Below are 41700 nucleotides of genomic sequence, written 5' to 3'. Positions count from 1 at the left end.
CCTGACCTGAGCGACGAGCAGCTCGAGCGCATCAGCGCACGCCTCGCGCACCGCATCCGCCGCCGCCGACGTCTCGGCCAGGCCGCGGCGGTGACCCTCGCCGGCATCGCGGGCGCGGTCCTCAGCGCGGCAGTCCTCACGGGGGTGACGACGGAGCGCGGCATTCCGGTCGCGGCGCCCGTCACCTGCTGGGAACAAAACGGGCAGGGCGTCGCCCTGTCGGGCGAGATTCAGACGCCCGCGAAGCAGTCCACTGCGTCGCTCGCAGCGGCGTGTGCTGCGCTCGCGGGCACCAACGGAGACGGAACGGACGCAGCCTTGTTCTCCCTCGCAGGAAGCCAGGTGTGCCAGGAGGGCGGCCGAATCGAGATATTCACGGGACTGATAACCACAGTCGACTGCACCAACCCGCCCATGACCCAGACCGGAGTCGACCAGTGACCTTCAGACGCAAGAGAACCCTCGCCCTCAGTACCCTCTGCCTCTCCGCGGCGCTCCTCGTCAGTGGATGCGCGACGAGCGCCAGCAGCCCCGGCTCTCCGTCGACGTCGCAGGTGCCGGGTGAACTGCTCAGCGCCGAAGACGCGACCAAGCCCGTCTACGAGACCACCGCGGTCATCGGCGATCAAGGATCAGGCGGATGGCTGCTCGATCACCCCGTCAGCCTTCGCATCACCGGCACCGACGGCCGGTCGACGCTCAGCGTCGACGGTCCCTGCAATACGCTCACCTACGACCTCCAGTACGCCGGCCTGCAGACCTCCGTATGGGTCATCACCGGAGGCCCTGCGACGACGTACGTCGGCTGCCTCGACGCCGCCGGAGAACGAGAGCAGTGGCTGATGGACGTGCTGGGCGCAGAGGGCGTCAGCTTCACCCAGACCTCCACGACGATGCGCATCCGCTCCGGCCCCGTCACCATCGACGCCACCGCGAGCACGACCCTCATCTCCACCGAGACGGCTGCCGAACCAACAGAAATGACGGGGTCCCTGACACCCACCGTCCCGACGGAGGGCCCACCGGGTACCCCCATCGCCACCGCCGCCTCTGAGGGGCCGATCATCGACGTCCAGCAGCTGACGAACCCGGCGCTCGACCTGGCTAACGGCACCGGAGTCCAGCTCTCGACGCTCAGTGCGGAGGAGAAGAAGCAGTACCCGATCTACGCGGTCGGAACCACGTACAAGGAGCTTGCCGCGTACGACCCCGCTCTCGCGGACCACTACTGGATCGCACCGGACGAGCCGGTCTGGGCGCTGAGCGTGCACGCGCCCGCGGAGAGAACGGACGCGCCCTACGGCTTCGACCTCCATCGAGTGGACGTCTTCACCGCCGTCTACGACGGGATCAGCGGCGAGCTCCTGACGTCACAGGGCGATGTCGACCTCGCGTCTCTCGGTGCGCCCGGCGAGCTGATCACCGCCGAATAGATCCGTTGCCTCTGTCCCGGAAGGGGATCCTGAACCGGTCACCTGAAGCGGCGTTCCTCGCAGCGTCGTCGCGGTCCTCAGCGCGTGTGTTCTCGCGGCACTGTGCGACTGGGTTACTCCGCGTCGTCGCTAGCAGCATCGCCCCGGCCGTCTGCAAGAGGTCTGTAGCTCGGCAGAGGGGTGGAGCTCGCGTCGAACCCTTCAGGGCGATCGTCTCCGTGGTCCGCGGTCTCGCGGTCGGCTTCCATGCGCTGCCGCCGCGCCTGCTCCTCGGCGACAGCGAAGTCGATGAGCCTCTTTGATCCGTACATACGGTCACCTCATTTCTTGGGGTGGCGAGCGTATCGAGCGCGGCTGGGGAAGGCGTCATCCCGGTTCACACGACCGATGCCCTCGGTTTCCGCAGCAGCCGACGTCGCTCGTGTCCAAGGTTGCTTACCTGCATGCGTTGAAGCGTGTTCCGTACGGGGGTCGCTCACCGCACCAGTCCACCGAGCGGGATGGGCCGCGCTTCGGCGCGGGCGGCAGTGTCCCGTAAGACCCGCCCGATGAAATGCCCGGTGACGGGGCGGCTATCGGGACACTGGAACGGTGGATCAGAAGGCGATGCTGCGCACCCGAGCCGAGGCGCTCGACGACCTCGAGCAGCAGCTGCGCTCGGAGACCGACGTCGCGGGGGAGCGGATCGTGCGGACGGAGAATGGCTTTCGGCTGCAGGAGACGGAGACCTTCACGGTCGAGGTGTGGAAGATGCTGTTCAACTGGCGCCTCGTGGTGATGCCGCCGCGCCAGCAGATCGAGACGACGCACGGGTACTGCTACTTCGGTACCGGCCTCGAGAGCTTGGCCCGCGCGGTCGCCGCCGGCCTGCAGTGGGCAGATCCGATGCACACGGCTCCCGAGGGGTTCGACAAGCAGGCGTTCTGACGCCGCTCTAGATCTCGGTCGCGGCGAGCTCGTCGGGTCGGGGGAGTGCCAGCGCTCGGTGAGGGTGGTGCGGTCGACGCCGAGCTTGCGTGCCACTGCTGCTTTCGGGATGCCGGCGGCGATGTCCGCTCGAGCTGCAGCGACCTGGTCGGCGTCGAGCCGGCGTTGCCGGCCCCTGTACTTCCCCGCAGCTTTCGCAATGCGGATGCCCTCGGCTTGGCGCTCTCGGATGAGGGAGCGTTCGAACTCGGCGAACGCGCCGAGCAGGTGCAGCATCAGCTGTCCGAGTGCGTCGTCGCCGCCGGGTCCGTAGGTCTGCTGTTCCTTGATGAACTCGACGGAGGCGCCCTTCGCGACGATCTCGTCGACGACGTCGCGGAGACCTCGCAGTGAGCGTGCGAGGCGGTCCATCGATGCGACTCGGACGAGGTCGCCGTCTCGGACATAACGGATGCAGTCGGCGAGAGCAGGCCGGTCGGTGCGGGTGGCGCCGGAGACCTTCTCTTCGAAGATCCGGTCGACGGTTCCGATCGCGTCGATCTGTCGATCAAGGTTCTGTTCGGTCGTGCTGACTCGGACGTAGCCGACGGTCTGCGTTCGTTGCGTCACTCCCAGACCCTGACGCAGATGTGTAGCGAAAGGTGGAGAAGTGACCCTACTGCTACGGCGTCGCTGGGTGTCACTGGTGTTGCGTTGGGGTGTACCCCAGAGGCCCACAGGATGATGACTCGGGAACGTCCTCCGCAACCGTCCTGAGACGTCACGCGGCAAGACGTCTTTCCGGGACAGCAGCCTCCCGTCGATCCAGTCCTGCCGAGGGCGCAGCGACCGTCGTCGGTGCGTCGCAGAAAGCTACTGTTTTTCGAGGCGCTAGAAGACAGAGCTCTCCCCCCTGCGGAGGGGGTCGTTTTTCGAGCTAGGCCCTGGGGCGGCGGCGGCTGCGGTTGAGACGGGCCTTCAGTCGTGCAGGCTTCTTCGTCGGCCAGAAGACGAGGACGAGATCCTCGACCTTGTTGACGACGAAGTAGATCGTGGCGCACACGATCACGACGTTGGGGTCCACCTCCCCCTGCCGCATCTCGAAGAGCGGGTTCATGGTGACCTCCGCGTGTTGAACGCGCGAACGCGTTCGGATCACACCGAGCCGGATGACTCGGTGTCGCTCACTACCAGCAATCATTCGAGCGCTGACAGGAGAGGAGGGGGCCAGGAGAGCTGTTGCTGCTCGATCCTGGGCATGAAAAAAGCCGGCTCGGGGCCGGCTTGTCGGGTGATCGATCGATCGCCCATTTTCAAGGTAGGGGGTGACATCGTGGGCCAGAAAACGGCGACGTTCGTGCGGCGCCGCGGCACGGCGGCATCGAGCTCCGCCAGGTACCGCGGACCGCGATCATCGCCCCCGCCAAGACGACTCGGGGGGGCGTCCATTAACGTGAAAAGCCAGCCGGGTGGCTGGCTTTGGACGTACGTATGCCGATTCGTGACCATCATGGCTCAAGTTGACATCAACGGCAATGACCTCGGGTGGTCGATCCACCTCGCGGCCTAGCGCGAGCCTACGGATTTCAGTTCTTGCCGGAAGTCAAGGACCCGGCATGGCGTCGAACGTCGATCAATTAGGTCGTCGTCGCTCGATGAGGATCGTGTCGCGCCAGGTGCCGGCGGCTGGTCCGTGGGTCATCCGCGCGATGCGTTCGCGGGTGCCGACCCGGCGGAATCCGGCGCGGTCGTGGAGGGCGAGGCTGGCGGTGTTCTCGGGGAAGATGCTCGACTGGATCGTCCAGAGTCCTGCGGCGTCTGCGGCATCGATGAGCGCCTGCAGGAGTTCGGCGCCGATTCCGCGGCCGCGGGCAGACGACGCGATGTAGACGGAGTGCTCGACCACCCCTCCGTAGACGGGCCGGCTCGACACGGGCGAGAGCGCCGCCCAGCCGAGGATCTGGTCGCCGTCGACGGCGACCAGACGCCCAACGTCGAGCATCCCCACGTCGAACGCCTCCCAGGTCGGCGGTTCGGCCTCGAAGGTGGCGTGCCCGGTCGCGATGCCCTCACGGTAGATCGTCTCGACCGCCGCCCAGTCCTCGGGGAGCATCACCCGGATCGCGGTCATGAGCAGCAGCTTCCTCCGGCGGATCCGATGTCGGTGGAGCAGACGCCGGTCTCGGGGAGCACGAGCTGCACGCGCCGGGCGGCGGCGTGGTCCCCAGCGAGTTCGTCCGCGATGGAGCGGACCTGCTCGTAGCCGGTGACGAGGAGGAACGTCGGGGCGCGACCGTAGGACTTCATGCCGGCGATGTAGAAGTTCGGCTCGGGGTGCGCGAGTTCTGCGACGCCGTGGGGGTCGACGGTGCCGCAGGAGTGCAGGTTCGGGTCGATGAGCGTCGCGAGCGCGCGGGGCGCTTCCACGATCTCGTCCAGGGAGACGCGGATCTCGCGGAGCATGTCGAGGTCGGGCCGGAATCCGGTGGCCTGCACGACGACGTCGGCCTCGACGCTCTCGCGCTCCTTCCGGCGGCTCCCGAGGACGGCGACCCGGCCGGTGGAGGTCTTCTCGAGGCGGTCGACCTCGAAGCGGTCCAGGAGGGTGATCGCGCCGTCGCGGACGAGCTGGTGGACGGTGCCGCCGAGCCTGCCGCGCTCCTCCAACTCGTCATCGCCAGAGCCGAAGACGCGCAGCGGGCTCGTGCCGCGGATCGCCCAGGTGATGGTGGTGCCGGGCTCGTCGCGGGCGAGGCGGGCGAGCTTGATCAGGGTGTTCGCGGCGGAGTGGCCGGCGCCGACGACGAGGACGCTCTTCCCGGCGAACCGGGCGCGGTCGGCGCCGAGCACGTCGGGCAGCGCGTGGCTGAGGTGCTCGGCGACGTCGTCGGCGCCGATCGGATCGAGGCCGGCCGAGGCGAGGGCGTTGGGGGTCGAGTAGGTGCCGGAGGTGTCGATGACCGCGCGGGCGGTGACGTCGACGGCGCCCTCGGGAGTGTCCAGGCGCAGCAGGAACGGTGTGCCTGCGCGGCCGGTGGAGCGGGTGCGGTCCATGCCCTCACGGGACACGGCAGTCACACGGGAGCGATAGCGGATGACCGGAGCGAGCTGCGGAGTCGCGGCGAGGGGCGCGAGGTAGTCGCGGACGAACTCGTGCCCGGTGGGCAGCTTCTTCGCGGCGGGCGCTTCCCACCCGGCGGCGTCGAGCAGGCGTCCGGCGGCGGAGTCGACGAGGTACTCCCACGGGGAGAACAGGCGGGTGTGGCCCCACTGCTGCACGGCGGCGCCGGCGCTGTCTCCGGCTTCGTAGACGATGACGTCGAGGCCGCGCTCGAGCAGCTGCGCGGCAGCGGCGAGGCCGACGGGGCCGGCGCCGATGACGGCGACGGGCAGTCCGGTGAGGCGGCGCTCGTCGGTGCGGGGCGGGACGGTCAGGGTCATCGTCATGATGGTCTCCTTCGGTGGTGCAGGTCAGGCGGTGACGGCGTCGTCGAGGACGGCCGTCGTGGCCTGGGCGAGTGAGGCGAGGCCGTGGGCGGCGAGATAGTGCTCGGCGTCGGCGGCCGCGGAGCAGCCGGTGCCGGCGGCGGTGATGGCCTGGCGGTAGCGGTGGTCGACGAGATCTCCGGCGGCGAAGACGCCGGGGAGGTTGGTCTCGGTGGTGGGTGAGGTGACGCGGACGTAGTTGTCGTCGTCGACGTCGACCTGGCCGAGGACGAGCTCGGAGCGGGGGTCGTGGCCGATGGCGATGAACAGACCCGTCGCGGCGAGTTCGGACTCCTGGCCGGTGACGGTGTCGCGCAGGCGCAGCATCGTGAGCTTCTCGTCGCCGAGCGCCTCGGTGACTTCGGTGTTCCACAGGACGCGGATCTTCGGATCGGCCAGGGCGCGGTCCTGCATGATCTTCGACGCTCGGAGGAAGTCGCGGCGGTGGATGAGGGTGACGGAGGCGGCGAAGCGGGTGAGGAACATCGCCTCCTCGAGGGCGGAGTCGCCGCCGCCGACGACGGCGATGTCCTGGCCCTTGAAGAAGAACCCATCGCAGGTCGCGCACCAGGACACTCCGTGACCGGTCAGTCGCTGCTCACCGGGGACGCCGAGCCTCCGGTAGGCGGAGCCCATCGCGAGCACGACGGCCCGTGCCCGATAGCTGCCTCCGTAGCCGGTGGTGATGGACTTCACGTCACCGGTGAGCTCGAGCGCGGTGGCGTCGTCGTAGACGATGCGGGCCCCGAAGCGCTCGGCCTGAGCGCGCATGTTCTCCATCAGGTCTGGGCCCATGATCCCGGTCGGGAAGCCGGGGAAGTTCTCGACCTCGGTGGTGTTCACCAGGGCGCCGCCCGCCTCGACCGCGCTCGTCAGGACGATCGGTTCCAGGCCCGCGCGGGCGAGGTAGATGGCGGCGGTGTAGCCGGCAGGGCCGGATCCGACGACGACGACGTTCTCGATGGCGGTCGCGGTGCTGGTCATGCGGGAACTCCTGTTGTCTCGACGCCGAGGGTGATCAGCATGGCCTCGATGCGGGCCTTGATCTGGTCGCGTACGACGCGAACCTCCTCGATCGGGAGGCCGGCCGGATCGGTGAGGTCCCAGTCCTGATAGGTCTTGCCCGGGTAGATCGGGCACGCGTCGCCGCAGCCCATCGTGACGACCACGTCGGCCGCCTGGACGACGTCGTCGGTGAGCGGCTTGGGGAACGCGTCGGTCACGTCCAGGCCGATCTCCTCGATGGCCGCGACGACGGCGGGGTTGAGTGCGGCGGCAGGCATCGAGCCGGCGGAGCGCACGTGTACGCGGCCGCCGGAGAGCGCGTCGGTGAGGACCGCGGCCATCTGGGAGCGGCCGGCGTTCTGCTCGCAGATGAACAGCACCTCCGGCACCTCCCGGGCGATGGCGCCCTTGGCCTGGGCGAGAGCGGTCAGGCGGTCGGTGGCGAAGCGCACCGTCTGGCTCGCCAGGTGCGCCTTGACCTTCGAGGTGCGCAGCAGCCCGGTGTACGACTCGAGCACGTACCGCTCAACGGTCTCGGCGGCGAAGACGCCGCGGAACTTCTCGCTGAGCTCCTCGGCGAGGCGGGCGAGGTAGCCCTCCGGGTAGACGAGGCCCGGCATGGCTCGGCGGGTGCTGAAGTCGCTCATCGTCAGACCTTCGCGGGCAGCAGCTCGGCCAGCAGCGCCTGGACGCGTGCCTTGATGTCGTCGCGGATGGGGCGGACCTCCTCGAGCGGCTTGCCCTTGGGGTCGGTGAGGGCCCAGTCCTCGTAGCGCTTGCCGGGGAAGATCGGGCACACGTCGCCGCAGCCCATGGTGATCACAGCGTCCGACTCGCGCACCTGCTCGGTGGTCATCAGCGTGGGCACGGCCTGCGAGATGTCGATGCCCTCCTCCGCCATCGCGGCGATCGCCATCGGGTTGATCTGGTCGCCGGGCTCGGACCCGCCGGAGAGGACCTCGACGGCGCCGTTCGAGAGGGCGCGCATGTAGCCGGCGGCCATCTGCGAGCGTCCCGCGTTGTGGATGCAGACGAACAGGACGGTGGGCTTCTCGGTCATGGTGCGAGCTCTCTGGTCGGGGCGAGGGGGGGGAGGAGGAGGAGGAGGAGGGACGGCATCGACGCCGATCGATATCAGTGTGACGGTGGATATCGACGTGCGTCAATGTTCGTACCGGATGTTCACTCGAGGATCGTGAGCCAGGCGGCGAGGGCGAGCAGCGTGATCAGGAGGACGGGGACGGTCAGGACGATGCCGGTGCGGAAGTAGCGGCCCCAGCCGATGTGGATGCCCTTGCGGTCCAGGACGTGCAGCCAGAGCAGCGTGGCGAGGCTGCCGATCGGGGTGATCTTGGGGCCGAGGTCGGAGCCGATGACGTTGGCGTAGATCATCGTCTCCTGCGTCAGTCCGGTCGCTCCGGCGGCGGAGATCGCGAGGGCCGCGATGAGCACGGTGGGCATGTTGTTCATCAGGGAGGCGAGGACCGCGATCACGGTACCCACGCCGAGTGCGGTGATGACGGTGCCGCGGTCGCCGAAGAACGAAAAGACGCCGGCGAGCTCGTCGGTCAATCCCTGATTGCGCAGACCGTAGACGACCAGGTACATGCCGATGCTGAACAGAACGATCTGCCAGGGAGCGTCGCGGATCACCTTCAGGACCGGGATGCGCCGGCGCGAGGGCTGCTCGCCAGCGTCGAGGGAACCACCGGACCCGAGCGGGCCTGCGGTGACGAGCTCGCGCTCCTCGGCACGCACGCGGGCGAAGAGGAACGCCGGCTGCCGGGCGGCGACGGCGACGAGGGCGATCGCGCCGATCCCGGCGACGACGGAGAGCGGTACGTGCAGCGGGTCGGCGGCGAAGTAGCCGACGAGCAGGAAGGCCAGGACGATCCAGCCGGTGCGGAACACGAGCGGGTCGCTGATCGCGGACGCCGGGCGGGCGAGCGCGTCGACGTTGTAGCGCTTCGGGATGGAGCGGCCGAAGTAGGCGAAGAGCACACCGAGGCTCGCGAGGACGGCAACCGCGCCGACGGGAACCATGACGAGGGCGTAGCGGGCGAAGTCGATGTCGAAGAAGTCGGCCGAGACGATGTTGACCAGGTTCGACACCACCAGCGGCAGGCTGCCAGCATCGGCGATGAAGCCGGTGGCGAGGATGAAACCGAGGGACGCCTTCGCGGAGAAATTCAGCGCGCGCAGCATCTGGATGACGATCGGCGTGAGGATCAGCGCCGCCCCGTCGTTCGCGAACACCGCCGCGATCACCGCGCCCAGCAGCACAATCAACACGAACAGTAGCCGCCCACGTCCCCGGCCCCAGCGCGCGACGTGCAGCGCGGCCCACTCGAAGAATCCGGACTCGTCCAGGATCAGCGAGATCAGCACGATCGCCACGAACGCGAGGGTGGCGTTCCAGACGATCCCGACCACGGTCGGGACGTCGGAGAGCTGAACGACGGTGGTGACCAGCGCGATCACCGCACCGCCGAGAGCGCTGTAGCCGATCCCAAGTCCCTTCGGCTGCCAGATGACCAGCGTCAGGGTCATCAGGAAGATGGCGATGGCGAGCACGGTCATGCTGGAGAGCTCCTCGGAAAGGCATCGATGATGATCGATGAAGACACTACATCGATCCTCATCGATGCCTGGACGAGTGCCGGCGTCCATCGATGCCGGTCGATCCGCGTGGCACACTGAGGGCATGGCCGTTCTCGAGATGCTCCCGCTGGCGGACGTGACCGCGTGCTGCGCACCGCTCACCCGCGAGGCGATGGACGCCGAGAACGCCGAGAAGCTCGCCCGCTCACTTCGCGCAATCGCCGACCCGGCGCGACTGCGGCTGATCTCGATGGTCGCCGCGCACGCCGACGCCGAGGCGTGCGTCTGCGACCTGACCGAGCCGCTCGGCCTCTCCCAGCCCACCGTCTCGCACCACCTGAAGGTCCTCGTCGATGCCGGGATCCTCAGCCGCGACAAGCGCGGCACCTGGGCCTACTACCGCCTGGTGCCCGGCGCGCTCGACTCCCTCGCGCATCTGCTCACCACCGTCTGACCGAGCCGGCTGAACAGCCGGGACCGTGCCACTCCGATAGATCGACGCGTGTCGATGTAGCGACACGTGCGCGTCACTTCCCGTTCATCGACGGGCGTCAGTGTTCGGTCGTTGTTCTCGGACCGAAGGAGCAGGATGCATCTCGTCGCCATCGGCGGCAGCGACGCGGGGATCTCCGCCGCGCTGCGCGCCCGCGAGCTCGACCCGTCCGTCGACGTGACCGTCGTCGTCGCCGACTCCTACCCGAACTTCTCCATCTGCGGGATCCCGTACTACTTCTCCCGCGAGGTCCAGCCCTGGCAATCCCTCGCGCACCGCACCCACGCCGACCTCGAAGCCACCGGCATGACCCTGCGGCTGGACACCTTCGCGACCGACATCGACGTCGCCGGACAGCAGCTCACCATCCGCACCCCGGACGGGACGCTCGACCGGATCGGGTACGACGAGCTGATCGTCGGGACCGGCGCCCTCGCCTCCTCCGCCGGGATCGCCGGAGTGGACGAGCTGGGGCCGGAGGACGGAGTGCACGTGCTGCACTCAATGGGCGACACGTTCGCGCTCGAGCGCTACCTCGACAGTCGCGACCCGCAGACGGCGATCATCGTCGGCGCCGGCTACGTCGGCCTCGAGATGGCCGAAGCCCTCACCGTCCGAGGCCTGCGCGTCGTTCAGCTGCAGCGCGGCCCGGAAGTGCTCTCCACCCTCGACCCCGAACTCGGCGCCCTCGTCCACACCGAACTGACCGAGCGCGGCGTCGAGGTCCTCACCCGGACCACCGTCGCCTCGATCGAGAAGACCGCGACCGGTCTCGCCGTGCACGCCGACCACAACGGCACGCCTCTGACGCGCACCGCCGACGTCGTCCTCCTCGTTGTCGGTGTGAAGCCGAACACCGACCTGCTCGCCCGCGCCGGAGCCTCCCTCGGCGCCGGCCGTGCCGTCGCCGTGGACGAGGCGATGCGCACCGGCCTCCCGCACGTGTTCGCCGCCGGCGACGGAGTGACCACCCACCACCGCCTGCTCGGCAGTACCTACCTGCCGCTGGGCACGACCGCGCACAAGCAGGGCCGCGTCGCGGGCGAGAACGCCCTCGGCGGCGATGCCCGGTTCGCCGGCTCCGTCGGCACGCAGGTCGTGAAGGTGTTCGATCTGGTCGCCTCCCGGACCGGACTGCGCGAGCACGAAGCCTTCGCCGCCGGGTACGAGCCGGCGACGACGACCGCGGTTGCGGACGACCACAAGCGCTACTACCCGGGCGCGCAGCCGATCACGATCCGCATCACCGGTGACACCCGCGACGGACGTCTGCTCGGCGCGCAGCTCGTCGGACGCCTCGGCACCGAGACCGCCAAGCGCGTCGACACCTACGCGACCGCCCTGTTCGCCGGGCTCACCGTCGAGCAGGTCTCCGACCTCGACCTCTCCTACACGCCCCCGCTCGGCTCACCGTGGGACGCCGTGCAGATCGCCACCCAGACCTGGACCCGCACCACCACCGGAAGCAGCATCCCCGCATGACTCAGAAGCCCACCGTCCTCTTCCTCTGCCAGCACAACGCCGGCCGCTCCCAACTCGGCGCAGGCCTGCTCGAAGTCCTCGCCGGCGACCGCTACACCGCCACCTCCGCCGGCCTCTCCCCGGCCGAAACGGTGAACCCCGCGATCGCTGCCACCGTCGCTGAGCTCGGCCTCGACATCAGCGACCGCACCCCCCGCGCCGTCACGGTCGAGGACCTCGAGAACGCGGACATCGTCATCGCCATGAAGCCCGGCCTTATCCTCCCTGCGACTCCGACCGGCCGGTTCCTGGAGTGGAAGTTCCCCGACCCGACCGACTGGAGCGCCGAGAGCGTCCGCCCCCTCCGCGAGGCGGTCGCCGCTCGAATTCAGGCCGAGCTCCTTAACTAGACGCGACACGGAGCGGCATCAGAACGCCGCCGCAGAACGCTGAAACTCACACGCGGCGCAGTAGAGGCGAGATCTCGCGGCGGGTCGATTCTCATAACTAAGTCGCGTAACCTCGTGCCTCGATGCAGGTATGAAGCATCGGTTTCGAGACAGGGGGAGCGTCGTGGCGAGGTTGATCGGGTATGCGCGGGTGTCGACGCGGCAGCAGTCGACGGATCAACAGGAGGTCGACCTGCTCGCTGCCGGTATCCGGCGTGATGATCTGTACGTCGATCATGGGGTGTCGGGCGCTCGTGCGTCGCGGCCGCAGTTCGATCGTGCCCTTGATGCGTTGCACGAGGGGGACACGCTCGTGATCACCACGTTGGATCGTTTGGGCCGGTCGACGCAGAACATGCTCGCGTTCGCGGACGAGCTGCGCGGCCGTGGTGCGGGCCTTCGCGTGCTGAATCTCGGGGGAGGGGATGTGGATACGTCGACGCCGATGGGGTCGATGCTGTTCACGATCATGGCGGCGTTGGCGCAGATGGAGCATGAGATCAAGCGCGAGCGGGTGATCGATTCGATCAGCAAGCGCCGCGCGGCCGGGAAGAACCTTGGCGGCCGGCCGCAGAAGATCACCGATAGTCAGGTCCGTTCCGCGCTGCAGCTGGTCAAGGGTGGGGAGCCGGCCGCGCAGGTCGCGCGTGACTTGGGCATGTCTCGGGCGACGTTCTACCGCCGCTCCCGCGCGATCGTCGACGCGGGCCTAGGAGTGCTTGGAGCCGGCGACTAGGGGTGGGAGTCTGCGGTCATCCCGTCAGTTTCGCGAGTCGTTCTCCGATGCGTGTTCCGTCGCGGTGTTCCTTCGGGCACAGCTTGAGCCACCGTTGGAGGACGGCGATCTCTTCGTCGCGGCGTCCGAGCTTGCGGTAGATGATGGCGGCCTGCTCGGTGTACCAGGGTGCCGGTTCGCGGCCGTCGCGAGAGCCCTCTGCTCCGGCGATCGCTGCGGTGCACAGGACGAGAGCTTCGTCGAGTCGTCCTTCGCGCTTGAGCTGCTTGATCGGCTCGACCAGCTCTAGGTAGTGCACCCCGTTCACCATCCCGCGCTGGAAGTCCTTCGCGCGCGCTCCGCCGCCGGCGAGGGCCTCTTTGACCATGGTTCGGGAGGACTGGTGGTGCGCGGCGGCTTTGGCAGGTGATGACAGGGGTGGTCGGTTCGATGCGGACCACTGCCACCGCGCGGGTCCGTCGCCCAGCCATGCCCATGCCTCGGCTCGCAGGCCGGCGGGTAGTAGTTCGGTGAAGATCTGCACTGCGACGACTTCTGACCCGTCCTCGCTCAGCTCGAGCTCCTGAGCGATGAGGCTCGGGAGGTAGCCGATGCGCTCGCCTTCGACATGCACTCCTACGGCGAACGGGTCTGCTCTGTTGTCGGGCTCTCGCTGCAGGGACCCGGACGTCTCGATGTAGCCGCCTTCGGCGGCACGGTGACGTGATGCCAGTGCCGTGATCGCCTCACAGGCGAAGGTCGTCGTTCCCGTCAGTTGCACCACGCCAAGCTCGATCGTGGTGCTGAGGTTCACGCGAAGTTGAACGCGGTGCGCGGACGGGGATCCGGCGCTCGGCTCCTCCTTCGACGTGCCGTCGTTGGTACGAGGAGCAGTCCGGCCCAGCAGCCTGTCGAGGAAACCCATACCCCGCATCATCGGGCAAAGGATCCCGAATCTGTACTGCGGCCGGGGTCCCGCTGTCCACCTGCGTGCAGGCCAGCCCCAGCGAGAGCTGGGCTGTGCACAGGTGGTCAGGGGGCGTCCGTGAACGAATCAGCCCCAGCCTCCCTGGTCTCGCAATCGACCGAGGTTCCGTCCGCCCGATCACGGAGCATCAGCTGGCCCCGCGGCGCAGCCGCACCGGTGTCAGCCGGGACGGAAAAGCCCCCGCGAGCACAAAGCTCGAGCGGGGGTATCCCGACGCCAGCGAGGGGGCGCTGCGTCGAGCGCAACGCTACTCGGCAGGCCAGGTGGCAAGCGCGTCGGAAGGCGTGAGGGTGGGCATGCCGTCGACGTCCTGGACGGTCGTTCCGGGCTCAATGAATCCGGCGGCGTGTGCCACCGCAGCGAGCACGAGACGAGCGTGCTCGTAGTCGAGACCGGCGACGTCTTCCCGCAGGTCCACGGGCGTGCCATGCCCGAGCGAGGTGGCGATCCGGGCGATGCGTTGTTCGCCGCCGCTGAGTGCGCCGATCTCGTAGCCCAGGCGATCGAAGTCGACCGCGCTCGTCTTCCAGGCGTTGTCGGTCCGGACCCACGGAGCGCCCTCGTAGACGAGGCCCGATCGGATCAAGAGTTCGACCGCTGCGGCGAGCGGGTTCGACCCGTCTGCCCAGTCGCGGACCTGCGCGTGGAGCGCGTCGTTGCCGTCGGTCACGCGACTTGCTCCATCGACTCCGAGGAGACGCCGTCCGTCGATGCGGCGACGTCGGTGTCGCCGGCCGAAGGCCGGCGAGTGCGCGCCACTCGAGCGCGGGTCTGTTCGGGTCGCGGGACACCTGCTGCGCGAAGTTCTTTCTCGGACCAGCCGCACGCGAGTGCGGTGGACCACGCCTTGGCGTGTCGGGTCTGCGCGTCAGAGAGAGCGGTCCGCGCGGTGTCGGTGTCGTTCGCTGCGCTCACGATCGACCGCACCGCTTCGACCCTTCTCTCGACGGTGGATTCGAGGAGGCGGCGAGCCGCCTCCGCTGCCTCATCAGGGTTCCGAGTCACGTCGTTCATACCCCGAGACTACCGAGAACGGCAGTCGAATGGGTACCGATTCGGGTCCTGTCGTTCAACTCGGTCGTGAACATACAGGGTTGATACGTGCAGGACGGTGGAGCAGAGCAAGCTGTCGACTTAGGTGTCCTAAATTGCTAGCCGGTCTGGCGCTGCGCTGAGCCGGTGCGCATACTGGTCGTATGGTCCCCGCTGGTTGGCGGGTTCGCTGCGCTGGGCCGAAGGACGGGGATGTGATGACGGAGTCGAGCAGGTTGTTCGGTCGGAAGCGTCGACCGAACGTTCCGCCGGAGCAGCGTCGGGAAAAGAAGTACGTCGTGCGGGTGTCCCCGGATGAGGATGCGATGTTGCGTGCTCGGGCCGAGGTTCTGGATGTGACGGTGCCGCGGTTGATGTTCGAGGCGGCGATCGATCCGCAGGTGCGTTCGGACGTGGAGTGGAAGTCGGTCGGTTCGGAGCTGATGCAGCTGCGGACGCTGATGGGGCGTCTTTCGAGCAACATGAATCAGCTCGCTCGGTTCGCGAACACCGAGGGCCGTTTCCCGGAGGAAGCAGTGCAGGTGGCGGCGGAGTACCGGGCGCTGGTGCCGCGGGTGAACGAGACGCTGCGACGACTGGCCGGCCAGTGATCCCGAACGTCACGTACGGCGGGGACATGGGCGGCCTCGTGCGCTACCTCGCGGGGGAGGGGCGCGCGAACGAGCACACCGAGCAACACTTGATCGCGGGGGACCCGGCGATCATGGCGATGCACGGTGAGAGCGTGCTCGATCAGGCCGAGGCCGCCGCGATCGCGGCGGAGTTGAACGAGTATAAGAACTTCTTCGGCGTCGAGGTGACCCGCCAGGAGAAGGTGTTCGACAAGGACTCCGGCGAGCAGATTGGCAGCAAGCGCGTCGCCGCTGACGTCTGGCACTGCTCCCTCTCGCTGCGTGCGGAGGAGGGGCAGCTCACCGATGAGCAGTGGGGACGGATCGCGACCGATTTCGTGGACCGGATGGGGTTCGCTGGCGAGTCCTCCGGGAAGGCCGACTGCCGGTGGGTCGCCGTGCGGCACGGGCTGTCGAAGAACGGCAACGACCACATCCACATCGCTGTCTCCGCGGTGCGCGCCGACGGGACGAAGGCGCACGTCGCGTACGACAAGGCGCTCTCGCAGAGGGTCAGCCGGCAGTTGGAGAAGGAGTACGGGCTCGAGCCGTTGCACGTGCCCGAGCGTGAGCTGGGGGAGCGCGGTGTGCAGCCTGGCGCTCGCGAGTCTGCGCAGCGCCGCGGAGCGGTCGAGGTCGATGCTCACCGGCTCGAGCGAGCGGTGCGCTCGTCGGCATCAGCGTCCGCGGACGAGGCGGAGTTCGTGCGCCGGATGCGTCAGGCAGGCGTGCTCATCCGCCCGCGCTACGCGGCGGGCCGCGACGACGTCGTCGCCGGCTACTCGGTCGCGTTGCGTCCCGAGAAGGGCGCGCCCGTGGTGTGGCACGGTGGCGGGAAGCTCGCGCGAGATCTCACTCTCCCGGAGCTGCGGAAGGGCTGGCCGGACTCACCGCAGTCCGCGCAGACGGCAGTCGATGAGTGGCGCGCGACGGCGAAGAACCCGTGGCGCTACGAGCCCGTCGCGCCCGGCCGCGAATCGGCAGAGCTCTCCAGCGATCTCTACTCCTCCTACGCGGAGGACATGGGGCGGCTGCACGACTACCTAAGTCGAGTGGACCCCTCCGATCGCGCGACCTGGGCGCACGCAGCCCGCGAAGCATCCGGCGCCTACGCCGCCTGGTCGAGGCGCCTCGAGCCGACACCCGGGCCGCTCGCTGAAGCGTCACGGACCCTCGCCCGTTCCGCGCACCTGCGTGCGCACGAGTCGACGCCGCGGCCGGCGGGGATGCCGTCGATGGCCGGCACGACGATGCTGATCCTCGCGACCGCCGGGAAGCGGAACAAGGCCGCCGAGGAGGCCATGCTGCTGCGCCAGATCGTGCGCACCACGCGAGCGATCATGGACGCCCATAAGGCCGCCGGCGACGCCCGCCGCACGCGCGAGCTCGCCGGGACGATTCGGAACCAGCTGAAGACGGTCCACGAGGGCTACAGCGCGCAGATCCAGAAGAACGCCTGGGACGCCCTGCCCGAGGGCACCCGCCGCGCGCGCGAGACGGTCCAGGCGAGCTTCGCGACCGGCACCCCCGTCCCGCCGAAGCTCACGAAGGCCGAGCCGAACTTCACCACGACCGCTGCCCCGCAGCGCGGCACCGAGCCCCGCGAGCGCGACGGACACGACCGCTAGACCGACACCAGTGAAGGGGAGGAATCACTATGGCTGACGACGACGGAGGCGTGGAAGAGTCCATCAACTCGTCCGCACGGATCGCGCTCACCATCGCTATCCAGCTCGGCGAGAAGATCGCCCGCGCGTACCAGGACGCGATGCGCGAAGCGCAGCAACGCAGCGCCATCGAAGCGCGCGAGCTCGCAGCCCGCTACGAGGGCGAACGGGCATCCGCGCGACAGGCGGTGTCGGTCGTCAACGATCCCCAGTGGTGGGATCAGGCGAGCGTGCGCGACGTCGCCCGCGTCGCAGAGACGGCGGCGGCATGGAAGGACGCCGACCCGCAGATCGCGTCCGCCAGTGCCTTGATTGCGTCCGAGGCGAACGAGCGCTACGGCGTCGACGTCGCCACGCTGCAGGGCATCGCCCGCGACACCCCGACCGAGCTGGACCTCGCGAAGCAGTGGGCCACCGCTGCGGCGCCCGAGGGGTATCACCGGCACGACGAGGACCGCCTCACCATGCCTGTCGGCGACGCCCGCGAGCCCAATCCTTCGGCCGAGCGTGCGCTCATCGCGGACTACCGCGCGGCGGTCGCCGGCGACGTCCCCGCACTCGAGCTGAGTGTCGCGGAGGAGTGGAAGCGCGCCAACGATCCGGTCGGCTACCAGGACTACCGCGTTGAGACAGCCGTCGCCTTCGATGACCATGGGCGCGCGCAGCCGGCGGATCCGGCGGTGGCTGAAGCCGCGCGCGCGGCTCTCGTGCAGGAGTGGCGAACCGACCAGGCCGGCGGCCCCACCGTCACCGCAGCAGACACCGAGCGGGCACAATCCCAGCGCGACGTCACCGAGGCCCAGGTGATGATCGCGGAAGCCGACCGCCTCGACCGCGCCAACGACGCCTCAACCCAGATCACATCGTCCGAGGTCCCCGTCGACTCCGCACGACGTGCCGACGAGCTCGAGCAGCAGGCCGCCCAGTACGACCGTGATGCAGAGGCCGGCGGCACGCGCACGCAGAGCTCCGAGGAGCTGCGCAGCCTCGCTGAGGACGCCAGGGCTCAGGTCGCCCTCTACCGCGACAACAACAGTGCGCCGCGCGACCCGGACGACGTTCCGGCGCCGACTGATGAGGGGCGTGCAGTCGCGGCTCGATCCGAGGGGGAACTTTCCTACGACAGCGCCGAGCGCCGCGCGCACACGGCAGCGACGATGCAGGCTCAGAACGTCCCGGAGGAGCAGGTGAACGCGCGGATGACCGTTGACGCATCCTTCGCCACTCCCGCTCGCGGTGCGGAATCCGCGAAGCGCACGCGTGTGCCCTCGACCCGCGGCAGCCGTGGCCAGGGGGCTCAGATCGAACGATCTAAGCCAGGCCGCTGACACAGCGAGGTCGGGCCTCTGAGACCACCCGAATCTTGAGGACCTAGATAGGTATCTAGCTATCTAGGTCGATGCGGCGCCGGTGGCGAGGGGGTTCGTCTCGTCAGCTGCTGCTGTCCGGCCGGTCGAGCGCTGCGGTGATCTGCTCGGCTGTCGGTAGCGCAGCTTGCTCGGCCGGCGGGAGGGACTCGTAGGTGTAGCTGGAGACGGCCATGGGGGAGCCGGTCTGGCTGAGGGCGTAGCGGACGGTGTGCTCGTTCTGGCCGCCGCAGATGAGGATCCCGACCGTGGGCCGGTGGAAGTCGCGTCGCATCCGGTCGTCGACGACCGCTACGTAGAAGCCCAGCTGGCCGGTGAACGCCGGCTCGAAGCGGCCGGTCTTCAACTCGATCACCACGTACCGCAGTTGCTCGGTGTGAAAGAAGATTAGGTCGGCATAGAAATCATCGCCGTCGACGTCGAAATGCACCTGGCGTCCGACGAAGGCGAATCCGGCACCGAGCTCGCGGAGGGTGTCGACGATGCGGTCCATCAGGGCCTGCTCGAGTTGGCGTTCCGCCACCTCTCCCGTCAGCTCAAGGAAGTCGAATACGTACGGGTCCTTCGCGAGCTGACGCGCGAGGTCGGAGTCGGCGGGCGCGAGCTGGCCGGCGAAGTTGGAGGGTGCGGAGCCGATCCGTTCGCGGGTGCGGTTCATGATCTGGTTCGAGAGAACGTTGCGAGACCAGCCGTGCTCAGCGGCGGCGTCCGCGTACCAGGAGCGGGCCTCAGAGTCGTCGAGCTTCTGTAGCAGCAGGACGATGTGACCCCACGGAAGTAGTCCAACAGCTTGTTGGACTACTTCCTCGCGTGCCGGCCACGCCTGCGCGAAGGCGCGCATGCTGAACAGGTTCGACCTCGAGAAGCCCTTCATCTGCGGAAACTCGGCGCGTAGGTCCTCAGCGAGACGGGTGACGGCAAAGCCGCCCCAAGACGCGTCGGCCTGGCGGCGCAGGATCGTGTGTCCGAGCTCCCAGTACAGCTCGATGAGCGCTGTGTTCACCCGCCGCTGAGCCGTCAGTTGCGCCGAGCGCACACGGCCTTTCAGCTCGGCCAGAACCGCGGCGTAATCGTCGGGGAGCGCACGAATCTCGGAGGCCACGCTCCAGGGTAGGGGGCGGCCTACTTGATCGACATCGACTCGACGCCCTTGGTACTCGCCGACTTTGGCTTCGGACGGTCGTTCCTGACGAGTCGAACTCACCGTCTCGACGCAATAGGCCTTGCCCCGCGCCCGCTCAGGTCCGCAGAGTCGAGTCCAGCTGCGTCCGGATGGCCTGCACATACTCCGGGTCCAGCTCGAGATCCCCGTGAGTTGCGGCCATCGTTGTGTCCCACGCTCGTTCGCCTCGCGGGCGTGGTGTCAGCAGCACCCCCACAGACAGCAACTCGCCCACATCTGTGTCTTGCATGAAGTCATGGTGAGCAAGCTGGAGCCTTGCCCGGAACACCATCTTCGTCATCTCGTCCAACCGTGAGGCCACCATCAGCACGACTGGTGATTCGAACGGCCCGGGCCGGGTGGGCAGGTACACACGGGTGGAGGTGATCAGCGTCTGCTTCGACCACGTGCCCGCCTCCGCCATGTAGGAGCGCAGACGAGCGCCGAGATCAGTGCGAGCAGCAACGGGAATGCCGTCTAGGCGGGAGAGCACCTCGATGCGATCCAACTCCTTTCCCGGGGGAACAGGGGTGACGGCGATGTCCTCCTGAATGGTGCGCAGCGCGAAGTGTGCGTCGGTCGATTCGCCGCCGGCCACTTCCAGTGGTGCCGAGGGAAACGGCAGGAGCGCCGCAGCGTCCGTCACCCAGCTCGGAGCCTCCTGCTCCGGTACGGCAAGGTCTTCGAGCGCCAGTTCGTGGTAGCGAACGGGTTCCGTGCCCAGTTGCTGGGCCTCTCCTACGACCCGCGACAGGTAGTGCGCGACCCATCGCGCAGATCGGAGTTGGTTGAACAGAAACTCCCAATCCCGCCGCATCATCACCACAGCGTCATCCGGGAGCTTCGGAGGGACGTACCCCTCGGGCACCGCGTCGTGATCGACCAGCACGACGGACACCCACCTGAGCTCGGCGCCGTCGATAGTGACGTCCCGTCCTCGCCGATTGGTCATCTTCACCGGACCCGTCCGGAGCCGCCGTATGGATCCGGCGGCCTGCCGCAGCCCCTTGGTGATGTGTTTGTTCAACCAGTTGCTCTCCTTTTCGGGAGAATCGCCGCTACCCGACCGAGCCTTCGACTGAATCATCACGGCGGTACCGCTTGTGATGAGAATGCCGTCGCTCACCTCACGAACGCCGCTGCCACTGGCCTCGTGGGTGGGTTCGAAGATGAAATCTGGCATTCCCCACAGCGCTGCTGCGACTCGGATCGCTTCTTCCGCGGCAACTCCGCGCTCGACGTCGGAAGGAAGCGCTGTGGCCGCGACCACCGTGCGCTCGATCAAGCCGCCAGGTGTGTCGATCAGCAGGGTCAGAGTGTCCACCCAAACAGGCTACGAGCGACACCTGCCTCGTCACGAGATCCGGCCGAGGGGTGAAGCCCTGGGTGCGAACCGGCGCCGAGAACGGTTCGGTACTCGGATCGGCGCTGCATGACGCCGCTGCGGCTCAGGACTGATCGGCTGTCGGGTCGCAGGCCGACGGAGCCGCCGTACGACATGTGCATCGCCATCGCCCCGGTGTCGACGGCGCTTTCTTGAGTCCGGCAGGACACCAGTCGGCCAGATCAAGACTCGCCCCGCTCGGTGCGCTGCCGGGTTGAAGGGTTTGCTGACCCGCCGCCCGGCCCAAATGTCCCTGGTAGCTGGTAGAACCGATTCACAAACCGGATGGAGTAGCTATGACCACCCCCCGTGCATTTCTCAGCTTTGACTTCGACCACGACCTGACGCCGAAGACGCTCTTCGCGGGTCAGGCCGCCTCGAACTCCCCAACGTCGTTCACAATCGAAGACTGGTCAAGCAAGTCGGCGCTGCCGCAGGCGGTGTGGGAGCAGCGGATCAGGGACAAAATCGCACACACCCACATGCTCATCGTTCTGGTGGGCCGGTCAATGGGAAGCGCCTCGGGGGTCGCGAAGGAGATCGCGATGGCCAAGGACCTGAACGTTCCGGTATTCGGCGTCTACGTCGACCGCGCTACAGCGACATCGACCCTGCCTACTGGGTTGGCGCGCAATCGTGTCGTTGCTTGGTCCTGGCCGACAGTCGGATCCGCGATCACGCAAATGATGGGCGAAGGCAAGAACGCGTGACGTCCGGTCAAGCGGGCTCACCCGCACCATCGCGAGAGGTCCTCGACCTCTACACGATGGCGGTGGAAATGGCGGATCGCGTCTCAGCCCGCAGGGGGCAGGCGAACCAGTTCTACCTGACATTGCAGAGCACGCTCCTGGGGGTGCCGGCTGTGCTCGGGCTACTCGGCGGCACGCAGCTCGATCCGCTCCGTGCGACGTTGCTGGCCGCCGTCGGGTTGGTTACGAGCGTGACCTGGTGGCTTCAACTGCGCTCCTACCGGGACCTGAACCGGGCGAAGTTCGATGTCATCAACAGCATCGAGCGGGATCACCTCCCTGTACGACCCTTCAGTGATGAATGGGCGAGCTTGAAAAAGGATCCTCTGCCGTCGTGGCGTGCACGCTACGCCGAGCTCGGCGCCGTAGAAAGGTTCGTTCCGATCGCTTTCCTTGTCTTGCACGTCGTCGTCGCGATTACGGTATGGCTATGAACTACCTCGACGCTGCCGCGCAACAGATCAAGGACGAGCTCGCGACCGACCTCTGGCCCGCGAAGCGTAGAGAGGATCTGTTTCGGCTGTACGGGCTGCTCATGCTCGTCAAGGGTGTGAGGTGCACGCTGGAAGACGTACACGACGCGTGGTCGACATGGATGGTCGTTGAGCATCCCGATCACGATGCGCTCGTACCGTTCTGCGACTTGAGTCGCGACGTGCAGGAAGAGGATCGCCCGTACCTGGAGGCGATCCAGCGGGCGGCAGAGAGCAGCAGGCCGCGAGTCGAGCTGCCGGCCGAAGGTCAGGGACGCCGCGCATAACTTGAGCTAGGCAGCGTTGACACACGAATTCCCGTACTGGCGACGCGGCCGATCGTACGGACGCGATGTCGCCAGACACGACCAGCACGGTCTGCAGAATAACGACTTTTCGCGCCCCTTCTGGTGGTATCCGATAATCGAGATTATGTCAGTATGTGCTGCAGCCGCTCTGTCGCTGCGGTCCGTAGGAGCAGGGACCGAGAGACGGTGCTTCTTCGGGTGAGGCACGGTCTCGCGAGACCTAGCCCTCCGAGTCGTGTTCGGACAAGTCGATGGGGCGGTTTGGTGGCTCATCCCAATCGGGGGTGTAGGAGTTGGGGTCTGAAGCCGCCGGTCTCGAGCAGGCTTCGGGCGATGTAGTTGGTCAGGTTGCGGAACCCGAGTGCGGAGCCGCGCAGGTGTTCGAGCCGTCCGTTGAGCGCCTCGGTCGGCCCGTTGCTGGTGCCGGGTCGTTCGAAGTAGGCGAGCACGTCAGCGGCTCGCTTCTTCAGGGTCCGGCCCAGGGTGGTGAGCTCGGTGAGCACCTTGGGGACGCCGGCGCTGAGGTCGGTGATCAGCTTCTCCATGAGCTCGCGGCCACGTTGCCGGTCCTCGTGGCGATAGGCGGCGATCATGCGCTGGTAGACACCCCAGGTCGCCTCGACCTCGACGTGAGCGTCATCAACGAACAGCGCGCGTAGCCTGTCGCTCTGCTTGTCGGTGAGCAGGTCCGCGCCGGTGTGCAGCGTGCGCCGCGACTTGTAGAGCGGGTCGTCCCTGAACCCACGGTGCCCGTGGATCGCGAGTTGGACCCGGCGCCGGCACCTGTCGAGGGCGTCGCCGGCCAGGCGCACGACGTGGAAGGGATCCATCACCGTGACCGCGTCCGGGATCTCCTCTGCAGCGGCGGTCTTGAACCCGGTGAAGCCGTCCATCGCGACCACCTCGACCGCGTCACGGAAAGCGTCGTCGCGGTCGGCGAGCCAGGTCTTGAACGCCGCCTTCGACCGGCCCTCGACCATGTCCAGCAGCCTTGCTGGGCCGGCGCCATCGCGGACCGGGTGAGGTCGATGATCACGGTGACGTACTTGTCGCCACGCCTGGTGTGGCGCCAGACGTGCTCATCGACTCCAATGACCTTCACGCCCTCGAACCGCGTGGGGTCGTTGATCAGCAGCCGCTTGCCTTCAGCCAGGACCGCGTTGTTGGCGGTGTCCCACGCGACCCCGAGTCCCTCGGCGACACGTGCGACGGTGAGGTGTGCGACCACGATCCCTTCCAGCGCCCACCGCAGCCCGGTGCGCGAGAGCTTCGCGCGTGGCTCCGCCGCGGCGCTGGTGTCTTGGCGCCACACGTGTCCGCAGTCGGCACAGCGGTAGCGGCGCACTACAACTTCCAGCACGGTCGGTCGCCAGCCCAGCCGCTCGTGGGCCAACCGCCGGATCACGGTGTCACGAGCAGCGCCTTCGCTGCCGCACCGTCGGCACCACTGATCTGGTTCCACCACGCGGCACGCGAGGACCGCACGATCCGGTTCAAGTCGTTGTCCGGTCACGCTCAGACCGAGGCCGTCGAGTCGAGCGAAGGCGGTCAGGTCAGGGCGGCCGAAGCCGGCCGGCGGGGTAGCGTCGGACACGTCGAGGTCTTTCGGATGGATGGCGTAGGAACCTCCGTCGTCGGGAGACCTCGACGTCTATCTGCGGACCGACGCGCCCGGCCGATCTACACCGTCATCTGAGAAGACCCCTGAAACGTCTTCGCCGACGACGGGGCCGGCGAGGACGAGGGCGCGGTGAGCTAGAAGAATGGAGCTTGCTCGGCTTCGACGCCGCCGCAAGCTCCGGTGAAACGGTCGGTACTGGTCGGTCGTCGTCGGTCACCACCGGATGGCGGCGTCCTCCACGCTCGGCGTTTGCGCAGGTCAGCGGCTCGTTCGCCCAGTGGGCGCATCAAGCGATAGACGCAAAGCCGACGTGATTAGGTCGTCCGTTCGATTCCGACAGGCGGCTCCGGCGAACCGTTCTGGTAGTCGCGCGATGCGCTGGCCTCACGGCTCTGCCCGGCACCGACGTCGCTCTCCTCTGCGACGGACCCCTCGCCGGCTGAGCGCTCGCGGCCGGCATCCTGTCCGTGTGCCGATAGGCCTCGCACCGCTCGGCAACGCAGCGTGGCGTTGCGTCGCGACCTGGCGACGGCTCGGCGGGGCGCGATCGTCTCGTGCGTTGGCGGACTACGGGAGCTTGGACGCGAGGACGTCGGCCGCCAGGATCTCGGGTGCTGCGCCGAGGAGGTGCTGGTTGGCCATCAGGGCTGCGACGATGGCGCCGTTGGCGTGGGCGTCGCGAGCGGCTTCGTCGGGGAATGCATCGAAGATCCAGAAGGTGTCGGCGTGGGTCCTGACCGCGAACCAGACAATTGTTCCTACTTCTTCGTTGGCGAGTGCGACAGCGCCGGCGAGCAGATCGGCGACCGCGTCGTGCTGTCCATCGGCCGCGACGATCTTGGCGACGAAGGCATACGGAAGTGATGCGGGTGTGGACATGAGGGACTCTCCTTGACGTCGGGGTTCTTCGTGGGACGAGTTCAGCGTATGACGAGCGAGGGCCGGTGGGGAGTGGCGTATACGGCAGTATTGCTATTGTTTACGTCATGCGTATCGGACTGATCGCGATCGACGGCTGCTTCGGTTCGGCTATCGCGTCGATCATCGATATCGTGCGGGTGGCCGACGGAGCCCGCGGCGATGTCGACCCGCGGATCGACCCGATCGAACTCGCCATCCTCGGACCGAAACGGCGAGTGACCACGACGGCATCGATGACCCTGTCGGTGGACCACCCGCTGTCGGAGTCCGGAGAGTTCGACGTGGTCGTCGTCCCTGCGCTTGGAACCCTTACGGCCGCCGCTACCAACGACGTCCTCCAGAGCCGAGATGCTCGTTCGGTCATCGCCTCGCTCGGGCGCCTCGACGAGGCGACCACCCGGATTGCCGCGGCGTGCACCGGCGTGTTCGCTGTCGCCGAGACCGGACGGATGCATCATCGGAGGGCGACGACCAGCTGGTTCCTGGGGCCGGAGTTCCTGAAGCGCTATCCGACCGTCGCCCTCGATCTCGACACCATGGTCGTGGTCGACGGGAACCTCGTCACCGCCGGCGCCGCGTTCGCCCACGTCGACCTCGCGCTCTCACTCGTGCGATCGATCAGCCCCGACCTGGCCCAACATGTCGCCAAGCTCCTCATCATCGACGAGCGTCCGTCGCAGGCGGCCTTCGTCGCCTACGAACATCTCCGGCACGAGGACCCGATCGTCGTCGAGTTCGAACGCTTCGTGCGCGCCCGCCTGGACGAACCGTTCAACGTCGCCTTCGTCGCGCAGTCGCTCGGCACCAGCCGGCGCACCCTCGAACGACGAGTCCGTGCGGCGCTCAACCTCACTCCGCTCGGCTTCGTCCAACGGCTTCGCATCGAACGAGCTCGGCACCTCTCAGCAACCACGGACTTCACCTCCGCCGAGATCGCGCTACGGGTCGGCTACGCGAACGCCGAGACTCTGCGCTCCCTCCTGCGCAGGGAGCGACGCCGTTCCTGACCTATCGCCATGCCTGTAGCCGGTTTCCTAGCGCTCGACTGGAACCACCTCTCAGCACGTCGCGTCGACGCTCCTGCGTCGCCCCTGGACGACCCACTCGACACGCCCGCAGCACAGGTCATGTGACGTGTCCCGGCTTCCCGGACGGTCGGGGTTGGGTGGCTGTGATGTCGCTGCGTTCTCGTCGAGGGGGTCAGCAGACTCGATCAGGGTCGACTGGGATGAGACGCGAAGGCGGTCAGGTCAGGGCGGCCGAAGCCGGCCGGCGGGGTAGCGTCGGTCACGTCGAGGTCTTTCGGACGGATGGCGTAGGAACCTCCGTCGTCGGGAGACCTCGACGTCTATCTGCGGACCGACGCTCCCGGCCGACCTACACCCTCATCTGGGAAGAGCCGGTTTGGTTCGACCCTGCACAGTCGACGGGCGCGCCGATGGCTCGCAGATTCGTCGTAGTAGCGGCCGCGGTGTCGATGGGTGAACCGTGGCCCGCGGCGTCGATGCGGGATATGAGAGCGTGGTTCGCATGACCGCAGTGATTCCGAGTGAGTACCGGGCGACTCTGGATGAGCTGAAGCGGCATGTGCATGCTGCTCGGTTCCAGGCGCAGCGAAAGGTGAACACGGAGCTTCTGCGGCTGTGGTGGCAGATCGGGTCGACGATCCTCGAGCGTCAGCAGCGGGAGCCGTGGGGGAGCAGTGTCCTCGAGCGACTCGCTGAGGATCTGCGGGCGGAGTTCCCTTCGATGAAGGGGTTCTCCCGCGCGAACATCTTTTACATGCGTCGCTTCGCGGCGGCCTGGCCGGACGAGGACGCAATTGTCCAACGACCCGTTGGACAATTGCCGTGGGGTCACATCACCGAGCTGCTCGACAAGCTCGACGACCAGGAGTTGCGCGAGTGGTACGCCGCGAAGGATGTCGCTCATGGCTGGAGCCGACCGGTGCTCGGGCACCAGATCAAGACCCGGCTGCACGAGCGAGAAGCTGCAGCACCGAGCAACTACGCCGGCACTCTCGCGCCGGTCGACTCTGAGCTCGCTCAGCAGATCACTCGTGACCCGTACGCGCTGGACTTCCTCGCGATCGACAGCGACGCCACTGAGCGTGAGCTGGAAGAGCGCATGGTCGTCCGCATCGCGGATACCCTCCGCGAGCTCGGACCAGGGTTCGCGTTCGTCGGCCGACAGGTGCACTTCGAGGTCGACGGCGACGACTTCTTCGTCGATCTCCTGTTTTTCCATGTCGTCCAGCTCCGCTACATCGTCGTCGAGCTGAAGACCACGAAGTTCGATCCGCGAGATGCCGGACAGCTCGGCTTCTACGTCGCCCTCGTTGACGACAAGCTGCGCGTCCTCGGCAAGCATGAACCGACAGTCGGGATCCTCGTCGTCACTGACAAGAACGACGCTGTCGTCCGTTACGCCCTGGCGTCCACCACCCAGCCCGTGGCCGTCAGCCGCTACGAACTCTCCGAGGAAGCCCAAGCAGCGCTGCCCGATGAGGCCTCCATCGTTGACGCATTCACCAGAGATGTAGCCAGTCCCGAGGTTGGGTAGCTGGCGGAGGAGCGCAGAAGCCGTCCGGGCTACGGGACCGAGGGCTTCAGGCCACGTTTCACGTTGAGATCGCTGACATTTCGCGGCCGCGCTTGGGAGGTGTGAAAGCTCGATGATGCCAGTACGTGCCACCGGGGTCAAACAGCCCCCGAGGTAGGCGGCTGAGCACCCGATCGGCCCTCCCCCATCGAGCGGTGTTATCCGATAATCGACGTTATGTCAGTTTGTTCGCACACACTCTGCTCGACGGGCTCCGAGGTGTGGTTGCGCACGAGCTTCGGAACCCGTCGGAGTCCCGCCGGCTAGGCGCCGGGTGCGAGGCCGAGCTGCGTGAGGATGCCGAGCTCGTCGCTGCTTCCCCAGCGCTCGGCGAGTTTGCCGTCGACGAAGGTGCTGATCTGCATGCCGCGGATCTTCACGGACTTGCCCGTCGGCGCGTGGCCCTGGAACACACCGGTCTGCGTGCCGGTCAGCGTGTAGGCGAACGCGACGCTGTCGTCGTCCGCGACGAGCTTCTCGACCTCGAGTGCCATGTCGGGGAACGCGGTCCGCAGGTCGCCGAAGAACGCGGCGTATCCCTCCGGGCCGGGTGCCTGGCCGGGCGCCGGGTCGTGGTCGATCGAGTCGGGAGCGACGAGATCGTCGAACGCGGCGAAGTCGCCGGCGTTGACCGCCTCACCGAAGGCCTGCTGGGAGGCGATGTTCTTCTCGCGGGTCATGTGCTGTCACCTGTTCTGCGCCGGTCCGGTGCCTTGAGGAGTGGTGTGGGGCGTCAGCGACGGTACCCAGGCCCGTTGAGGGCGGTATAGGGCTTGCGCGCTCCTCCGGGCGCTTCCCACTGCCGCTTCTCATAATCGAGATTATGTCATTTTGCGGCGGTCTCCGTCTTGTAGGGCGCCAGCACTGTTCGTGCCGACTTGAGTAGCACTCTCGTGAGGACTTCGGGCTCAGTCGCCCGCAGTGACGGATCCATGCCGGCGATCATGAGGCCGCCGCCTGCGACGGCGAGAGCGATGCGCGCCTCCGGGGTCGGGTCGGTTCCGATCAGGTGCCGGTCGATGTCCGTCGTCGCGGCGACGAAGTCGGGATCTTGGCGCAGGAGCTGAATGACAGCAGGGTCGCGTTGGATCGCCGCGGCGAATTCGCGGTGCTCGACCGCGAGGCCCACAAGCCCGACGAGTGTGGTCTCGAAGGGGTCGTCGCCGGCGTCTGCCTCCTGGACTAGGTCGGCCATCCGCTCGAGCGCGGGTTGCACGACGGCAAGCACGATCTCATCCTTCGTGGCGAACTGGTGGTAGACGGCTGCCTTGGTGACGCCGAGCTCGTCGGCAATCGTCTGCAGTGAGGTGCCGTTCACCCCACGCTCGGCGAAGAGGCGGAGCGCCGTTTGCAGCAGCTTCGCCCGAGACTCCCCCCGCTTGGCCATGGCACCTCCCTGTCCGCTGACGATCCTAGAGCGGCATCGACAGAAACTAGCCGATCGGCTAGTTTTGCTCGCATGTCGACGGCGGTCGTCGACGAGCGGAGGAGACGAGATGAAGTTGTCGATGGCGACCGGGCCCGGCGAGACGACCACGATGGAGATCGAGACGCCTGTGGCAGGCCCTACCGACGTGCTCGTGCGAGTGCGCGCATGTGGGATCTGCGGTTCCGACGCGATGTACATCGGGCTCGGCGGGCTGCCCGGGCTCGAGGGGCGGACCCCGCTTGGGCACGAGCCCGCGGGTGAAGTCGTCGCGGTCGGCGAGAACGTGGCCGGGATTCCTGTGGGTGCGCACGTTGTGATCAATCCCATGGCGGCGCCTACCGGCATCATCGGTTCGGGTGGAACGACCGGTGGGATGGCGGAGTTCCTGCTGATTCAGGACGCAGTGCTCGGCCGCTCCCTCGCGATTGTGCCCGACCACGTGCCCTTCGAGGTGGCCGCGTTGAACGAGCCGATGGCGGTCGCCCGCCACGCGGTTAACCGCACTGCACCGCGTCCGGGCGACGCGGTCGTGGTGTTCGGAGCTGGGCCGATCGGGCTCGGAGCAGTCCTCGCGTACCGCTCCCTCGGGGTCGGGCACATCACCGTGGTGGATGTGATCCCCTCCCGTCTCGAAAAAGCTCTGAGGGTCGGAGCTGACGCGGTTATCGACTCGTCCGTCGCAGACGTGGTTGAGCGGCTGATCGAGCTGCAGGGCGAGGGGCCCGCGCGCCGCGGGCAGCGCAAGCCCGCCACCGACGTGTTCCTCGACGCGGCTGGCGCGCCGATCGTGGTGCAGACGGTCCTGGGTGCTGCGAAGCACGGCGCGACGCTCGGCATCGTGGCTGTGCACAAGACACCCATGAATGTCGACTTCGGCGCGGTCCTGGGCTCCGAGCTGACCATCGTTCTCGCGATGGGCTACCCCACCGAGATCTTCGAGGTGACCGAGGACATCGTGGCGAACTGGGAGAAGTACGCCGTGATCGTGAGTGACACGATCGACTTTTCGGAAGTCGACCGCGCCTTCCGGCTGGCGGCCACTCCGGGTGCCGCTGACAAGGTGGTCGTCGTGTTCGGAGCGGACGCGTGAGCGTCGAGGCGCTCGACGAGGGCATCGCGCTCGTCGTTGTGGACCTGCAGCGGGCGACCGTCGCGAATCCGATGGTGCACCCGATCAGTGACGTCGTGATCCGGGCCGCGTCGCTCGCTGAAGCGTTCCGCGACCGCGGGCTGCCGGTGGCCCTCGTCACCGTCGATCTCGGACGCCCCAACGCTGGACGCACCGAGGTGGGACGCGGGAGAACGGCACCGGTGCTGTCTCGGGAGTGGTCGGATCCGCTGGTCGAGCTCGGCCGGTCGGGCAAGGACCTCGTCTTGGTCAAGCGCGGCTGGAGCGCCTTCGCCGGTACCGGACTGCACGAGATGCTCACCGAGCGCGGCGTGACCCAGGTGGTCCTCGCGGGTATCGCGACGAGCTTCGGCGTGGAATCGACGGCGCGCGACGCCTACGACCGCGGTTACTCGGTGATCGTCGCAGTCGACGCCGTCACCGACATGCAGGAGGCATCACACGAGAACAGCGTGCGGCGGGTGCTGCCAGTGCTCGGCGAAACTGGGACGGCAGCTGAGGTGCTGGGCCTTCTCAGTCAACCCAAGGGTTGCAACAGCAGATGAGGTGGTGCGAGGAGACGTCTCGACTGCGCTCGCGGAGAAGAGGCGGATCCGGCCCAGGGTCACTCGAACGCCCTTGTAGCCCTTGCGTCCCGCCCCAGAGGGTCTCGTAGGTCCTCCCGCGGGCGCCAGAACGAAAACTTCCCGCTCTGCGCTCTAGGATTTCGGGTCTGTCGTGGACGCCATCTCTGGCGACTTCTTGTTGGCGTCCTGGCGGTATTTCCGAGGAGTCACTCCCTTTTCGGCGAGGAATTGCCGGTTGAAGTTCGAGAGGTTGGTGTAGCCGACCTCGTAGCAGACGGCGGCGATGGGCAGCGTCGTCGTCGTGAGGAGGCGCCCTGCGTGGGCGATGCGGAGCTTGCGGATGAGCTCGCTGAAGTTCTGGCCGGTGGCCTTCTTGAAGTACTTCGAGAACGTCGCTTCGTGCATGCCGACGAGGTCCGCTGCTTCGCCGACGCTGACCTGGCCGGCGTGGCCGGCGAAGGCGTATTCGAGGACGATGTCGACGATCGCGGCCGCGCGGTCGTCGAGCTGCGGCATGAAGAACTCCGTCGCCAGCGGGGTGCGGTCGCCGGCGGGTGAGCGAGCGAGCAGCGTGAGGAGCTCGAGGAGCAGTGTCAGGCGCTCGAGTCCGGTCGTGAGCCCGATCCGATCGATGATCGGTGCAGCGACGTCGGCGGTCGCGGGGGCGAACTCGATGCCGCGGGCGCTCTCGGCGAGGAGGGGCCTGATCTCCCGCGCCTCCGGCATGAGCTCGATCCATTTCGCGATCCACGTCGGGTCGATCTGGATCACGGCGTCGCGGTTGACGATCACCTCGTCGGGGGCGAGATCGCTGACCCAGTCGTGCGGCAGACCCGAACCGATGATCGAGACGTGCCCGGCAGAGAAGGTGCCGACGTGGTCTCCGACGATGAACCGCCCGGTCCCCCGCCGGATGAGGTGGATCTCGTACTCGGGGTGGTAGTTCCAGCGCGCGGCGGGCGTGGGGTAGTCGTGTTCGATCCAACGCACGGAGTGGTTCTCGTCGAGCGTGATGACCTCGCGGGCGGCGCGCATGCCGGTGAGACGTTCCGCGAGCATCGTCGCGTGATCGTCGTCTCTGACGGTAGCCACGAACGCAACCGTACAGATTTGCATCAGTTCTGGCCAGGGAGCGAGCTAGAACGCGTCGACGGCTCGATTCACACTCTTCTCCAGGCAGCACGGCTCCCGTCAGGGAAATCAGCTCGGATGCCGGCCGGCTCACCACGACGGTGCGTCGATGCTCGAAGAACGAAGGAGTCCTTTGATGATCACCCGAGGCAGGCGTATCGCCTCCGCCATCGCCGGGACCACGGTCCTCGCGTTCGCTCTCACCGCCTGCGGCGGTGCCGGAGGCGACACCGCTTCCTCCGGTGGCGGCAACGAGGTCAACGTCCTCATGGTCAACAACCCGCAGATGACCGACCTGCAGAAGCTCACCGCCGACAACTTCACCAAGGAGACCGGCATCAAGGTGAACTACACCGTTCTCCCTGAGAACGACGTCCGCGCGAAGATCGCGCAGGAGTTCTCGGCCCAGGCCGGTCAGTACGACGTCGCCAGCATCAGCAACTACGAGGTGCCGACGTTCGCGAAGAACGGCTGGCTGACCCCGCTGGACGACACCGTCGCCGCCAGCGCCGACTTCGACCAGGCCGACGTGCTCGAGCCGATCACGAAGTCCCTCACCGCCGAGGACGGCAGCCTCTACGCCGAGCCGTTCTACGGCGAGTCGTCGTTCCTGATGTACCGCACCGACGTCTTCGAGAAGGCCGGCGTCACGATGCCCGACAACCCCACCTGGCAGGAGGTCGCCGACCTCGCCGCGAAGGTCGACGGCGTCGAGCCCGGCATGAAGGGCATCTGCCTCCGCGGCCAGCCCGGCTGGGGCCAGGTCTACGCCCCGCTCACCACCGTGGTGAACACCTTCGGCGGGACCTGGTTCGACGAGGACTGGACCGCGCAGGCTGACAGCCCCGAGTTCACCGAGGCCGTTCAGTTCTACGTCGACCTCGTGCAGCAGCACGGTGAGAGCGGCGCCTCGCAGGCCGGCTACACGGAGTGCCTCAACAACCTGCAGCAGGGCAAGGTCGCGATGTGGTACGACTCCACCGCCGCCGCCGGCTCGCTGGAGGCCGACGACTCGCCCGTGAAGGGCAAGCTCGGCTACGTCGCCGCGCCGGTCGTGGAGACCGAGAGCTCGGGCTGGCTGTACTCGTGGGCCTGGGGCATCCAGAAGGCCGCCAAGAACCAGGACGCCGCCGCGAAGTTCATCGAGTGGGCCTCGAGCAAGGAGTACGAGCAGCTCGTCGGCGAGCAGATCGGCTGGTCCAGCGTCCCCGCCGGCAAGCGCGCCTCGACCTACGACAACGCCGACTACCAGGCGTCCGCCGGTGCGTTCTACGAGCAGACCCGCGACGCGATCCAGAGCGCGACTCCCGACAACCCGGGTGTCCAGCCGCGCCCCGCGCCCGGCATCCAGTTCGTCGCGATCCCCGAGTTCGCCGACATGGCCACTCAGGCGTCGCAGTCCATCAGCTCGGCGATCGCCGGGCAGACCTCGGTCGAGGACGCCGTCGCCGACGGTCAGGCCCTCGCGGAGAAGGTCGCCGCGAAGTACCAGAAGTGATCTGACCCTCGGGCGGCGGCCGCTGCTAGCGGCCGCCGCCCCTCCCCCGCACGCTTTCTCCAGCGAGACAAGGACGTCACGATGACCATGACCGAACCGCGCTCCGACGCGCCGACTGCGACCGGATCCGCTCATCCGTTCCGCCGCAGGCCTCAGAAGGACCGCGCGACGACGCTCGCGCGAGCCGGCGACTGGGCCCGCCGCGCTCCCCTGCTCCCCGCTCTGATCTTCGTGATCGCGGTGACCCAGGTGCCGTTCCTCATCACGATCATCGTGTCCCTGTTCAACTGGGAGGCGCTCTACCCGAACGACATCGGGTTCGCCTGGCTCTCGAACTACATCACCGTCTTCTCCGACGAGGCCCTCCGCGGAGCGGTGGTCACCACGATCCTGCTGACCGTGACCGTCGTGCTCGTCAGCCTCCTCTTCGGCCTCGGCATCGCGCTGCTGCTCGACCGCACCTTCTTCGGACGCGGCATCGTGCGCACGATCATGATCGCGCCGTTCCTCGTCGTCCCCGTCGCTGCCGCCCTCGTCTGGAAGCACGCGCTCTACAACCCCGAGTACGGCCTGCTCAACGGCGCCCTGAACTGGTTCTTCGGCCTGTTCGGCGCGACCGCCCCGCAGCCCGACTGGATCGGCAGCAACGCTCTCGTCGCCGTCGAAGCCTCCCTCATCTGGCAGTGGACGCCGTTCATGATGCTGATCCTGCTCGCTGGCCTGCAGAGCCGCCCCCTGGACGTCCTCGAGGCCGCCCGCGTCGACGGCGCGACGACCTGGCAGATCTTCATCCACATGACGCTCCCCCACATGCGCCGCTACCTCGAGCTCGCAGCGCTGCTGGGCTCGATCTACATCGTGCAGAACTTCGACGCCGTCTTCACCATCACCTCCGGCGGCCTCGGCACCGCCAACCTGCCGTACACGATCTATCAGCAGTTCTTCCAGGCACAGAACTACGGAGCGGCGTCGGCCGCCGGCGTCGTCGTCCTCATAGGAACGATGGCGATCGCCACCTTCGCGCTGCGCAGCATCTCCACCCTCCTGAAAGAAGAGAACCGATGACCGCCATCATCACGCGCCGCAAAGCGCCTCGCCCCGAGCTCACCATCGCCGGGTCCGGCACCCGCACCCGCGTCGGGAACTCCCTCCTCGGCCTGCTCGCCTGGGTCATCGGGCTCCTCTTCGTCACCCCGGTGCTCTGGATGATCCTCACCAGCCTGCACAGCGAGACCGACGCCGCGACCAACCCGCCGTCGCTGTTCGCCCCGCTCACCCTCGACGGCTACGCGAACTTCTTCGGCGCGAGCTCCGGCGCCAGCCCCTGGCCTCCGCTGATCAACAGCGCCACCGCCAGCGTCGTCTCCACCGCCCTCGTGCTCCTGCTCGCCCTGCCCGCCGCCTACGCCCTCAGCATCAAGCCGGTGAAGAAGTGGTCGGACGTCATGTTCTTCTTCCTCTCCACCAAGATGCTGCCGATGGTCGCCGGCCTGCTGCCGATCTACCTGATCGCCAAGCAGATCGGAGCGCTGGACAGCATCGGGCTGCTCATCGTGCTCTACACCTCGATGAACCTCCCGATCGCCGTGTGGATGATGCGCTCGTTCCTCTCCGAGATCCCCGTCGAGATCCTCGAGGCCGCCGCGATCGACGGCGCCAGCCTGATCTCGATCTTCCGCCGGATCATCGTCCCGATCTCCGGCCCGGGCCTCGCCTCGACCGCGCTGATCTGCTTCATCTTCAGCTGGAACGAGCTGCTCTTCGCGAGCGTTCTGACCAGCACGAAGGCCTTCACCGCCCCGGTGTTCCTGACCAGCTTCGTCACCAGCCAGGGCCTGTTCCTCGCCCAGGTGTGCGCCGCAGCCGTCGCCGTGTCGCTGCCCGTGCTCATCGCCGGCTTCGCCGCTCAGGACAAGCTCGTCCAGGGCCTCTCGCTGGGAGCGGTCAAGTGAGCGCCGAGGAGCTGCGCTCCCTCGCCGACGAGTGGGCGCACCCGAAGGTCCCCGTCCCCACCTACGACCGGCACGGCCTGACCGCCGGCATCGTCCACTTCGGGGTGGGCGGCTTCCACCGTGCCCACCAGGCGATGGTCATCGACCGGCTCCTCGCGCAGGGCGAGGCCCGCGACTTCGCGATCTGCGGCGTCGGCGTCCTCGAGCAGGACCGCCGGATGAAGCAGGTCATGGACGCGCAGGACGGCCTCTACACCCTCGTGCTCAAGCACCCCGACGGCACCCGCGAAGCGCGCGTCATCGGCAGCATCATCGAGTACCTCCTCGCCGTCGACGACCCGGAGGCGGTCATCGAGAAGATGGCCTCCCCCTCCACCCGCATCGTCTCGCTCACCGTCACGGAGGGCGGCTACAACTTCCACCGCATCACCGGCGAGTTCGACGAGACGACCCCCGCAGTGCGGGCCGACGTCGAAGCGGCCGGCGAAGGGCGGGCGCCGCAGACGGTCTTCGGCCTCGTGAGCGCCGCGCTGCAGCGCCGACGAGAACGAGGCATCGAGCCCTTCACCGTGATGTCCTGCGACAACATCGCCGGCAACGGCCACGTCGCCAAGAAGATGTTCACCGCCTACGCCCGCCTCATCGACCCCGACCTCGCCGACTGGATGACCGAGGCCGTGCACTTCCCCAACAGCATGGTCGACCGCATCACCCCGGTCACCAGCGACGAGGACCGGACCGAGGTCCGGGACGTGCACCGGATCGACGACGCCTGGCCGGTCGTCGCCGAGCCGTTCTTCCAGTGGGTGCTCGAGGACGACTTCCCGCTCGGCCGGCCCCCGTTCGAGGACGCCGGAGTGCAGCTCGTCGAGGACGTCGAGCCGTACGAGCTGATGAAGCTCCGGCTGCTCAACGCCAGCCACCAGGGACTGTGCTACTTCGGCTACCTCATGGGCTACCGCTTCGCGCACGAGGCCACCGCCGACCCGCGCATCGCCCGGTTCCTCCGCGCCTACATGGACGACGAAGCCACGCCGACCCTCCCGCCGGTCCCCGGCATCGACCTGGAGGACTACAAGGCGACGCTCATCGAGCGGTTCCAGAACCCGGAGGTACGCGACACCCTCGCACGCCTGTGCGCCGAGTCCAGCGACCGCATCCCGAAGTGGCTGCTCCCCGTCGTCCTCGCGAACCTCGAGACCGGCGGCAACATCGTTCTCTCCGCGGGGATCGTCGCGAGCTGGGCGCGCTACGCGGAGGGCTTCGACGAGGACGGCGAGCCGATCGTCGTCGTCGACCGGCTGGCCGAGCAGCTCACCCGGGCGGCACGCGAGCAGCACGAGGACCGGCTCTCGTTCCTGCGCGACCGCGACGTGTTCGGCGATCTGATCGACCAGCCGCGGTTCGTCGACGCCTACGTCGACGCGCTCGACTCGCTGCTCCTGCAGGGAGCCGCTGAAACCGTCGCCGGCTTCCTGAGGGCCGCCGACGAAGGGTGACTCTCCGACACCCGACATGAAGAAGAGGGAGGAGCGTCAGCTCCTCCCTCTTCTTCGTCTGCGCAGGACCCGGCCCGCGGGCAGACCGAGCCGGGGCTCCTCCGGGGATCAGGTCCCGACGAGGTCCCGTGTCCACGGCAGGTCGGCGCCCCGTCGACGCACCGTGATGGCGGCGCAGGACTGCGCGGTCTTGCCGAGCGCCGCGAGAGCGGCACCTGTCAGCACCTCACCCGCCCGGAACCGCTGCAGACCGGCTGTGTCCAGATGTGCGGTGAGTCCGTGCAGAAGACCGGCCATGAAGGAGTCGCCCGCTCCGATCGTGTCGACGACGCCCGTCGAATCCGCCGTCTGCTCCACTCGCTCGCGGCGGGTGCGCAGGACTGCGCCGGCACCTCCCCGTGTGATCGCGACGAGCTCGGGCCCGGACGCGAGCAGACGATCGGCGACGTCGTCGAGAGACGACCCCGGGTACAGCCACTCCGCGTCCTCATCGCTGAGCTTGACGACGTCGGACGCGGCGATGAAGCGCTCCGTCCCGACGAGCTGCTGCGCGTGCGGGCCCATCAGAGCAGCGCGGACGTTGGGGTCGAACGACACCAGCGACTCGTCGCGCGCGTCGCGGACGAGGCGCAGCGCGACCTCGTCACCCGGCGCGAGCACCGCACCGAGAGAGCCGGTGTGCACGATGGCCGGGAGTTTCTGCGCGGTCGATGGCGCTTCGGGGAGGTCCCAGCGCAGGTCGAAGTCGTACTCGGCCGAACCGTCAGCGGTGATGGTCGCGGTCGCGGTCGACGTCGCGCCGTCGCGACGACCCGCAGGGTCGACCTCGACATGGGACTGCAGGAGGTGGGAGCGGATCGCCACTCCCCGGGGGTCGTCCCCGATCGAGGTGAGCAGCCGCACCCGATGCCCGAGCCTGCCCAGGCCCACGGCGACGTTCAAGGGCGAACCGCCCACCCGTTCGGAGACGGTCCCGTCCCGGTCCAGGACGACATCGATGAGGGCCTCGCCGATGACGAGGACGTCGCCTCCCGTCACGAGCGGGGCGAGACGAGGAGCTTGCCGGTGCTGTCCGCGTTGGCCGCGGCGAACGCGTCGGAGATGTCCTCGAGCGCGTACCGGCCCGAGACGACCTCGGCGGTCGGCAGACCGCCGTCGACGGCGATGGAGATCGCGGTCTCGACATCGGCCTCGGTGTAGGCCGCGCAGCCCTGCACCCGGATCTCGAAGTCCTGGATGATCGGCATCGGCAGCACGGCGTCGCGCGCGGGAACGCCCACGACGACGAGGGTGCCGGCACGGCGCAGCAGCGACACCGCCTGCGCGTAGGAGCGCTCGTTCGCGACGCAGTCCAGAACGACGTCGGCCGGCCCACCGAGGGCCGCGGCGACCTGCTCGTTCGCGTCAGCGTCCGATGCCTTCACCGCGCGGTGCGCTCCGATGCGCGTCGCGCGAGCGAGCTTGCCCTCGTCGAGATCGGTGGCGACGACGGTGCCGGCACCCGCGTTCAATGCGGCGACGACGCAGAGGACACCGATGGTGCCGGCGCCGAGGACGACGACGCGCGCTCCGGCGAGATCGCCCGCGATGCGGGCGGCGTGGACGGGCGTGGCGAGGCACTCGACGAGTGCGGCGGTCTCGTCGTCGACGGAGTCGGGGACGGCGTAGAGGTTACCGGCGGGGGCGACGAAGTACTCGGCCATCGCGCCGGCCCAGTGACCGGACGGGTCGCAGCCGATCCAGGAGAGCCGCTCACACGCGTTCGAGCGCCCGGCGCGGCAGTTCAGGCACGTGCCGCAGGCGACGTTGGGCTTGAGGAGCACACGCTGACCTACCTCGACGCCCTCGACCCCCTCGCCCAGCGCAGCGACGACACCGGTCGCCTCGTGGCCGGGGAGATAGGTCGAGGCGAGGAACGGATGGTGCCCGGCGATCGCATGAATGTCGGAGCCGCAGATCCCGACCAGGACGCTCTGCACGAGGACCTGGCCGGCCGCGGGCGTCGGCACATCGGCGGTCTCGAGGCGGACGCCCGAGAGAGGCTCGGCGACAGCGCGGTGCATCGTCGTGGAAGCAGTGGGAGGAGTGGTCATCGTCGAGTTCCTTCAGAGCAAGGGCGGAGGCATGCAGGCCGGTTCAGGTCGGCGGGTATCCGCTGTCGTCGACTTCGACGAGAACGGTGCCGCGAGACCTGGCAGATGCTCATCGTCGAACGCACAGCCGACCCCGTCTAGACGATGCCTGCGCACCTTCTAGTACTAATCTGCCGATCGCTGCCCGTCGTCTTCACGCCAGATCGTGGTGCGCACGAAGGCAGTCTCCGATGCTCTGGTTCAGCTCGTTTCTACCGCGCGCCATCCGAAGGCCGGAAGGTCGAAACCAAGGACTGATGCTCCGGTGATCACGTCTGTCCCGAGAACGTCGACGTGCTGATCCTCCGAGCCGTGGTTGATGACGGTGAGAACGTCTCCGCGGCGAGCGACCTCCACCCAGGGAGACAGCCCGCCGATCTCCGGGGCGATACCTGCGCCTGCGAGAAGCCAGGCGAGGACGGTTCTCATTCCAGCGTCGTCGGGAACGGTGCCCAGATAGACGCCGAGGCCGTCGCCGTAGGCATTGCGGGTGAGTGCTGGGCGTCCAGCGAGGCGTCCGTCTGCGAAGTGGCCGATCACGTCGCCATGCAGAGGTCTGAGTTCTTCGGCGAAGTACTCGCCGCGCAGCTCGCCGAAGGGTCCGGTCACAGCGGCGGACGACTCCCCCTCCCCCGGTGCCGGGGTCACGAAGCCGGGGCTGCCGGCCGAGGAGGGCCCGGAGGGTCCCGAGGGCGGGACGAGGGCGCCGAACTCGTCGACCGTGACGCCCAGCACGTCGCGTAGGCCGACGAGGTAGCCGCCGTCGCGGAAGGCGTCGTCCTGGTCGACGACGTCGCTGAAGGCGCAGACGAAGAGGTGTCCACCGGCTGCAGTGAACGCGGTGAGGTTGCTGGCTCCGTCGTCTTTGAGCAGGTAGAGCTGCGGGGCGATGACGAGGGCGTAGCTGCTGAGATCGGTGGTCGGCTGGACGATGTCGATGGAGACGTGCTGCGCGTGCAGAGCGGCGTACCAGCGCTGGATCAGCTGGAGGTAGTCGAAGACGACGGGGTGGTCGGGGTGCGCGAGCGCCCACCAGTTCTCCCAGTCGAAGACGATCGCGACTCGGGCGCCGCTGTCCGGAGCGAGGGTGGGGAGCTTCTGCAGCGTGTCTCCGAGCGCGACGACGTCCTTCCAGATCTGGGTGTCGGTACCGCTCTGCGGCAGCATCGCGGAGTGGAACTTCTCGCTGCCGCGGCGGCCCTGCCGCCATTGGAAGAACATGATCCCGTCGGCGCCGTGGCCGATGGCCTGCGCGGAGAGGGCTTCCATCTGGCCGGGGGCTTTGGGCGGGTTCGTCGGTCGCCAGTTCAGCGCACCGGTGGACTGCTCCATCAGCAGCCAGGGGGTGCCGGGCTTGAGGGAGCGCATCAGGTCGCGTGCGAAGGCTGCGACGCGGAACGCTTGGGGGTCGTTGGGGTCGGGGTAGCAGTCGTCCGTGATGACGTCCACTTCGCGAGCCCATCGCGCGTAGTCCAGCGGAGGGAAGGCTCCCATGAAGTTCGTCGTCACCGGCTGGGTCGCGCCCGCGGCGCGGATGGTGTCGCGTTCGAGGATGTAGAGCTCGAGCATCGCATCGGAGGTGTAGCGCTTGAAGTCGAGAGCGTGCGCTGGGTTGGCGGCGAGTGGCGCCTTGCGGGGAGGGAGGATCTCGTCGAACGCGCTGTAGATCTGCGACCAGAACGCGGTTCCCCATGCGGTGTTCAGCGCCTCGATGGTGCCGTACCGGTTCTGGAGCCACGTCCGGAAGGCGTCTCGGGCGTTGTCGGAGTAGTCGTAGTGGACGTGTGCGCCGTACTCGTTGTTGACGTGCCACATGACGACGGCGGGATGCTCGGCGTATCGGGCGGCGAGGGCGGCGACGAGCTCGCCGACGAGGCGCCGGAAGATGGGCGAGCTGGGGGCGTAGTGCTGTCGGCTGCCGGGGCTGAAGGTCATGCCGTACTCGTCCTGCGGGAGGATCTCGGGGTACTTCTTCGTCACCCACGGCGGCGGCGAGGCGGTCGCGGTGGCGAGGTTCACCTGGATCCCGCCCTCGTGCAGCAGGTCGAGGATGCGGTCGAGCCAGCCGAACTCGAAGACGCCTTCTGCGGGCTGGAGGCGGGCCCAGGAGAAGATGCCGACGCTGACGAAGTTGACGCCCGACTCTCGCATGAGCCGGACGTCGTCGGGCCAGACGTCTTCGGGCCACTGCTCGGGGTTGTAGTCGCCGCCGTAGTACATGGGTGATGCCTCCTGGTGGGGGTCAGGCCGCTCGGATGCCGGGTTCGAGCCTCCGAGCGGCCTGTCTGGTGTCAGCGGGTGGGTCTGGTATCAGCGGGTCGGCGCCCAGGGACCGTTCGGGTCACCGGGGGCCTGGTTCCGCGTCCACCACTTCGCGGTGTACCGCTGGCCGTTGTGAGTGACGACGTCGCCTGCGACGAAGGTTCTCGAGGCGGTCCAGACGGCGACGCCGTTCTCCTGCCGGATCTCCTGCCAGGGCCCGTTCGGGTCACCGGGGGTCTGCGCCTTGGTCCACCAGGAGGCGAGCCAGACTGCGCCGTTGTAGGTGACCTTGTCGCCGGCGACGTAGGTGCTGGACGCACTCCACGCCGTGAGCACCGTGATCGGGAGGGAGGCGGTGAGAGGGGCCGCGCCGGTAGCGGTGAGCGCGGACGCCACGGTGATGGTCGCGGTCCGCTCCCCCGGGCTTGCTGAGGAGAATCCGGAGACCGTGTACTGCTCGGGCGTGAGTGCGGCGGTGGTTCCGTCGGCTCTCGTCGCGGTGACGGTGGTGGAGGCGCTGTCGAACGACTCCCCGACGCCGTACACCGTCTTCGTCGTCGTGACGCCGATCGCCATCACTGCTGAGGTGAGAGCGGTCGCCGCGCTCCGAAGGGCCGTGGTGGCCTCGTCGATCGCGGTCTGGGTGGC

41 protein-coding genes and 2 pseudogenes (1 of these 43 only partly in view) are annotated in these 41700 nt (G+C 67.8%); 21 read left to right on the top strand and 22 right to left on the bottom strand.

The annotated features are described in order from the left end of the window. From EDF35_RS20970 to EDF35_RS21330, 3 genes are all read left to right on the top strand, one after another. Window positions 1-441: hypothetical protein (locus EDF35_RS20970; RefSeq protein ID WP_166674182.1), on the top strand; the 441-nt coding region annotated here is incomplete at its 5' end. A 113-nt stretch (window positions 442-554) separates the two neighbouring features. Beyond that, complete coding sequence (locus tag EDF35_RS19650; protein WP_133963548.1) at window positions 555-1433, top strand: hypothetical protein; 879 nt, start codon at window positions 555-557, stop codon at window positions 1431-1433. A 591-nt stretch (window positions 1434-2024) separates the two neighbouring features. Next, window positions 2025-2360 carry a hypothetical protein gene (locus EDF35_RS21330; protein WP_166674172.1) on the top strand — a complete coding sequence of 112 codons (336 nt, stop codon included), beginning with the start codon at window positions 2025-2027 and terminating at the stop codon, window positions 2358-2360. A 237-nt stretch (window positions 2361-2597) separates the two neighbouring features. Here EDF35_RS21330 and EDF35_RS21325 read toward each other — a convergent pair. The 8 genes and pseudogenes from EDF35_RS21325 to EDF35_RS19610 form a co-directional block, all read right to left on the bottom strand. Then, window positions 2598-2969: pseudogene (locus EDF35_RS21325) on the bottom strand (recombinase family protein); the annotation flags it as partial. A 307-nt stretch (window positions 2970-3276) separates the two neighbouring features. Continuing rightward, complete coding sequence (locus tag EDF35_RS19640) at window positions 3277-3456, bottom strand: hypothetical protein (RefSeq protein ID WP_133963547.1); 180 nt, start codon at window positions 3454-3456, stop codon at window positions 3277-3279. A 516-nt stretch (window positions 3457-3972) separates the two neighbouring features. Continuing rightward, the gene (locus EDF35_RS19635; RefSeq protein ID WP_133963546.1) at window positions 3973-4470 is read right to left on the bottom strand and encodes a GNAT family N-acetyltransferase; all 498 of its coding nucleotides are present in this window, start codon (window positions 4468-4470) and stop codon (window positions 3973-3975) included. Further along, window positions 4467-5786 carry an FAD-dependent oxidoreductase gene (locus tag EDF35_RS19630; protein WP_133963545.1) on the bottom strand — a complete coding sequence of 440 codons (1320 nt, stop codon included), beginning with the start codon at window positions 5784-5786 and terminating at the stop codon, window positions 4467-4469. The genes EDF35_RS19635 and EDF35_RS19630 overlap by 4 nt, the downstream gene beginning before the upstream one ends. Window positions 5787-5810: 24 nt before the next feature. Next, a complete protein-coding gene (gene trxB, locus EDF35_RS19625) occupies window positions 5811-6809 on the bottom strand; it encodes a thioredoxin-disulfide reductase (protein ID WP_133963544.1) in 999 nt (332 codons plus the stop codon). Next, window positions 6806-7477 carry an arsenate reductase ArsC gene (locus EDF35_RS19620; RefSeq protein WP_133963543.1) on the bottom strand — a complete coding sequence of 224 codons (672 nt, stop codon included), beginning with the start codon at window positions 7475-7477 and terminating at the stop codon, window positions 6806-6808. The genes trxB and EDF35_RS19620 overlap by 4 nt, the downstream gene beginning before the upstream one ends. A gap of 2 nt (window positions 7478-7479) precedes the next feature. Then, entirely contained in the window at window positions 7480-7890 is a 411-nt protein-coding gene (locus EDF35_RS19615) for an arsenate reductase ArsC (protein ID WP_133963542.1), read from the bottom strand. Window positions 7891-8012: 122 nt separating this feature from the next. Then, window positions 8013-9410 (bottom strand): arsenic transporter, encoded by a 1398-nt coding sequence (locus EDF35_RS19610; protein ID WP_133963541.1) that lies wholly within the window; start codon window positions 9408-9410, stop codon window positions 8013-8015. A 124-nt stretch (window positions 9411-9534) separates the two neighbouring features. Between EDF35_RS19610 and EDF35_RS19605 the strand changes: the two genes are divergently transcribed. The 4 genes from EDF35_RS19605 (at window position 9535) to EDF35_RS19590 (ending at window position 12570) form a co-directional block, all read left to right on the top strand. Continuing rightward, complete coding sequence (locus EDF35_RS19605) at window positions 9535-9885, top strand: metalloregulator ArsR/SmtB family transcription factor (protein ID WP_133963540.1); 351 nt, start codon at window positions 9535-9537, stop codon at window positions 9883-9885. A 135-nt stretch (window positions 9886-10020) separates the two neighbouring features. After that, window positions 10021-11406 (top strand): FAD-dependent oxidoreductase, encoded by a 1386-nt coding sequence (locus EDF35_RS19600; protein ID WP_133963539.1) that lies wholly within the window; start codon window positions 10021-10023, stop codon window positions 11404-11406. Beyond that, on the top strand, window positions 11403-11795 hold the full coding sequence (locus tag EDF35_RS19595) for a low molecular weight phosphatase family protein (protein ID WP_133963538.1): 393 nt from the start codon (window positions 11403-11405) through the stop codon (window positions 11793-11795). Before EDF35_RS19600 ends, EDF35_RS19595 begins: the two co-directional genes overlap by 4 nt. A gap of 163 nt (window positions 11796-11958) precedes the next feature. Continuing rightward, window positions 11959-12570: a recombinase family protein gene (locus EDF35_RS19590; RefSeq protein ID WP_133963537.1), complete on the top strand. Its 612-nt coding sequence runs from the start codon at window positions 11959-11961 to the stop codon at window positions 12568-12570. A gap of 16 nt (window positions 12571-12586) precedes the next feature. Here EDF35_RS19590 and EDF35_RS19585 read toward each other — a convergent pair whose 3' ends face one another. The 3 genes from EDF35_RS19585 to EDF35_RS19575 form a co-directional block, all read right to left on the bottom strand. After that, the gene (locus EDF35_RS19585; RefSeq protein ID WP_133963536.1) at window positions 12587-13474 is read right to left on the bottom strand and encodes a hypothetical protein; all 888 of its coding nucleotides are present in this window, start codon (window positions 13472-13474) and stop codon (window positions 12587-12589) included. Between the two features lie 310 nt (window positions 13475-13784). Beyond that, on the bottom strand, window positions 13785-14207 hold the full coding sequence (locus EDF35_RS19580) for a hypothetical protein (RefSeq protein WP_133963535.1): 423 nt from the start codon (window positions 14205-14207) through the stop codon (window positions 13785-13787). Beyond that, window positions 14204-14551, bottom strand: a complete 348-nt coding sequence (locus tag EDF35_RS19575) for a hypothetical protein (RefSeq protein WP_133963534.1) — start codon at window positions 14549-14551, stop codon at window positions 14204-14206. The genes EDF35_RS19580 and EDF35_RS19575 overlap by 4 nt, the downstream gene beginning before the upstream one ends. A 236-nt stretch (window positions 14552-14787) precedes the next feature. Here EDF35_RS19575 and EDF35_RS19570 point away from each other — a divergent pair, with 236 nt between their 5' ends. The 3 genes from EDF35_RS19570 to EDF35_RS19560 are packed head-to-tail and all read left to right on the top strand — an operon-like array spanning window position 14788 to window position 18196. Beyond that, on the top strand, window positions 14788-15180 hold the full coding sequence (locus tag EDF35_RS19570; protein WP_104292870.1) for a plasmid mobilization relaxosome protein MobC: 393 nt from the start codon (window positions 14788-14790) through the stop codon (window positions 15178-15180). Between the two features lie 26 nt (window positions 15181-15206). Continuing rightward, window positions 15207-16829 (top strand): relaxase/mobilization nuclease domain-containing protein, encoded by a 1623-nt coding sequence (locus EDF35_RS19565; protein ID WP_133963533.1) that lies wholly within the window; start codon window positions 15207-15209, stop codon window positions 16827-16829. 29 nt (window positions 16830-16858) lie between these two features. Further along, the gene (locus tag EDF35_RS19560; protein ID WP_133963532.1) at window positions 16859-18196 is read left to right on the top strand and encodes a hypothetical protein; all 1338 of its coding nucleotides are present in this window, start codon (window positions 16859-16861) and stop codon (window positions 18194-18196) included. Between the two features lie 103 nt (window positions 18197-18299). On the opposite strand, the gene EDF35_RS19555 is transcribed toward EDF35_RS19560, so the two are convergent. Both EDF35_RS19555 and EDF35_RS19550 read right to left on the bottom strand, forming a co-directional pair. Then, on the bottom strand, window positions 18300-19337 hold the full coding sequence (locus EDF35_RS19555) for a PDDEXK nuclease domain-containing protein (RefSeq protein ID WP_243840068.1): 1038 nt from the start codon (window positions 19335-19337) through the stop codon (window positions 18300-18302). A 136-nt stretch (window positions 19338-19473) separates the two neighbouring features. Beyond that, window positions 19474-20721 carry a hypothetical protein gene (locus EDF35_RS19550; RefSeq protein ID WP_133963530.1) on the bottom strand — a complete coding sequence of 416 codons (1248 nt, stop codon included), beginning with the start codon at window positions 20719-20721 and terminating at the stop codon, window positions 19474-19476. Window positions 20722-21077: 356 nt separating this feature from the next. Between EDF35_RS19550 and EDF35_RS19545 the strand changes: the two genes are divergently transcribed. Genes EDF35_RS19545 through EDF35_RS19535 form a run of 3 tightly spaced genes read left to right on the top strand, consistent with a single transcriptional unit; the run spans window position 21078 to window position 22290 of the window. Then, a complete protein-coding gene (locus EDF35_RS19545; RefSeq protein ID WP_133963529.1) occupies window positions 21078-21491 on the top strand; it encodes a TIR domain-containing protein in 414 nt (137 codons plus the stop codon). Then, entirely contained in the window at window positions 21488-21964 is a 477-nt protein-coding gene (locus tag EDF35_RS19540) for a hypothetical protein (RefSeq protein ID WP_208323106.1), read from the top strand. The genes EDF35_RS19545 and EDF35_RS19540 overlap by 4 nt, the downstream gene beginning before the upstream one ends. Beyond that, window positions 21961-22290 carry a hypothetical protein gene (locus EDF35_RS19535; RefSeq protein ID WP_133963528.1) on the top strand — a complete coding sequence of 110 codons (330 nt, stop codon included), beginning with the start codon at window positions 21961-21963 and terminating at the stop codon, window positions 22288-22290. The genes EDF35_RS19540 and EDF35_RS19535 overlap by 4 nt, the downstream gene beginning before the upstream one ends. Before the next feature lie 290 nt (window positions 22291-22580). Here EDF35_RS19535 and EDF35_RS19530 read toward each other — a convergent pair. Then, window positions 22581-23905 (bottom strand): annotated as a pseudogene (locus tag EDF35_RS19530) (ISL3-like element ISPfr2 family transposase). A gap of 594 nt (window positions 23906-24499) precedes the next feature. Further along, window positions 24500-24811 carry an antibiotic biosynthesis monooxygenase gene (locus EDF35_RS19525; RefSeq protein ID WP_033107114.1) on the bottom strand — a complete coding sequence of 104 codons (312 nt, stop codon included), beginning with the start codon at window positions 24809-24811 and terminating at the stop codon, window positions 24500-24502. A 107-nt stretch (window positions 24812-24918) separates the two neighbouring features. Between EDF35_RS19525 and EDF35_RS19520 the strand changes: the two genes are divergently transcribed. Together EDF35_RS19520 and EDF35_RS19510 are read left to right on the top strand one after the other, a co-directional pair. Next, window positions 24919-25860 (top strand): helix-turn-helix domain-containing protein, encoded by a 942-nt coding sequence (locus EDF35_RS19520; protein WP_133963556.1) that lies wholly within the window; start codon window positions 24919-24921, stop codon window positions 25858-25860. Between the two features lie 523 nt (window positions 25861-26383). After that, the gene (locus tag EDF35_RS19510; protein WP_133963526.1) at window positions 26384-27415 is read left to right on the top strand and encodes a PDDEXK nuclease domain-containing protein; all 1032 of its coding nucleotides are present in this window, start codon (window positions 26384-26386) and stop codon (window positions 27413-27415) included. Window positions 27416-27717: 302 nt separating this feature from the next. Here the strand turns inward: EDF35_RS19510 and EDF35_RS19505 are convergent, their stop codons facing one another. Both EDF35_RS19505 and EDF35_RS19500 read right to left on the bottom strand, forming a co-directional pair. Further along, the gene (locus EDF35_RS19505; protein WP_133963525.1) at window positions 27718-28134 is read right to left on the bottom strand and encodes an ester cyclase; all 417 of its coding nucleotides are present in this window, start codon (window positions 28132-28134) and stop codon (window positions 27718-27720) included. 146 nt (window positions 28135-28280) lie between these two features. Beyond that, the gene (locus EDF35_RS19500; protein ID WP_133963524.1) at window positions 28281-28841 is read right to left on the bottom strand and encodes a TetR family transcriptional regulator; all 561 of its coding nucleotides are present in this window, start codon (window positions 28839-28841) and stop codon (window positions 28281-28283) included. 109 nt (window positions 28842-28950) lie between these two features. On the opposite strand from EDF35_RS19500, the gene EDF35_RS19495 reads away from it, so the two are divergent. After that, window positions 28951-29973, top strand: coding sequence for a zinc-binding dehydrogenase (locus EDF35_RS19495; protein WP_133963523.1), 1023 nt, complete (start codon window positions 28951-28953; stop codon window positions 29971-29973). After that, window positions 29970-30557, top strand: a complete 588-nt coding sequence (locus tag EDF35_RS19490) for an isochorismatase family cysteine hydrolase (protein WP_133963522.1) — start codon at window positions 29970-29972, stop codon at window positions 30555-30557. Before EDF35_RS19495 ends, EDF35_RS19490 begins: the two co-directional genes overlap by 4 nt. A 153-nt stretch (window positions 30558-30710) precedes the next feature. Here the strand turns inward: EDF35_RS19490 and EDF35_RS19485 are convergent, their stop codons facing one another. Beyond that, the gene (locus EDF35_RS19485) at window positions 30711-31670 is read right to left on the bottom strand and encodes an AraC family transcriptional regulator (RefSeq protein WP_243840067.1); all 960 of its coding nucleotides are present in this window, start codon (window positions 31668-31670) and stop codon (window positions 30711-30713) included. Between the two features lie 175 nt (window positions 31671-31845). Here EDF35_RS19485 and EDF35_RS19480 point away from each other — a divergent pair, with 175 nt between their 5' ends. From EDF35_RS19480 to EDF35_RS19465, 4 genes are all read left to right on the top strand, one after another. Next, window positions 31846-33207, top strand: coding sequence for a sugar ABC transporter substrate-binding protein (locus EDF35_RS19480; RefSeq protein WP_133963521.1), 1362 nt, complete (start codon window positions 31846-31848; stop codon window positions 33205-33207). A gap of 87 nt (window positions 33208-33294) precedes the next feature. Further along, complete coding sequence (locus tag EDF35_RS19475) at window positions 33295-34272, top strand: sugar ABC transporter permease (RefSeq protein ID WP_133963554.1); 978 nt, start codon at window positions 33295-33297, stop codon at window positions 34270-34272. Further along, a complete protein-coding gene (locus EDF35_RS19470) occupies window positions 34269-35159 on the top strand; it encodes a carbohydrate ABC transporter permease (RefSeq protein WP_133963520.1) in 891 nt (296 codons plus the stop codon). The genes EDF35_RS19475 and EDF35_RS19470 overlap by 4 nt, the downstream gene beginning before the upstream one ends. Beyond that, window positions 35156-36658, top strand: coding sequence for a mannitol dehydrogenase family protein (locus EDF35_RS19465; RefSeq protein ID WP_243840066.1), 1503 nt, complete (start codon window positions 35156-35158; stop codon window positions 36656-36658). The genes EDF35_RS19470 and EDF35_RS19465 overlap by 4 nt, the downstream gene beginning before the upstream one ends. Window positions 36659-36766: 108 nt before the next feature. On the opposite strand, the gene EDF35_RS19460 is transcribed toward EDF35_RS19465, so the two are convergent. From EDF35_RS19460 to EDF35_RS19440, 4 genes are all read right to left on the bottom strand, one after another. Further along, on the bottom strand, window positions 36767-37696 hold the full coding sequence (locus EDF35_RS19460) for a carbohydrate kinase (protein ID WP_133963519.1): 930 nt from the start codon (window positions 37694-37696) through the stop codon (window positions 36767-36769). Continuing rightward, window positions 37693-38751 carry an alcohol dehydrogenase catalytic domain-containing protein gene (locus EDF35_RS19455; protein WP_133963518.1) on the bottom strand — a complete coding sequence of 353 codons (1059 nt, stop codon included), beginning with the start codon at window positions 38749-38751 and terminating at the stop codon, window positions 37693-37695. Before EDF35_RS19455 ends, EDF35_RS19460 begins: the two co-directional genes overlap by 4 nt. Before the next feature lie 240 nt (window positions 38752-38991). After that, a complete protein-coding gene (locus tag EDF35_RS19450) occupies window positions 38992-41010 on the bottom strand; it encodes a beta-galactosidase (protein ID WP_133963517.1) in 2019 nt (672 codons plus the stop codon). 90 nt (window positions 41011-41100) lie between these two features. Next, window positions 41101-41700: the 3' end of a carbohydrate-binding protein gene (locus EDF35_RS19440; RefSeq protein ID WP_208323105.1), read on the bottom strand. It continues 2523 nt past the right edge of the window; 600 of the gene's 3123 nt are visible here — the last part of the coding sequence; its start codon lies beyond the right edge, outside the window; its stop codon occupies window positions 41101-41103.

This window comes from Rathayibacter sp. PhB151, from assembly GCF_004366415.1.
GTDB lineage: Bacteria > Actinomycetota > Actinomycetes > Actinomycetales > Microbacteriaceae > Rathayibacter > Rathayibacter festucae.
This window is presented reverse-complemented; position numbering and strand designations above follow the sequence as displayed.

Excerpts from the sequence above, each read along its gene's own strand:
- EDF35_RS19640 (WP_133963547.1), bottom strand. The coding sequence starts at position 3,456 with ATGAACCCGCTCTTCGAGATGCGGCAGGGGGAGGTGGACCCCAACGTC.
- EDF35_RS19635 (WP_133963546.1), bottom strand. The coding sequence starts at position 4,470 with ATGACCGCGATCCGGGTGATGCTCCCCGAGGACTGGGCGGCGGTCGAG.
- EDF35_RS19630 (WP_133963545.1), bottom strand. The coding sequence starts at position 5,786 with ATGACGATGACCCTGACCGTCCCGCCCCGCACCGACGAGCGCCGCCTC.
- trxB (WP_133963544.1), bottom strand. The coding sequence starts at position 6,809 with ATGACCAGCACCGCGACCGCCATCGAGAACGTCGTCGTCGTCGGATCC.
- EDF35_RS19620 (WP_133963543.1), bottom strand. The coding sequence starts at position 7,477 with ATGAGCGACTTCAGCACCCGCCGAGCCATGCCGGGCCTCGTCTACCCG.
- EDF35_RS19615 (WP_133963542.1), bottom strand. The coding sequence starts at position 7,890 with ATGACCGAGAAGCCCACCGTCCTGTTCGTCTGCATCCACAACGCGGGA.
- EDF35_RS19610 (WP_133963541.1), bottom strand. The coding sequence starts at position 9,410 with ATGACCGTGCTCGCCATCGCCATCTTCCTGATGACCCTGACGCTGGTC.
- EDF35_RS19605 (WP_133963540.1), top strand. The coding sequence starts at position 9,535 with ATGGCCGTTCTCGAGATGCTCCCGCTGGCGGACGTGACCGCGTGCTGC.
- EDF35_RS19600 (WP_133963539.1), top strand. The coding sequence starts at position 10,021 with ATGCATCTCGTCGCCATCGGCGGCAGCGACGCGGGGATCTCCGCCGCG.
- EDF35_RS19595 (WP_133963538.1), top strand. The coding sequence starts at position 11,403 with ATGACTCAGAAGCCCACCGTCCTCTTCCTCTGCCAGCACAACGCCGGC.
- EDF35_RS19585 (WP_133963536.1), bottom strand. The coding sequence starts at position 13,474 with ATGGGTTTCCTCGACAGGCTGCTGGGCCGGACTGCTCCTCGTACCAAC.
- EDF35_RS19575 (WP_133963534.1), bottom strand. The coding sequence starts at position 14,551 with ATGAACGACGTGACTCGGAACCCTGATGAGGCAGCGGAGGCGGCTCGC.
- EDF35_RS19570 (WP_104292870.1), top strand. The coding sequence starts at position 14,788 with ATGACGGAGTCGAGCAGGTTGTTCGGTCGGAAGCGTCGACCGAACGTT.
- EDF35_RS19565 (WP_133963533.1), top strand. The coding sequence starts at position 15,207 with ATGGGCGGCCTCGTGCGCTACCTCGCGGGGGAGGGGCGCGCGAACGAG.
- EDF35_RS19560 (WP_133963532.1), top strand. The coding sequence starts at position 16,859 with ATGGCTGACGACGACGGAGGCGTGGAAGAGTCCATCAACTCGTCCGCA.
- EDF35_RS19545 (WP_133963529.1), top strand. The coding sequence starts at position 21,078 with ATGACCACCCCCCGTGCATTTCTCAGCTTTGACTTCGACCACGACCTG.
- EDF35_RS19535 (WP_133963528.1), top strand. The coding sequence starts at position 21,961 with ATGAACTACCTCGACGCTGCCGCGCAACAGATCAAGGACGAGCTCGCG.
- EDF35_RS19525 (WP_033107114.1), bottom strand. The coding sequence starts at position 24,811 with ATGTCCACACCCGCATCACTTCCGTATGCCTTCGTCGCCAAGATCGTC.
- EDF35_RS19520 (WP_133963556.1), top strand. The coding sequence starts at position 24,919 with ATGCGTATCGGACTGATCGCGATCGACGGCTGCTTCGGTTCGGCTATC.
- EDF35_RS19510 (WP_133963526.1), top strand. The coding sequence starts at position 26,384 with ATGACCGCAGTGATTCCGAGTGAGTACCGGGCGACTCTGGATGAGCTG.
- EDF35_RS19505 (WP_133963525.1), bottom strand. The coding sequence starts at position 28,134 with ATGACCCGCGAGAAGAACATCGCCTCCCAGCAGGCCTTCGGTGAGGCG.
- EDF35_RS19500 (WP_133963524.1), bottom strand. The coding sequence starts at position 28,841 with ATGGCCAAGCGGGGGGAGTCTCGGGCGAAGCTGCTGCAAACGGCGCTC.
- EDF35_RS19495 (WP_133963523.1), top strand. The coding sequence starts at position 28,951 with ATGAAGTTGTCGATGGCGACCGGGCCCGGCGAGACGACCACGATGGAG.
- EDF35_RS19480 (WP_133963521.1), top strand. The coding sequence starts at position 31,846 with ATGATCACCCGAGGCAGGCGTATCGCCTCCGCCATCGCCGGGACCACG.
- EDF35_RS19475 (WP_133963554.1), top strand. The coding sequence starts at position 33,295 with ATGACCGAACCGCGCTCCGACGCGCCGACTGCGACCGGATCCGCTCAT.
- EDF35_RS19470 (WP_133963520.1), top strand. The coding sequence starts at position 34,269 with ATGACCGCCATCATCACGCGCCGCAAAGCGCCTCGCCCCGAGCTCACC.
- EDF35_RS19455 (WP_133963518.1), bottom strand. The coding sequence starts at position 38,751 with ATGACCACTCCTCCCACTGCTTCCACGACGATGCACCGCGCTGTCGCC.
- EDF35_RS19450 (WP_133963517.1), bottom strand. The coding sequence starts at position 41,010 with ATGTACTACGGCGGCGACTACAACCCCGAGCAGTGGCCCGAAGACGTC.